The sequence below is a fragment of the Leucobacter fengyongliangi genome (genome assembly GCF_050971685.1).
Lineage (GTDB): Bacteria > Actinomycetota > Actinomycetes > Actinomycetales > Microbacteriaceae > Leucobacter.
In genome coordinates this window covers 1-41,378 of sequence record NZ_JBPCEU010000018.1, presented here as the reverse complement: position 1 = coordinate 41,378, position 41,378 = coordinate 1, and the positions used below count along the sequence as shown (strand labels likewise).

Here is a 41,378-nt window from a genome sequence, read left to right as displayed (position 1 = left end):
GTGAATCGTGTCGTGTTTGATGGAGGGTAGAGATTCCCGGAAGGAAACCTACCCCTCATGCCCAAGCAATACCCCGCCGAGCTCCGCGAGCGCGCAGTACGCCTCGTTCGCGAAGCGCAACAGAACTCTGACTCCCCTTATGGGGTGCCCACGAGGACCGCCAAGCAACTCGGGATCAACCCAGACACTCTGCGCGGCTGGCTGAGCCAGGCCGAGGTCGACGGCGGCACACGCCCTGCCATCACCACGAGCGAGGCTGCTCGGATCGCGGAGCTCGAACGTGAGGTTCGTGAGTTGAAGCGCGCGAACCAGATCCTCAAGAGCGCCTCGGCTTTCTTTGCGGCGGAGCCAGGCCGCCCGTCACGATGACCGAGAAAGTGGCCTACATCGACGCGCATCACGCCGAGTTCGGGGTCGAGCCAATCTGCCGCGCACTGGAAGACACTCCCGCGCAGATTGCCCCGTCCAGCTACTACGCTGCGAAGTCACGTCCGCTCTGCGCACGAGCGGTTCGTGATGAGGAATTGTGCGCCGCGATCGTCCGGATCCACGAGGCAAACTACGGCGTATACGGGGTGCGGAAAATTCATGCGGAGCTCCGACGTGAGGGACGGCGCGTTGCAGAGTCGACCGTGCGCCGGCTCATGCGGCAACTCGGTTTGCGGGGCATCGCGCGGGCGAAGGGCCCGAAGACAACGAAGCCTGCACCCGAGACCGACCGACCCACGGACTTGGTGCAGCGGCAGTTCGTGGCATCACACCCGAACGAGCTATGGGTCGCGGATTTGACCTATGTGCGCACGTTCTCCGGGTGGGTGTACGTCGCGTTCGTGCTCGATGTGTACTCGCGCATGATCGTCGGTTGGCAGGTCTCGACCAGGCTCTACACTGATCTCGCACTCGATGCGCTGAGTAGGGGGATCTGGCGGCGCGAGCACTCCGGCCAGGACCTCACTGGTCTTACCCATCACAGTGACAGAGGCGTGCAATATCGTGCGATTCGCTACGCTGAACGCCTTGACGAGTGCGACGCGGTCGCCTCGGTGGGTTCCAAGGGCGACTCGTATGACAATGCCATGGCCGAGGCGCTGAACTCACTCTACAAAGCCGAACTGATTCGCAACCGCGGCCCCTGGACATCAATCAACGACGTCGAGATCGCGACCGCCGAATGGGTGGACTGGTACAACGAACGCCGCCTCCACGGCGAACTCGGCCACGTCCCACCGGCAGAGCACGAAGCCGCTTACTGGGCGGCGAATCCCCAACCCGTTCTACTCGAAACCCGATAAAAGAACCCTCTACCAAACCCGACACTTGACAGAGTGCCGCGCGAGCAGATCATCGTGACCTCGAAGCTGCCCGGCCACCATCACGCGCCGCATCGCGCGAAGGTCGCGATCGAGGAGAGCGTGTACCGCACCGGGCTCGACCACATCGATCTGTATCTGATCCACTGGCCGAACCCCGTGCAGGGGCTGTACGTTGACGCGTGGCGCGCGCTCATCGCGGCCAAAGAGCAGGGGCTCGTTCGCGCGATCGGGGTCAGCAACTTCCTGCCCGAACACCTCGAACGCCTCCGCGAGGAGACCGGGGTGGTGCCCGAGGTGAACCAGATCGAGGTGCACCCGTACTTTCCGCAGCAGGAGGCCGTCGCCTACCATGCGCAGCACGGCATCATCACGGAGGCGTGGAGCCCGCTCGGGCGCGGCAACGAGATGCTCAACGACCCGGTGATCGGGCGGATCGCCGACGCGCACGGGGTGGGCCCCGGCCAGGTCGTGCTCGCCTGGGCGGTCGCCCGCGGCGTGATCCCGATTCCGAAGGCGGCGTCGCAAGCCCGGCAGGTCGAGAACCTTGCGGCCGCCAGCCTCGTGCTCGACCCGACCGAGATTGCGGCGATCACCGCGCTGGGCCGCCCCGATGGCCGCATGGCCAATCAGGATCCGGCGACCTACGAGGAGTTCTGATCTAGTCAGACCCGGCAGATTGCCCAGATGAACGCGAAGCCGGGAGTTCGCTGTTCCGTGTAGCTCCGTCGGCTTCAGGGCGAGCTGAATCTCCCCTCCCAGAAGCCCTGGTGCGGCGCCGGAGGAGCGGCTCAGTCGCCTCGAGTTCTGCCTCGGTGGCAACCCGAAAGGCGCCAGCTGCGGGGGTCTCCACATCGTGTCGACTCTGCCCGCGCGTTGCGCGGAGGCTTGCGGCGACCGACGCGGTGATGATGATGGCGACAACGGCAAGGCTGATCGGGGTGGGGATGTACAAGACATCGAGCAGGAGCATCTTGATCCCGAGCCAGATCAGAACGAACGCGAGTCCGACCTTGAGGTAGATGAACCGGTGCATGAGGTCGGCGAGGAGGAAATACATCGCACGCAGTCCGAGGATCGCAAAGGCGTTCGCCGTGAAGACCAAGAAGGGTTCGCTGGTGACGGCGAAGATGGCCGGGATTGAGTCGACCGCGAAGATGATGTCGGTGGTCTCGACGAGCACCAGCACCGCCAGGAGCGGCGTGGCCAGCACGACCCCGGCCTTGCGCACCAGGAACTTTTGACCGTGGTACGCGTCGGTCATGGGGACGAACCGACGAAACACCTTGAGGATCGGGGACTTCTCTGGGTGCGCGTGTTCGTTGCGGGAGCGGAACATCCTCCACCCGGTGTAAATCAGGAAGGCAGCGAACACGTAGAGGATCCAGGAGAAGTTCTCAATCAGTGCTGCCCCGGCGGCAATGAAGATGCCCCGAAACACGAGGGCGCCCAAGACACCGAGGAAGAGCACCCGGTGCTGATACTCCCGGGGAACGGCGAACGCGGCGAAGATAATCGCCCAGACGAACACATTGTCTACCGCGAGAGACTTCTCGATCAGGTACCCGGCGAAGTATTGCTGGCCGAACTCCGCCCCCCACACAGTCCAGACGAGCATGCCGAATGCGAGACCAAGAGTGACCCAGATGATGGACCAGACGGCGGCCTCGCGCACCCCGATCACATGCGCCTTGCGATGTGCGACCAGATCGACGGCGAGCATCACCAAAATCACACCCAGTACGGCAAACCAAGCCCAAAGTGGCACAGACATAACAACAACCTCCACGAGAATCGTGAAGGTCTCATCAGCCGTCGGGCCCTTCGCGCCGGATCCCACCACGGGACCGTATTGACGATGCGGAGCGAGGATTACTCCCCTTCTCGACACATCTAACAGGAGAAGTGTGCTTCATGTCAAGCGGCGCGGCCGAGTCGCGCACGCGCACGCTCAGCCAATGTCGAGAAGGGCGCGGATCAGGTCGTCTACGGTGTGCGCGGCATTGGCGGGATGCCGGAGCGGCCGATCTGGGTGAAGTACGTAATGGTTGCGGCGGCCGCGCTTCTCGCGTTCAAGGTATCCCGCGTGCTCAAGGTCGTTGAGGATCGTCACGGCTGAGCGGGTGGAGATCCCGACCTCCTCCGCGATATCGCGAACGCTGGCGTCGTTGTTCGCCGCAACCGACAACAGCACGTGCGCGTGATGTGTGAGAAATGTCCACTCTGCCATGCCCCTCATCCTCTCACTCACAGCGTCGCGGCGGTTGAACGAGTGAAGCTTCTTTCATGTATTGTTCTCGATGATGGAAGTCTGCTTCATGTTTTGATGGGGGATCATGCTCGACTCTGCGCTCACCAATCTGCTCTCTCCGCCCGTGCTGGCATTCGCCCTCGGTGTGCTTGCGGCCACCGTAAAGTCAGATCTTCGCGTTCCTGATGCCTTGATGCGCGCGCTGTCGCTCTATCTGTTGCTGGCGATCGGACTTAAGGGTGGCGTTGCGCTGCGCGGCGAGACCGCCGCCTCGGTCATTGGACCCGTCGCCGCGGCCCTCGCCCTGGGGATCGTGATCCCTGCTGCCGCCTATGGTGCCTTGCGGCTCATGACCCAGTTGAATCGAGTAGACAGGGGTGCGATCGCCGCCCATTATGGTTCCACTTCGCTCGTCACCTTCACCGCAGCGCTGGTGTTTCTGGAGAGTGCCACCATTGCTGTTCCCGGCTACGCGGCGACTCTGCTCGCCGTCCTTGAGATCCCCGGCATCCTGGTTGGCATCCTCCTTGCTCGGCGCCACCTCGCCAAGACCGTCGGATGGGGCGCGACCTTCCACGAGGTACTCACGGGCAAGTCCGTCCTGCTCCTGGTTGGCGGGCTCGCCATCGGCATGATCGCCGGGCCCACGGGATACGCACCGATCGCCCCGGTCTTTACCGACGGCTTTCGAGGGGTGCTCGTGCTCTTCCTCCTCGCCCTGGGGCTTGAAGTTGGGCACCGGCTCGGCACCATTCGCGACGGAGGGTGGGGCCTCGTCGTCTTCGCCGTGCTCTTCCCCCTCGCAGCGGGCGGGCTCGGTGTCGCGACCGGATCGCTCATCGGCATGGGTATCGGGGGAGCCGCCATCTTCGGAGTCCTCTGTGCCAGCGCGTCCTACATCGCCGCGCCCGCCGCGGTGCGCATCGCCCTCCCCGATGCCAACCTTGCGCTCTCGCTCACGGCCAGCATCGGTATCACCTTCCCCATCAACCTTGCGCTCGGTATCCCTCTGCTGACCTGGTTCGCCCAGCAACTCGCACCCAACTGATCTCCCTGGCGATGCAGCGGGCAGGGGTGGTCCGTCAGCCGCGCGGCATTAGCCAAGGGCGACACCGAAGGCGAGGCCGATCAGGTACGTCGCGAGCATCGTGGCCGAACCCATCACGACGTTGCGCAAAATGGCGGGGAGTACGGGAGCTTTGCCGAGTTTCGCGCTGATCAGGCCCGTCAGGAAGAGCCCGATGACCACCGAAGCTGCGGTGAGCACAACGGCATTGCCGAAGGGCAACAGGATCATGGCGAGCGGAATGAGCGCACCGACGGTGAACGCCACGAACGACGACAGCGCGGCGACCCACGGGCTCGTGAGTTCTTCGGGGTCGATCCCGAGCTCAACCTCGGCGTGAGCCGCGAGGGCATCACGCGCGGTGAGCTCGACCGCGACCTGCCGGGCGAGCCCCGCCGACAGGCCCCGCTTCCGGTACATGCCGGTGAGTTCGGCGAGTTCAGCGGCGGGCTGTTCCTTGAGTTCGCGTATCTCTTGGGTAATCATCGCCTTCTCGGTGTCGCGCTGAGTGCTCACCGACACGTACTCGCCACCGGCCATCGAGAACGCACCCGCGACCAGGGCTGCGATACCCGCGGTGGCGATCGCGACGATGTTGCCCGGGGTAGCAGCGGCCACACCCACCACCACACCCGCCACCGACACGATGCCGTCGTTGGCGCCGAGCACCCCGGCGCGCAGCCAATTCAGCCGTTGCCCCACTTTGTCGTCGGCATGCGATTCGTGCAGATGGTGGATCGCGGCCTCGATCTCAGATTGCTCATTGCTCATATGCTCATAATGCTCCGGTCGGGGCCCCGCCACAAGCAAGGTAAGGCTGGCATAACCGGGCGCCACGGGGTGCCTCCCGTATTCGCTTCGCCAGGATCCACTGGCGAAATACTTCGCTGTGTTACGGGTGGTTTTTGTGATGCGGGCAATGCCCGGCAGATTAGTTCTCATGCCCGAACACCGAGAGAACGTCGCGACCGCGCCCGCGGGCCGCGTGCACATCGCTGGGGTTGAGCGCACCTTCCCCACCAAGGAAGGCGCGCGCACCGTGCTGCGTGACCTGACCCTCGACGTAACCGCGGGTGAGATTATCGCGGTGGTCGGACCGTCGGGATGCGGCAAGTCGACCCTCCTGCGTCTCATCGGCGGGCTCGACTCGCCAACGGCCGGGGCGATCACGCTTGACGACGAGTTGGTGCGTGCGCACGACGACTCCACCGCGATCGCGTTTCAGGAACCGCGCCTGCTGCCGTGGCGCACGATCGCGCAGAACGTCGCTATCGGGCTTCCGCGCGGCACCCGGGGGCGCGACGCCAAACAGCGGGTCGCCGAGCTGCTCGAACTCGTGGGGCTCAGCCACGCCGCCGACCAACGTCCCAGCGAAGTTTCCGGCGGCATGGCGCAACGCGCCTCGCTGGCACGCGCGCTTGCGCGCAACCCACGCGTGTTGCTGCTCGACGAGCCGTTCGGTGCGCTTGACGCCCTCACGCGGCTAAAGATGCACGACCTGCTGCTCGACATCCACCGTGCGCAGCCCACCACCATCGTGCTCGTGACGCACGACGTGGAGGAAGCGCTCTACCTCGCCGATCACGTGCTCCTGCTGCGCAACCTGCTCGTCACGGATGCCCAGCCCGAGCGTCCCCGTGCGAAGGTCGTCGCGCTCGGCTCATCTTCGGGTATCGGCGCGCTCGGATCCGCACGAGCCTCGGAGCTACTACCCGAAGCAGAGGTCGACACCCCGGCCACGAATAGCTCGATCGCCCGCCTCGTGTCGGTTCCCGGCAGCCGCCCGCGCGATCGCGGCGCGCGCGCCTTCACCGACCTCCGCACCGGCCTGCTTGGCGGGCTGGGCGTGCACAAGACCACAACAAAGGAGAACCCATGAGTACCTTCACCCGCCGAATTATCCGCGCGACCGTCGTCGCAGGAGTCATGGCGCTGACCATGGCCGGCTGCGTGCAGGGCGAGGGCAGCACGACCACCGAACCCGTCGAGGGCTCCGAGTGGTCGTCGAACACGCTCTCGATCGACTGGGCAACGTACAACCCACTCAGCCTGGTCGTCAAGGACCAGGGTCTCATCGAGGAAGCCCTCGGTGAGTCGGTCGAGGTCGAGTGGATTCAGTCAGCCGGCAGTAATAAGGCCAACGAGCTGCTGCGCTCAGGCTCGATCGATGTGGGATCGACCGCGGGATCCGCCGCCCTCTTCGCCCGCGCTAACGGTTCGCCCATTCAGGTGATCGACATCTACTCGCAGCCCGAGTGGTCGGCCATCGTGGTCGGAGCCGACAGCGAGATCACCGATGTTGCGCAGCTCGCCGGCACCTCAGTCGCCGCGACCAAGGGCACCGATCCGTACTTCTTCTTGCTTCAGTCGCTCCAGGAAGCTGGACTCAGCGTCGACGACGTTGAGGTGCAGAACGTGCAGCATGCCGACGGCCGGTCGCTGCTCGACGGCGGTTCGGTGCAGGCGTGGGCGGGTCTCGACCCGATCATGGCCGCCGCCGAGGTGGAGTCGGGTGCCAAGCTCATCTACCGCAACGTTGACTTCAACACCTACGGGTTTCTGAACGCGACCGAGGAATTCATCACCGATCACGCCGACATCGCGCAGGTTGTTGTCGATGCCTACGAGGAAGCTCGGATCTGGGCACTCGAGAACCCAGAAGAGACGGCTCAGCTGCTCGCCGATGCCGCGTCAATCGATATCGAGGTCGCAAAGACCGTGATCACCGAGCGGTCGAACCTCGACGTATCGGGCGTGCCCGGTGACGCGCAGATCAAGGTGCTCAAGACCATCGCGCCGATCATCGCCGAGTCGGGCGATGTTCAGGGTGGCCAGGAAGCCCTTGACGAAGCCATCGACACCATCGTCTTCGACCAGTTCGCGCTCAAGGCAACCGAATGACCGAAGGTGTGACCACGACCACAGGGGCGGCGCTGTTGCGCACGCCCCTGTGGTCGCGTACGTGGGTGCGGATCGCAGGGGGTTTCGCGGTTCCCTTCATCATCATCGCGGCATGGCAGTATGTGACCTCCACGGGGATCGTGCCGCCCTACCGGCTCCCCGCGCCCTGGTCAGTCGTCGAGGCTGGTGCCGAACTCGTGCAGCGTGGGGAGCTGTGGCTCAACATCGCGATCTCGGTGCAGCGCGTCTTCATCGGTTTCGCGGTCGGTTCGGCCATCGCTCTCGCCTTCGCCGCGATCGTCGGGCTGTCGCGCGCGGGTGCCGTGCTGCTCGCCCCGACGCTCGTTGCGATCCGTGCCGTGCCCTCCCTCGCGTGGGTGCCGTTGCTCATTCTGTGGTTGCAGGTCGGCGAGGAATCGAAGGTGACCCTCATCGCGATCGGCGCGTTTTTCCCGGTGTACACCACCGTCGCCGACGCCCTGCGCCACGTGAACCCGCAACTCGTCGAGGCGGGTCGAACGTTTGGGCTGCGCGGGTGGTCGCTGTTCCGCACGGTGCAATTACCGGCCGTCGTGCCGTCGGTGGTCTCGGGCCTGCGTCTCGCGCTCGCCCAGGCGTGGCTGTTCCTCGTCGCCGCCGAGTTGCTCGGTGCCTCGATGGGACTGGGCTGGATGCTCAACGACTCGCAGCAGACCGGTCGCGTCGATCGGATCCTGCTCGCTATCGTGCTCCTGGCGCTCCTGGGCACGATCACCAACGCGATCCTGGTGCTCTTTGAAAAGGCGGTGCTGAAACGGTGGATGTGACAAGCGAAGTGCGCCTGGCGGAAACCCGCTCGTTTCCCCCGCCCGCCGAGTTCGCCGCCCAGGCAAACGTCGACGCGTCGATCTACGAGGCCGCGAACGCTGACCCTGTTGCGTTCTGGGAACGCGCCGCCGCCCGCCTCGACTGGGTCGAACCCTGGCACACCGCGCACACCTGGGCGCCGCCCGTGCAGGGCGAGGGCGAGCTTAGCGTTCCCGAGGCAACCTGGTTTGCCGGCGGCACGCTGAACGTTGCCGTCAACTGCGTCGACCGGCACGTCGACGCGGGGCGCGGCGACAAGGTGGCCCTCTTCTTCGAGGGAGAACCCGGCGACCGGTTCGCCGTGTCATACGCCGAGCTGCAGCGCCGCGTCGCGCGCGCCGCGAACGGGCTCACGGCACTCGGCATCGTGCCCGGCGACCGCGTCGTTGTGTATCTCCCGGTGCTCGTCGAGACCGTCGTGATCGCCCTGGCGTGCGCGCGAATCGGCGCGGTGCACTCGCTCGTCTTTGGCGGGTTCTCGGCCGAGGCGGTGCGCTTTCGGCTCGAAGACACCCGCGCCAAACTCCTCGTCACGACCGATGGGCAGAACCGCCGCGGGACACAGGTGGAGGTGAAGTCTGCGGCCGATGTCGCAGCAGACGGCCTCCCAGACCTCGAGCACGTGCTCGTCGTGCGCCGCACCGGTCAAGACGTGCCGTGGACCGAAGGACGGGACGTCTGGTGGCACGACGCGATCGACACCCAGCCCGACGCGCACGATCCACAAGCTTTTGATTCCGAGCATCCCCTCTTCATCATCTACACCTCAGGCACGACGGGGAAGCCCAAGGGCCTCGTGCACACGTCGGGCGGGTACCTCACTCACGCGAGCTGGGCACACTGGGCACACTTCGACGCGAAGCCCGACGATGTGCACTGGTGCACCGCCGATCTCGCGTGGGTCACGGCCCACACCTACGAGATTTATGGTCCCCTCTCGAACGGCTTGACGCAGGTGATCTTTGAGGGCACCCCGGATACTCCGGACCGCACGCGGCACCTCGACATCATCGAGCGTTACGGGGTGACCGTCTACTACACGGCCCCCACGCTGATCCGTTCCTTCATGACCTGGTTTGGCGACGACCTGCCCGCCGGCCACGATCTCTCGTCGATTCGCCTCCTCGGCACCGTCGGTGAGGCGATCAACCCCGAGGCGTGGGTGTGGTTTCGCCGCAACTTCGGGCGCGACGAGACCCCCGTGGTCGACACCTGGTGGCAGTCGGAGACCGGCGCGGCGATGATCGCTCCGCTCCCGGGCGTGACCACGCTGAAGCCCGGCTCCGCGACCGTCTCGCTTCCCGGGATTGATGTGGCGGTCGTCGACGAGCACGGCACTCCGGTCGCCCCCGGCAGGTCAGGCACGCTGGTCGCCCGCCGGCCCTGGCCGGGCATGGCCCGCACGGTCTGGGGCAACCCGGAACGCTACCGTGATTCGTACTGGGCTCCCTTCGCGGGGCACGGCGAACACGGCGCGTACTACATTGCGGGTGACGGCGCGACGGTCGACGCAGATGGATATATCTGGATCCTCGGCCGTCTCGACGATGTGGTGAACGTCTCGGGGCACCGCCTCTCCACGATCGAGATCGAGTCGTCGCTTGTCGCGCACCCGGCCGTCGGGGAGGCCGGCGTGACCGGCGTATTCGATGCGATCACCGGCCAGGCCGTCGCGGCCTTCGTCGTCGACGGGGCCGCGGAGCCGGTCGGCTTCGACGAACTGCGCGCCCAGGTCACGCGTGACATCGGGGCGATCGCCAAGCCCAAGATCATCGTGCGCGTGCCTGAGCTTCCCAAGACCAGATCGGGCAAGATCCTGCGCCGGCTGCTTGCGCAGCTGTGGCAAGGAGATACGCTCGGCGATACCACCAGCCTGCAAAACCCCTGGGCCGTCGAAGGCGTGCGCGAAGCCGTGCGCCAGGTCCGCGAGAAGGAGACCACATGAGCGAGCACGAGTTCGGGTTCCGTACCCGAGCCCTCCACGCGGGGGGAACACCCGACGCGACCACCGGCGCGCGCGCCGTGCCGATCTACCAGACGACCTCGTTCGTCTTTGACAGCGCGAAAGACGCCGCCAACCTCTTCGCGCTGCAAAAGTACGGCAACATCTATTCGCGGATCGGAAACCCCACCGTCGCCGCGCTCGAAGAACGCATCGCGTCACTCGAGGGGGGCATCGGGGCGGTGGCCACGGCGAGCGGCATGTCGGCCGAGTTCATCACCTTCGCCGCGCTCGTCGGCCACGGCGATCACGTTGTCGCCTCGGCGCAGCTGTACGGTGGCACGGTGACGCAGCTCGACGTGACGCTGCGCCGTTTCGGCGTCGACACCACCTTTGTGGCAAGTTCCGATCCCGAAGAGTTTCGGAAGGCGATTCGGGCCAACACCAAGGTGCTCTACGTCGAGGTGATTGGCAACCCGGGCGGCGAGATCGCCGACCTCGAGGGGCTGTCGAAGGTCGCGCACGAGGCGGGCATTCCGCTCGTCGTCGACTCGACGCTCGCCACCCCGTACCTGGTGCGTCCGATCGAGCACGGTGCCGATATCGTGATCCACTCGGTGACGAAGTTCATGGGCGGCCACGGCACGACGCTGGGCGGCGTGGTTGTGGAAGCCGGCACCTTCGACTGGGGCAACGGTAAATTCCCGGCGATGACCGAGCCCGTCGAGTCGTACGGCGGCATTAGCTGGTGGGCGAACTTCGGCGAGTACGGCTTTCTCACCAAGCTCCGCAGCGAGCAGTTGCGCGACATCGGGCCCTCGCTCAGCCCGCAGTCGGCGTTCAACCTGCTCATGGGGGTCGAGACGCTCCCGCAGCGGATCGATGCGCACGTCGCGAATGCGCGCATCGTGGCCGAGTGGCTGGCGAGTGACCCGCGCGTCTCGTTTGTCACCTGGGCAGGTCTCGACGGGCACCCGCACCAGGAGCGCGCGCAAAAATACTTCCCGCTTGGTCCTGGCTCGGTCTTCGCGTTCGGCGTACGCCCCTCGGGTGAATTTGCCTCAGAGGCTGAGCGCCTGCAGGCGGCCCGCGCCACCGGCGAGAAGCTCATCGAATCGCTGCAGTTGGCGAGCCATCTGGCCAACATCGGCGACGCGCGCACCCTCGTGATCCACCCGGGATCGACGACGCATCAGCAGCTCACCCCCGAGCAGCTCGACGCCGCGGGGGTTCCCGCCGACCTGATTAGGATCTCGGTGGGCATCGAAGATCCGGAAGACATCGTGTGGGATTTGGATCAGGCCCTCACCCTCGCGACAGGAGTACAGCGATGAGCGACGCATCCATCCCCACCTCGGCGGCCCAGGGCGATGCCTGCGCGCTGCCGACACCCGCGGCACCCGCGTCCCCCCAGGGGCAGGCGGAGCGCACCTGGCAGAGCCCGAGCGCGGCGGCCCGCCTCGGCATTCTCCGGCGCGCGAAGTCGATCGCGATTGTCGGGGCATCTGATAACCCGGCGCGCGCGAGCTACTTCGTCGCCACCTACCTGCTGTCCAGTGCGCCGTACGATGTCTACTTCGTGAACCCGCGTGCCACCGAGATCCTGGGCCATAAGGCCTACGCGTCGTTGGCGGATCTGCCCGTCGTGCCCGACATCGTCGATGTCTTTCGCCGAAACGAGGATCTGCCGGGTGTCGCCCGCGAGGCCGTCGAAGTTGGCGCGAAGACGCTGTGGCTGCAGCTGGGCTCGTGGAACGAGGAGGCCGCGGCCATCGCCGAGGCTGCCGGGCTTGAGGTGGTCATGGATCGCTGCGTGAAGGTCGAGCACGCACGATTCCACGGCGGACTGCACCTGGCCGGTTTCGACACCGGTGTGATTTCCTCAAAGCGTCAGGTCGTCGCGCGGTAGTGGCTGACGTGGTGGGCCCGGCCCGGGACGCCCGGGGCCGGGCCCACCACGCTACCGACCGAGGCGGGTGGCCTCGGTGTCGGCATCGAGCTGCGCGGCCGACTTGACCTCGTCACCGCGACCGGCCCGAGCGAGTTCGATGCCCGCGGCGCTCGCCGATATCAGGTGCTTGAGCGCCCGCGTGAGCGGGCGGAATCCCTCGGTGGCCACCGCGACGTCTGGTGCCGAGTGATCGATGCCGAGCGCCGAAATCGCGTCGCCGATCGCGCCCGCCGCGAGGAAATCTTCGACCGAGAAGCCGCCGTTGTCGCCCGCGAGCACCAGGTTGATTGAGGTGCGACCGCCGCGCGCCACCTGCTCGTCGACGATGGCCTTCGCGGTCGCGGTCGCGTTGCGCAGCGACCCAAGAAAGACCGCTGGCTCGTGCGGGAGCGCGGCGGCCTGCGCGGCGAGTTCGGCGGCGAGCCCGTCATCAGGGCCGAGCACATCGATGACCACGACGATGCCTGACTCGGCAAGGCGGGTGAGCGCATCCGCCCCCCATCCGAGTCGCACCTGATACGTCGATTGTGAGCGCGGATCCGTCATGGGTTCAGCCTATTCCAGCGCGTCGATCGGGTGCGCTCGGGCCGTCACGAGGCGTCATTCAGCGTGACAAACCCAGCCCATCGCAAGGCACAACGCCTAGAATCGGACGTATGGCATATGAAGTCGAAAAGACCGAAGAAGAGTGGCGCGCCGAGCTCGGCGACGAGCAGTACGCGATCCTGCGCGGCGCCGGAACGGAGCGTGCCTGGACGGGGGAGCTGCTCGACGAGGAACGCGCGGGCGTCTATGCGTGCGCCGGATGCGGCAACGAACTCTTCGTCAGCGGCACGAAGTTTGACTCGCACTGCGGCTGGCCGAGCTTCTACGAGTCGGTGCGGCCTGACGCGGTTGAACTACTGGAAGACAACTCGCTCGGCATGGTGCGCACCGAGGTTCGCTGCGCCCGCTGCGGCGGCCACCTGGGCCACGTCTTCCCCGATGGCTTCGGCACGCCCACCGGCGATCGCTACTGCATGAACTCGCTGTCGCTGAGCTTCACGCCCGAGGCATAGCGCGTTCCACTCTGCTCCTCCCGGTGGGGACTTGCAGTCGTTTTTATGTCCGTTATGGCGTGTTCTGTTCCATATGGACGCAAAAGTGGCCACATCGACTGGTGGCACCGACCTCTGGGAAGAACGGTTAGGTGAGCAGCTTCGGCGTGCGCGCGGATCTCTGATCGCGCGGATTTCATCTTCTAGCTACACGCTCATATCCGGGCGGATTTTAGTACGTATGAAGACCACCCTGAATCTCCCCGATGCGCTGTTGGAAGCAGTGAAGCGGCGTGCGGCCGATGAGGGTCGGACGCAAAGCAGCGTGATAGAGGTGGCCATTCGGCTGCTGCTGAGTGAGGGGCCGCCGCCAGCGCATCGACCCATGCCCACCTACGGAGAGGCGGGCCGAAACTCCCTGCTTGTCGACCTTGAAGATGAGGACGCACCAAATTCAGTCCTCGACGACGAGGCTGCGGCATGATCCTGCCCGATGTCAATGTGCTGATCTAGGGGCCGCGAGGGTCGATCCGCTCGCGTAGTCAGTAAGGCTCGGCGCGCTCCGCGAATTCGGCGAGTGCGTCAACCCCGCCGCTGCGGTAGGCGAGCCAGTCTCGGCTGGCCTCGCGCGCTTCCAGCGCCGCGAGCTGCTCGCGCCACTGTGCGCCCAGTCGTTCGGCGGCCTCGCGATCCGCCCCCTGAGATCTCAGTTCCCTGAGCGCCGCCCACCGGCCCTCGGCGTACTTCAGCGACGGTACCGAGATGCCCGCTTTGGTGAAACTGCACGCCGAGGCGCCACCGGATGCCTGATTCATGAGGCGGCCAGCATCCTCGAGCATCACGCCGAGCAAGGTCTCGGGGTTCGGGGTGCTGCTCTCCGCGGTCTCGTCGATCACGCTTCTAGGGTAGTCGCGTCGGAATCGCTCACCAGATCGTGAGTGCGCATCGCTTTGATGTCTAGGGTGTGGATCAGCGCACCGTGTCGAGGCTCCACGAATCGGGGCTGCGCGTGACTGCCTCGCGCCAGTCGTCGGTGGCCCACACGAAGCGGGCCACCGCGCAGGTCGGCATGTGCTCGATGCCACCTGCGGACAGGCGACTCGCAAGGTCGGTGATGCCCGGGTTGTGGGCGACGAGCATGATCGTGTGCGCACGGGCTTCGGTTCCCGCCGCGACGGCCGCCTCGAGCAGCGTGTTTGCCGAGGAATCGTAGAGGTGCGGCTCGAGCTCGACCTCGCACCCGAGCGCCGCGCCAAACGCCGCCGCGGTGGTGCGGGCACGCACCGCCGTGCTCGACACGATGCGATCCACTGTGATGCCGGTATCAGTCAGTCGCCGCGCCATCACCGGAGCGTTCGCCGCGCCCCGCGCGTTCAGGGGCCGCTCGTGGTCGGGCAGACCCGGGTCACCCCAGTCTGATTTGGCGTGTCGCACGAGTACTAACTCGACCATGCTGTCACTCCTTCGCTTCGCGGGTGGATGCAGACACTGTCTCACATCGCGAGAGACACCGGCCAGACGCGTTAGCCTGGTCGGGGGCCACAACGGCCCGACATATTTCACCGTCGAGGGAGAACCGCATGGCATATCGAGTGCAGGGCGTCGTGGCGCGGGCAAAGAACGCAGCACCGACCATCGAGACCGTGATCGTGCCCGATCCGGGCCCGGGCGAGGCCGTCGTCGACATCATCACGAGCGGTGTCTGCCACACCGATCTGCATTACGTGCAGGGTGGCATCAGCGACGACTTCCCCTTCCTGCTCGGCCACGAGGCCACCGGTCGGGTCGCCGCGGTGGGCGAGGGCGTGAGCGAGGTCGCGGTGGGGGATCGCGTGATCCTGAACTGGCGCGCCGTCTGCGGGCAGTGCCGCGCCTGCGCGAAGGGGCAGCCGCAGTACTGCTTCGCGACGCACAACGCGACCCAGAAGATGACGCTTGAAGACGGCACCGAGCTTTCGGCGGCGCTCGGCATCGGCGCATTCATCGAGAAGACACTGGTCGCTGCCGGGCAGTGCACCAAGATCGACGAGGAGTCCGACGCGGCCGCGGTTGGCCTGCTCGGGTGCGGCGTGATGGCCGGTATTGGTGCGGCGATCAACACAGGTGAGGTGCAGCGCGGCGAATCCGTCGCCGTGATCGGCTGCGGCGGAGTCGGCACCGCTGCGGTCGCCGGCGCGCAGCTCGCCGGAGCCACCACCATCATCGCCGTCGACATCGACGACGCGAAGCTCGAGCAGGCGAAGCGCTTCGGTGCCACGCACACGGTCAACTCGCGCGCGGAAGACGCAGTTGAGGCGATTCGCGCCCTCACCGGTGGCTTCGGTGCGGATGTCGTGATCGATGCCGTTGGTCGCCCTGAAACCTACACGCAGGCCTTCTACGCGCGCGACCTCGCCGGGCGCGTAGTGCTCGTCGGCGTGCCCACCCCCGAAATGCGCCTCGAGTTGCCCCTGCTCGACGTGTTTGGCCGCGGTGGATCGCTGAAGTCCTCCTGGTACGGCGACTGCCTGCCCAGCCGCGACTTTGCGATGCTCATCGACCAGTACAAGCTGGGTCGGCTCGATCTCGACGGCTTCGTGACCGAGCGCATCGGGCTCGGCGATGTGCAGGCCGCGTTCGACAAGATGGCCGCGGGCACCGTGCTGCGATCGGTGGTAGAGCTGTGAGCGCGCGCATCGAACGCCTGGTCACGAGCGGCACCTTTTCGCTCGACGGCGGCACCTGGGACGTCGACAACAACGTGTGGATCGTGGGCAACGACGACGAGGTCATCGTGATCGACCCCGCGCACGATCCCGACGACATCGCCACCGCGGTGGGCCGTCGCACCGTGCGCGCGATCCTCCTGACGCACGGACACGACGACCACATTCGGGCCGCGGTCGAAACCGGGCAGCTGCTGCGTGCACCGGTGCTGCTGAATTCCTCCGACCGGATGCTGTGGGACGCCGTGCACGACACCGCGCCCGATGGGGAAATCGCAGAGAGCGATACGTACACCGTCGCCGGCATCGAGCTGGTCGCGGTACACACCCCCGGTCACTCGCCCGGATCCACCAGCTTCGTGGCCAGCACCCTGGGTGCTGTCTTCACCGGCGACACCCTGTTTCAGGGTGGGCCGGGGGCAACGGGGCGCTCGTACAGCGACTTCCCGACGATCATCGACTCGATTCGCGATCGCCTGCTCACCCTGCCCGAAGACACCGTGGTGTACACCGGGCACGGCGACACCACGACCATCGGCGCAGAGAAGCCCCACCTGCAGGAGTGGATCGACCGCGGTCACTAACTCGCGAGAGCGCACCTTCGCCCGCCCCGGTTCACTGCGCGCTGGGGCGGGCGAACACGTTCACACCCCGAGGTCGGGCTCGGGCAAATGATAGTCGTGGCGCAGCGCCGAACGCGCCGCGTACCAGCCCGGCAGCCCGTGCACACCGGGGCCGGGGGAGGCCGACGACGACGCCAGGTAGATGCCGGGTGCCGGGGTGCGGTGCGGATCCACTGAGAGCTTGGGGCGGGCGAACAGCTGCCGCAGCGTGATTGCACCGGCGCTGAAATCCCCGCCGTGATAGTTCGCGTTGTAGCTTTCGAGGCCAACGGCAGTCGTCTGATGCACGCCGACCACGCGGTCGTGAAAGCCCGGAGCGAAGCGTTCGATCTGCGCGGTCACTCGTTCCCGCATGTCAACGTCTGAGCCGCTCGGCACGTGCGTGTAGGTCCAGACGGCGTTCAGCCCCGCGGGGTTTCGGCCCGGGTCGAAGTCGGTCGGCTGCACGAGCAGCACGTAGGGGTGCGCTGGGTGTTGCCCGCGGCTCACCAGGCGTTCTGCAGCCGCGCCCTCGGCGCGGGATCCACCGAGGTGCACCGTCGGAGCCCCCGCCACCCGCGGGTCGGCCCACGGCACGGGCCCGTCAAGCACGAAGTCGACCTTCGTTGCGCCGTCGCCATAGGCAAAGTGATGCAGGGCGCGGCGGTACTTCGCGGGCAGCGCGGGCCCGGCGATGCGGGCGAGGCCGCGCGCTGAGGTGTCGAACAGCTTCACCCCATATCCCGAGAGCTCGCGCACGTCGGTGATCTCGTGCTGGGTGTGGATCACGCCACCGTGGGCCAACAGGTCTGCGGCGAGGGCGTCGGTGATCGCGCGGCTTCCGCCCACCGGCACGGGCCAGCCGCCGGCGTGCCCGAGCGCGCCAAGCACCACACCCACCGCGGCACTCGCGAGGTTTGGCATGCGACCGACGCTGTGCGCGGCGACCCCGGAGATGAGGGCCGGTGCCGCCTCCTCGCGAAATCTTGCGTTCCAGAGTGCGGTGCCCTGCTCGAGCGTGCGCAGCCCCACCGTGGCCGCGGCGAGCACGTCGCGGGGGAGGGCCAGCATGGTGGGCCCGAGGGTGAAGTCGGTAATGCCCTCGAGCCGCCTGACGAGCGGCCGATAGAACCGGGCGTAGGCTTTGCCGTCGCGGCCGAGCTCTTCCGCGGTGCGGTCGAGGTCGCGGTAGGCGAGAGCCGCGCGGTGTCGACCGCCCGGGGTATCGAGCGGGTTCGCGTACGACACCTCGGGCACGACGAACTCCATGCGACGGGTGAGCTCGAACTGTCGAAAGAACTCGGTCGCGAGTGCCATCGGGTGGATCGCGGCACACACATCGTGCAGCACGTCCGGTCGCACCACCTCGGCCGTGCGGGTGCCGCCGCCGATGGTTTCGGCTGCCTCGAAGACCGTCACCGGCACTCCCGCACGTGCGAGGGTCACCGCAGCCGCAAGCCCGTTGGGCCCGGAGCCGATCACCGCGGCCGGTTTCAGGGAAGCCATGACACGACCCTAACGGAGCGGGCCGCTGCCCGCGCAAAACCGAGATCAGCTTTTGATGTCAAGCCCTCGCGCTCACGGGTGACGGCAGGCAACACTGGTATCACTGACCTAGAGAAGCGACAGGGCCCCGCGAAGCCACACGGCACCGCGAAGCCACACGGCACCGCACCGACGGGAGAAGAATATGGCCAGGAATCAACGAAGGTTTCACTGCAGCCCTGATGCGGTATTTGAGGTACTCAGCGACGGCTGGCTCTACCCGTCATGGGTCGTCGGGGCATCCCGAATGCGCGATGTAGATGAGCACTGGCCCGCGCCCGGGTCGAAGATTCAGCACTCGGTTGGCGTGTGGCCCGCGCTTCTGAACGACACGACCAGCTGCGAGGTGTGGGATCCGCCGCATCGCATGGTGCTGCTCGCGCGTGGACGGCCGATCGGCAAGGCGAGGGTAACGATCACGGTAACCCCGGTCGGGTCAGAGTGCGTGGTCACCATCACCGAGCATGCGGTGAGTGGCCCGGCAACCCTGGTGCCCAGCGTCATCGAGGATGCCGCGTTCATCTGGCGAAATGGGGAAACCCTGCACCGGCTGGCCTATCTCGCCGAGGGGCGCTCAGGGCGCTCAGGCACGACCGCAGAAAAGGAGCAGGCCGACGAAGGGTCGAGCGACGCGCCTGCAGACGCGCCTGCTGGTAATCAGGCCAGTGACGGCAGCGATGTGGCTGAAACCTAGTGCTCCGTGTCGGCGACGGCATTCTCGGGCTCTGACACGAACGCATCGCGGTTGCGCGCGTTCAGCGTCACGAACAGGGTGAACGTCGCGAGCAGAATCATGAGGAGTGCGGGCAGCAGATCCCGTCCCACCCATCCGAGGGTGGGGGCGATGATCTGCTGTGCCTGGTCGGAGGTGCTCGCCTCCATTCCGTTCGGCAGCGAAATCACTCCGTCGTCGATGGACACCGCGAGCGTCACTTCGAGCTCGGTGTCGTCGGCGCCCTGTGCGTTCAGCATCAGGGTGTACTCACCGGATTCGAGCTCGAGAGGGAGCGAAGCCTCTCCTCCGAGGTAGCCCTCCCAGTCGACCTCGGTCTCCAGGATCACCGTGGATCCCGGCTCCACCGTCACGGTCACGTCTGAGTTTCGCTGCAGGTCGTAGCCGTTGATCATGACGGTGAACTCATCGCCCTCGGTCAGATCAAACTCCCCGTTTTCCTTCAGCGGCGCGTTCGAGTATGCGCTGATCGACAGGAACGTGTTTACGCGGAGTTGCTCGGCGGCCGAGGCACCGTAACCGAGCGACATGAGGCCGACGGCGGCCGCGAAGATAATCGACAGCACGAGGTTCAGGTTCTTTGCCCCGACGCTCGCGCCCGCGGGCCGCGAAATGTGGAGGCGCCGGGCATCGAGCGCCTTCGCCGCGTAGACGGTGCCCGAGACGATGCCCGCGCCCACGCCCGCCTGTACAATGACCCAGATCCACACCGGCAAGGCATTCTGTGTCAGGTCGTAGACGATCAGCCCGAAAATGAGCGCCGCGGCCACCGCGATGATCGGCACGGTGAACGCGAGCGCCGTCGCGCGCTGAGCAGCGGGATCCGGGGCGGCCTCCACCGCAGTAGCGGGGTCTGCGGCACCGGCGTGACCGACCGAGTCAGCAGCGTGCACGGACGCAGGATCGGCAAGGCCCGCATCCCCAGGGCCAGCGGGCTGATCCACCAACAGAACCCGGGGGAGGTGCCGAGTAAAGACGAACCCGGCGAGCAGCACCGTCACCGCGAGCGCTGTGAAAAGCACGATCGGCAGATACGTGTCGAGGATACGGGTGACAACATCCACGCCCGAGGAACTGTCGAAGAAGCTCGACATAAAGACGCTGAGCGCCATGATGGCCGAGAGCACCAGGGTGATGATCACCACACTGCCGGCAAACGCCTCGACAGCGGGAGTGAGCCGAGATGTGGGGGAGGCCGAGGCGAGCTGCGCCCGCATACGGTTCTTGGCCCACACGGCGGTGAGTGCGACCAGCGCGATCGCCGCGAAGATCAGATATTTTGATGGCCGCACGATGTCAACCCGGTCAACGCCGTAGAGCTGCTCGGGCGTGAGCCCCGACTCCACCACGATGTCGGTGTAGATCGCCAGTACGAACAACCCCCACCCCACGACGGCGCTGAGCAGGATGGTGACCAGGGTGTGCTGGGCCGCAGTACGGGAGGCTGAGGGTTGCATAGATGCAGTCTATGAAGTGGATCGAAACCGGTCTACGCGCAATTGGATAACGGGAGTCGGAGTCGAGGAGAGACCCACCCACTTGGCCCCGGCAGCGTCGGATTTTCGCTGGGAAGTCAACCCCGCAGACGGATGGCGGTAACCCGCCTACGCTCGGAGGCACGCCTGGCGGGGGCCGCCCGCAGACCGCTTACCACCACTCGAGTACCAAGGAGATCGAAGATGCATACTGTGAGCAGCGATATCGATATCGATGCACCTGTACACACCGTTTACAACCAGTGGACACAGTTCACGGACTTTCCCGCTTTCATGAGCGCGGTTGAGCATGTGGATCAACTCACCGACACCACCACCCGGTGGAAGGTCAAGATTGGTGGGGTCGAGCGTGAGTTCGATGCCGAAATTACCGAGCAACTCCCCGACGAGCGCATTGCGTGGAAAAGCACGAGCGGCCCGCAGCACGCCGGGGTCGTCACCTTTCACCGTTTGAACGACGAGCAGACCCGCGTTCGCCTGCAGTTGGACTGGGATCCGGAGGGGTTCGTCGAGAACGCGGGTGCGATCCTCGGTGTCGATCGGGCCCAGACCGCTGCAGATCTGAAGCGCTTCAAGCAGCTGCTTCACTCGAACGGTTTTGCCACCGGCTCCTGGAGGGGCGAGATCACGCCGCCGGGGAGCGCCGGGGGTCGCTGACCGGAGAGTCGCTACTGGCTCTTCTGCTGCGATACCACTGACCCAATACGCTGGACTCATGGCTGTTTCGAAGAAGACACCCCAAGCCGGGCCAGGCTCGCGAGGGCCAATACAGAAACTCACGGCGCTCGCCCTCCAGTTCAGCCTCGTTCGCGCCTTCTTGCGATACTCCTCGCACAAAGGGTCGATGCTTGCCGACAGCATCACCTATCGCGCGCTCTTCAGCGTTTTTGCGGCCATCCTTCTGTTCTTCTCCGTGGCGACAATCTGGATCGGCGGAAACCCCGACGCTCTGCGCGCAGTCACCGACGCGCTTGATTCTTTCGTGCCCGGGCTGACTGATCTCGTCGACCCCGATGATGCCCGTGTGCCCGTGGGATTCACCATTGTCGGGGTGTTTTCGCTCGTCGGCCTGGTTGGTGCCGCGCTGAGCGCAATCGGGAGCATGCGCAATGCCTTCCGCATGCTGGGCGACGTGCTGACCGATGACACCTTCATTCTCTGGGCGCTGCTGCGCAACCTCCTTGTGGGGGTGGCGTTTGGTGGTCTCCTGCTCGCGGCCGCAGTCGCGAGTTTGCTCACCTCCAGCGGTATTTCGCTGGTCTCCGAATGGACAGGAGCCAACGAGGCATCGACCGCTTTCGTGGCGGCATCGCGCATCGTCGGTATCTTCCTTGCTCTTGTGATTAACACTCTTGCTCTTGCGATTGCTTTCCGTCTCCTGTCGGGCATCCGCGCGCCCTCGCGGGCTCTGTGGACGGGATCGCTGGCAGGCGGTATTGGACTGTTCGTGTTGCAGGAGTTCTCAGGGCTCTTTGTTCGCGGGGCCGCCTCGAACCCGCTGCTCGCCTCATTCGCCACGCTGATCGCGCTGCTCCTGTGGATCAATCTCTCGGCCCAGGTGATCCTCATTGCCGCGAGCCTCATTATCACCCTCACTGCCGAAGCGGAGGATCGCATTCGAGAAAAGTACGGCGCTGCGACCCTTGCACAGCACCGCCGCCTGCGCGCGGAGGAGGCGGTATCGGCGGCTGCACGCGAACTCGCCGCGGCGAGAGCGGCGGAGCAGAAAGAGCGAGCCGGGTAGCGGGAGCATCGTCAACCCATAGACTGAGAGTCAGATTTGGGGGAGCGTTGACTCGTGCAGCGAAGCGCGACGGAGTCAACTTCGAAGGGGGTAGCCGAGTCGATGTTGCCAGAATCACGCGCCCGGTCGGAGCAAGAAGCGGGCCGAGCCGTTGAGTCCGACGGATTCCCCGAAGAAACACCCGAGAGTCAAGAAGTTACGCGCCAACTGCAGGAAAGCGAACAGAGATACCGTTCGTTGTTCGAGAACAACGTTGACGTGGTCGTGACGTTCGGCCTTGAGGGTAAATTCCTCCAGATGAATCGGGCGACTGAGCAGTTGCTCGGTATCCCTGCGAAGGAGCTCGTTGGCACGCCATTTCTGCAGATGATCGTGCCCGAGAGGCGCGCGCACTCTGAGCGGGAATTTTTCCGGGTGCTTGAGGGCACCCCGGTGCAGTATCAAACTGCCGTCTATAACCGCCGTCGAGAAGTGATCGACCTGCATGTGACGGTGATTCCGATCCATTATGAGGGAGAAATCACCGGGATCCACTGCATCGGGAAAGACATCACGAAGCAGAAGCAGCTGGAGCGGAAGCTGAACCAGTTGGCCTACTTTGACCCACTCACCGGGCTGCCCAACCGAAACTCGCTTGATACCAATCTCTCTCGCCAGGTGGGAGAGCGTCGAAAATTTGCGGTGCTCGCGCTTGATCTCGACCGGCTGAAGGCCGTGAACGAAACCTGGGGGCGTGAAGCCGGAGACCGGCTCCTCAAGATCATTGCGCACCGGTTGCGCGACTTCCTACCCTCGCGCGCCGATTTCTTTCGGAATAGCGGGGATGACTTCATCGTCACCTACTACTGCGATACCGACGACGAATGCCTGAGCTTTGCTCGGTCTCTCGAGGCACGTCTGCGCGATCCAGTGGTGCTCGGTGAGATTGAGCTCTCGATCACCTCCCGTATTGGCATCAGCACATTCCCGGATGACGGCATCGACCCCGACACCCTGCTCAGGAAAGCTGACACTGCGATGTTCGCGGCTCGGCGCAACGGACGCAACCGGGTGGCGTTCTACCGAGACGTCAAGAGCAAGGACGATGCTCGACAGTTTCAGCTTGAAATTGCACTCAGGTCAGCGATCGCGAACGACGAACTCACGCTTGCGTTCCAGCCGCAGATTGACCTCGCGACGGGCGAGGTGCACGGGCTGGAGGCTTTACTGCGCTGGCTGCACCCTCAGCACGGGCAGGTGCCTCCGGACCAATTCATTCCGGTCGCGGAGGAGAGCGGGCTGATTCACGAGATCGGGATGTGGGTGATCGAGGCCGCCTGCAGGCAAGCGGTCGAATGGAACCACGCAGGGCTGGGGAATCTTCCCGTGTCAGTTAACATCTCGATTCATCAGTTCTACGACGATGAATTCGCTGGGCAGCTCCAGAACGTCATTCGTGTGTCGGGGATGGATCCGTCGCGACTTGTACTCGAAATCACCGAGTCGATCTCATCGAACTCAGATGTGGTCGTGGCGCAGTTGCACCGTTTCAAAGCCATCGGCGTGCGCATCGCGATTGACGACTTCGGCACGGGGTACAGTTCGCTGCGTTACCTGAAGGATTTTCCGGTTGATTATCTGAAGATCGATCGTTCCTTTGTGGATCACCTCGAGTCGAACGAGAAGGAACGCAGACTGGTAGCGACGATCACTGCGCTCGCGCACAATTTCGGGCTGCAGACGATCGCCGAGGGCACCGAGACCGCGGAGCAAGTGGCGATCATGCGGGAGCTCGGAGCGGATCACGCGCAGGGGTACCATTTCAGTCGTCCCCTCGCCCCGGACGCGTTGGTGAGCTGGCTCGCCGCCCGAGCGTAGGCGAGGTGTCGGCTACTCGGCCCGGCTCTCGGCCTCGGCGATCGCGACGATCCGCACGGCCATGCCGGAGAAGATGAGGCCGTGGAAGGGGAGCACCGCGAGCCAGTACAGGCGACCGGCGAGCCCGCGCGGAAAAAATACCGCGCGTTGCCGGTAGACCAGCCCGCCTTCGCCCTCTTCGCAGCCCAGCTCCAGCCACGCAGACCCCGGAAGCTTCATCTCGGCACGCAACCGTAGCAGCCTTCCGGGCTCGTGAGCTTCGACCCGCCAGAAGTCGACCGCGTCACCGACGGCGACGGTGGATCGGTTGCGGCGGCCGCGCCGGAGGCCCACCCCGCCGACGAAGCGATCCATCCACCCGCGAATTGCCCACAGGATCGGCGGCGAATACCACCCGTTCTCGCCTCCGATGCCCTCGATTACTGACCACAGGGCCTCGCGTGAGGCCGTGGTGGGGCGTGCCCGGTCGTCGGTATAGACGGTGCGCCCGGTCCACTCGGGATCACTGGGCAACGGGTCACTCGGTGCCCCCGAGATCTGCGCGTCGAGCCAACTCGTCTCGATTTGGTTGTTGGCTACGCGACCGAGCGCCAGCCTCACCGAACGCTGATAGCTGGTGAGCCCACCGGGTGGCGGAGGGATGATGGCATCAATGTCGTGATTGCGCATGACGCAGTCAACCTGCAGCGATTCGACGAGCGGCCGCGCGAGCGACTGCGGCACCGGGGTGACGAGCCCCACCCAGTGCGAGGCGAGACGCGGCGTGAGCACCGGCAGCGCGGCGATGTGGCGCTGCCTGAGGCCCGCGACCACCGCGTAGCCGTTCATCATCTGGCCGTAGCGAAGCAGGTCGGGCCCGCCGATATCGACGGCGCGGCTGACCTCTGCGGGCACCCGTGCCGCCGCGAGGAGGTAATAGAGCACATCGCGTACCGAGATGGGCTGAATAAAATTGCGCACCCACTTCGGTGCGGGCATGTAAGGCAAAACCTCGGTAAGGTGGCGGATCATCTCGAATGAGGCCGACCCCGAGCCAATGACGACCCCGGCCTGGAGCACGAGCGTGGGCACGCCGGAGGCGAGCAGGATATCCCCGACCTCGGCACGCGAGGCGAGGTGGGGGGAGAGCTTCGCGCCCTCGGGGTGGAGGCCGCCCAAATAGACGATACGAGTGACCCCCGCGCTCGCCGCAGCAGATGCAACGGTCTGCGCGATCATGCGATCAAGGTCACCAAATTTGTTACTTCCGGTCATCGAATGGACGAGAAAGTACACGATGTTGACGCCCTGCATGGCCTCGCGCACGGCAGTGGGATCTTGTGCATCGCCCGCGACCACCTCGATGCTGTCGCCCCAGCCGAACGCGGCGATGCGCTCGGGGGAGCGCACGAGCACCCGCACCCGGTAGCCACCGCGAATGAGACGGGGCATGATCCGCCCCCCAATGTATCCGGTGGCGCCGAGCACGAGCACGCGAGGGGCGATTCCCGTGCTGTCGGGCACGGCCCGAAGACGAGGTTCGGCACCGGTGGGGGAGCTCAGCGAGTCCACGCTGTTCTCTCCCGCCGACGCCGAAGCTGGAGCACCCTCAGGGTCTGTCACTCGATGATTTCAGTCTCGTGGGTGCGGGCGCGGCTTCGACGCGAAGCCATGAGCACGATCCCGATAAGGAAGATCACGACTCCGGCACCCATGAGGATGTATCCGATGAGATCGAGGTTGACGACATCGACCTCGACGTTGACCGCGAACACGAGGATCGCGCCAATGACGAACAGTGCAATTCCGGTACCAATACTCATGATGGTTCCTCCGTTTCAGGCCGCAAAGGTTCGCGACTTCGGTTTCATCGTCTCACGGCTGCAGATCCCCGTCTTGGTTTGCCTCACCCCGTTGACTATCGCCAGTGGAGGCGGTATGAGGTGGAGGTGTGATCCGCCCGCTGCGTTCGTCGCTGGCGTTGAGTCCGCCGCGATCGCTACAGATAGTGAGATCGTCTGTGCCGATTTCTGAAGCGGAACGTGGGCCGCCGTTGCGCTTCGCGGCCTCGCGCTGCACCTGTTCAGTGAGTGAGGAGATCACCGTGGCGGTCACGATGCCGACGATCACGATGCCGCCCAGCATGAGGATCACGGCGATCACCCGGCCGGGTACTGTCACTGGTGTGTAATCGCCATAGCCGACGGTAGCGATAGTCGCGAACCCCCACCAGATCGCGTCGCCAAACGATGTGATGTTCGCTCCCGCAGCCTGGTGCTCGACCAACCACACCAGCGTCGAGGCAACATACACAAAGACGAGCCCAAGTGAGGCGGCGACGAGCATGAACCTAAGTCTCTGATGCGTGCGCGATCGTTTGAGCGCGGGAAGTCGCCAGATGTAGAGTACGAGGAGAAATGCGCGGAGAAACGGGATCACCAACGTGACCACTTCGAAGGAATTGAGTCGCACATATCGCCAACGATCTCGCGTGAGAAACAGTCTCACCGCAAAATCGAGCAGGAACAGCGCCCAAATCGCAAAGAGTCCGACCGTGGCCCAGTTTTGCGTGCTCGCGTCGATGCCATTGTCGGCGAGTACCACCGTCGAGAGCGCCAGGAAACCGATCGCCAACAGCAGGAGGGGCCAGGCCGTCCACTCTTCCCAGCGTTCAGCGCGGCTCGTCTCGGCCTGCACCACAGAGTCTGTTTCTGTCATCGAGCTCTCCTCAGTGCTGCATCACCCGCACGCGCGGGGCGTACCCACACTCTAGAACTCGGCACGAGGGGTCGTAATCGCCTCGGCGTGTAGCTGCGCGACCTCGCGAAGATCTGCTTCGTGGCTGAGCGCGAGTGTCGCCCGATCGAGCCCGTCGACTGCCTGCGCGCGCAACGCCTGGGCCCACGGGCCGTCGGCCTCGGAAATCAGTGCCCCGATCTCGCGTTGCACTCGCATCGCCACTTCTACGATGCCCGCACCGTCTCGTGCGGTCGGCCGAAGCGCATCGATCACCATGTCGTCGGGGTCGATCAGAGGCACGTGCACCAGGGCGCAGGTCACGGGCGGGCGATTCGCTGCGCGCATGGCGGTGCTCAGCACACGCTGCGCGGCACTGAGCACCTCGATCGCCGTGCCTGGATCGTTGATACCCGGCGAGAGGGCCCGGCTGGAGATCTCCGACAGCGCGATGAGGCCCAACCGCGGATCCTGTTCAAAGGTGCGGTGCGGCGCGACGACGAAGGCCTGCTGCACCGCCGAGCGAAGTTCTTCCGTGACGTCTCCGGTGAGATAAGCAAGCGGCACGTGAGCGGTCGCACGTGCCCCCGCGCGGCGTGCGACCCAGACCTCGCAGCCACCGTGTTCGGCCACCCGTTGCAGGGCGGGCACGTCAACGCGCACGACGAACCCCGCGTGGTCGGACTCCACGGGAGTGGCGTGGGAGGGCGGGTCGATCCACTCGCGACCCCCGAGTCGCGGGTCGGAGGCGTAGCGTTCCATTGCTTGCTGCGCCGCGTGTTCAACCCGGTCGATGATGTCTGCCATGCGGCCGAAGCGGGTCAGGAACGAGATCCAGTGCAGCAGCGTGAACATCACTGCGGCGATCACCACGAGGGTCCCGAGGAACAGCAGGGTGCGACCGGTATCGCTGTATGCCTGCATTGACAGCGCGACGATGCCCACGATCGAGAATGCGAAGGCTCCCACGAAGGTAGATAGGGCGTTCTGCGAGGTGCGGTCGCTGATGAGCAGCTGGGTGGATCGCGGCGTGCCCGACTGTGTGGCAGAGGAGTACGCCGACACCATCGCCGTGAGCGAGAAGGTCGTCACCGCAAGCATGGAACTCGCGAGAATCTGCAGGATTGGCGAGACCGCGTCTTGGCCCAGATCGATCGTGATGGCATCGGGCACCGCAGAACTCAGCAGGTGCGCGGCCACCGCGAGCACCACCCCGGCGAGCGCAAACAGCGTCGCCCGAAACCAGATGCCCTTGAGGAAATTCTGCAGGTAGGTGCGCCAGCGGGTCATCGGTGGGCCTCTCCTCGTGCTCGTGCTATTGGTGTTGGTGTTGGTCTCGGAAATTCAGGCGAAATTGGCTGCTCGGTCGCCCGTGGATCAGTCGCGGGGCTTGAGCCTTGCGATCGGCAGGGCAGGTGCGGGGAGCGGGGGCTCCGGTTCGTCGTCAGGCAGCCCAAAGGTGGGCTCACTTGCGTGTCGCGGCGCAGGCTTCGTCGGCACGTCGGTGGTAGCGTCAATCTCCGCGTGCCACGCTCTGCGCGCGGTCACGATCTCTTCGTGCGTGCGGGCGACGAAGTTCCACCACATCACCAGCTGCTCACCGAATGGCGCACCGCCGATGAGGATCACGCGCGCACCCTCGTCGCCCGCGACGAGGCGAATGATGCTGGCACCGGCAGAAATGAATGCGAGGGTGTCGCGGGGCACGAAGACCTCGCTGGTGTCAGGTGCGCTCACCAACGAGAGGGTGCCGTGATCCACCAGCACACCGTGCTCGAAACCGGGTCCGACCGCGAGCTCGAGCACCGCTCCCGGCAAGAGGTTGAGCTCGGCGCCCAAGAGTGGTGTATGTGTCGCGACCGGCGAGGTCTCGCCGAGGAGCGAGCCGAGGAACACCTGCGCCGCCCAGCCCGGGCCGGTGCGCACGGGGGGCACGAAGTGCTCGAAGCCCCGGGAAACGTTGCGGGCGTGGTCGGGTAGGGCGATCCACAATTGCACGCCGTGCAGCAGCCTGGTGTCTGCGGTCGACCGTTCGGAGTGGCTGATGCCGCTGCCCGCGGTCATCAGGTTCAGTTCGCCCGGCCGCACGAGGGCGTGCGCCCCCGAGCTATCGCGGTGCTCGATCGTGCCCGAGAACAGCCAGCTCGCGGTCTGCAGGCCGGTGTGCGGGTGCGCGGGCACGTTCATGCCGCCCGACACCGCCACGTCGTCGGGGCCGTAGTGGTCGAGGAAGCACCACGCGCCGATGAGGGTGCGGCCCCGCTGGGGCAGCGTGCGACGCACGTTCATCGCGCGGAGGCCGCCGAGCGGCACGTCGCGTGGATCGAGCAGCGTGATCTGCCCTCCCGGGCCTCCCGCCTGCTCGTCGCAGATCGTCTCCTCGGGTTTCGTTTCGAGGTTGCTCATGCGGATCGCCACCCCGGCGCGAGCTTCCTGATGCGGCGCGCGCGCCACGCCCACGTGGCCCAGAGCACGGGCCAGACGAGCGGGGCAAGGAAGCCGCCGAATTCCAGGCGATCGCGCCAGATGGCTCGGCCCGGGTTGCCCGGGGCCTGCGTGATCGTCATGCGGTGGTGCCAGCCGTTCACGAGCGCGAGCGGGCCGCTGACCGGGTGTCCCGTGTCGTGCATCGTGCGCACGAGCGACTCGCCCGTGCCGTGTGTCTCATCAGTGACGCGGATCACCTGGCGACCGACGGGCACGAGCCCGGCGAAGCGCAGTTCGACCTCTACCTCGTCCCCCGGCGAAAAGTGCTCGGGCATGTGCGTGAGCGGTTCCAACTGCATGATCGAGCCGTAGAGTTCGGCCGCTACGGCGGTGGTGTGCACCGCCGTCCACGCCGCGTCGGGTGGGCAGGCAATCTCGAACCGCAGGTCGATCCTCATGCCCCCATCTTCGCAGAGCGGGGAAGACAGTGTCTGGATTGGAGGCCACGTTGCTCTGATGCGCTCGAAGATTGAGTCTTGCGGTCGAACTCCCCGACACGCCGTTCAGGGTCGGGCGCTAGTGGTTGTTTCTTTGAACTGGAACCAGCCACATGCGCCCGACTCCGAGTGTGGTCCCCAACGGCTGCTGCTTGACGTTCGCCCTAGAGTTGATCCGTGACGACACTGGTTTGGTTTCGAGATGACCTGCGCACCGACGATCATCCGGCGCTCGCTGCAGCCGCGAGCGACCCGGGCGGGGTGGTCGCGCTGTATGTGCTCGACGAGGTTTCTGCGGGGGTGCGGCCGCTGGGGGGCGCCACGAAGTGGTGGCTGCACCACTCGCTCGAGTCGCTTGCGGCCGGGCTTGAGGCGCTCGGGGTGCCGCTCGTGCTGCGGCGCGGCGCGGCCGGCGAGGTGGTGCCGGCGGTGGCCCGCGAGCTGGGTGCCGACCGGGTGCTCTGGAACCGGCGCTACGGCGCGGCCGAGCGTCGCGTCGATGCCGCGCTGAAACAGGGCCTGCGCGAGTCCGGCCTCGATGCCCATTCCTTTGCCGGTTCGCTGCTCTTCGAACCCTGGACGATCACCACGAAGACGGGCGGCCCATACCGGGTGTACTCGCCCTTCTGGCGGGCGTGCCTCGCGTCGCCTCCGCCCCGGACGCCGATTGCGGTGCCGGTGTTTGCGGATCCACCCGCCGCCGTGGCGGCAACGATGGCCGCGGTTCCGAGTGACGCGCTCTCCGACTGGCAGTTGCTGCCAACGCACCCCGACTGGGCGGCCGAGTTTGGCGCACACTGGCAGCCGGGAGAGCCGGCCGCGCGCGCTCGGCTCAGCGAATTTCTCGCCGCACGCGCCCACCGCTATGCGAGCGAGCGCGATCTGCCCGCGAGCGACGCGACCTCGGGGCTCGCGCCGCACCTGCGCTTCGGTGAGATCAGCCCGCAGCGCGTGTGGCACGAGTCGCTCGCCTCGGGTGCCGACGTGGGCATGTTCCTCTCCGAGCTCGGCTGGCGCGAGTTTGCCTGGCACACGTACTTCCACCGGCCCGATCTCGCGACCCAGAACCTCGATCGCCGCTTCGACGCGTTCCCGTGGCGGGAAGACGCGGGTGAGTCGCTGGCAAGCTGGCAGCAGGGTCGCACGGGCATCCCGCTCGTCGACGCGGGCATGCGCGAACTCTGGCGCAGCGGCACCATGCACAACCGCGTACGCATGGTGGTCGCCTCGTTCCTCGTGAAGAATCTTCTGGTCGACTGGCGCGAGGGAGAGGCCTGGTTCTGGGACACCCTCGTCGATGCCGACGCGGCCTCGAACCCATTTAACTGGCAGTGGGTTGCCGGGTGTGGTGCCGACGCGGCACCCTACTTCCGCATCTTCAACCCCGTGACGCAGCAGCAGAAGTTTGATTCAGGCGGTACCTATGTGGATCGCTGGGCACCCGACTCGGTGCTGACTCCGCCCATGGTTGACCTCAGGGCGACCCGCGTGCGGGCGCTCGCCGCGTTCGACCGGGTCAAGTCTCAGGCTCTCGGAGGGGATCCGCACTTTTCAACCTAGTAGGGCGCTAGTGGCTGCCTTACGACTCTGAAGCAGCCACTAGCTCCCTACCGCGAGAGAGCACTTGCCCCCGACGTGATCCACAATTCGCGTACGCTCGAAGCTATGACTGACCCAAGCGGGCGCGAGGCCCTGCTCCGTGCCACGATCGTCGTTGTCGCAAACGGGGGCCTGCGTGCGCTGACGTACCGGGCAGTTGCAGCTGAAGCGGGCGTGTCACACGGGCTGGTACGACACCACTTTGGCACCCGAGATCGGCTCGTCGCCGAGGCGATGGATTTCGCGATCTCCGAGAGCCTGCGTCGCTCAAATATGCTCGACCCGCTCGAGACGGTGGCCGACTTTGCGCGCGGAATCGAGACCCTGTCGGAACGTGAGAGTGAAATCCAGGCGTTCCAGTACGAGCTCCTGCTCGAATCGCGGCGCCGTCCTGAACTGAAGCCCGCGGTCGAGCGTCACTACGAGGCGTATCGTTCAGCGATCACGAGGCAACTGCGGCAACTGGGGGTGAATGATCCCGCGTTGGTAGAGGTGCTCTGGTTTGCGCTTGATGCGATCGTGTTCAAGCAGCTGGTGCATCCGAGCGACGTGGGCGCGGCAGTGGATCGCCTTCGGCTCCTCATCGTGACCGCCACGCACGCGGACTGAGATTCTTTCCTTGACTATCCAAATGGATAGTCATACCCTGATTCTGAAGAGATCGCCCGAACGCGATGCCCGTTGTCGCGCGACGAGATCCACTGCACACGGATGAAGGGCCACAGCGACGTGACATCAACGAAGATCGAATTTTTGTACCTCAGCGAACCCGACATGATTCGGGCCGGTGTGACCAACATGGCGGAGTGCGTCGACACCATGTCCGAGATGCTCGGGCTCTTTGCCGCCGGCGACTACCGCATGGCCGGTGTCGACAATAATTCGCACGGGGCGATGATGACCTTCCCGACCGAGGCCACATTCCCTGGGATGCCGGTCGATGGACCAGACCGTCGCTTTATGGCGATGCCCGCGTATCTCGGCGGTGACTTTCAGACGGCCGGCTGCAAGTGGTACGGGTCGAACGTCGAGAACAAGAAGCATGGCCTGCCGCGGTCGATCCTCATGTTTACCCTGAACGATAAAGACACCGGGGCACCCCTCGCGTACATGTCGGCAAACCTACTCAGCGCGTATCGCACCGGCGCGATCCCGGGTGTGGGTGCCCGCTATCTCGCGCGAGGCGATGCGAAGGTGGTTGGCATCGTTGGGCCAGGGGTGATGAATCGCACCTCGCTCGAATCGTTCCTCGCGGTGCGCCCCGGGATCGATACCGTCAAGATTTTCGGCCGCGGCGAGAAGAGCAAGACCTCATTCGCGGCGTGGGTGCGGGAAAAATTCCCGCAGATCACCACCCTCGAAATGGTAGATCGCATGGAGGATGCGGTGCGCGAAAGCGACATCGTGAGTATCGCGGTGCCGAGCGATATGGGGTCTGAGAACTACCCCACGGTGCGTGAGGGGTGGCTGAAGCCCGGTGCGTTCCTGTGCTGCTCGGCCCACCTGGCCGTCGACGAGGCGGTCGTGCAGCAGGCTCGCCACGTCGCCGATGCCCGAAGTATCTACCAGGCATGGGCTGGCGAGCTTCCCGCGCCCGCGCACGAAACGGTCGGGCTGTGGGGGATGCACCTCGTCGACCGGGTGCGCGACGGGCGCATGCGCCCTGAGCAATTTGAAGATCTGGGCGAGATCATCCAGGGCAAGACCCCGGGGCGCCAAAGCGAGGACGAGATCTTCATCTATTCCGTTGGCGGAATGCCCGTAGAGGATGTCGCCTGGGCCACGAAGGTCTACCGGAACGCGGTGCGCGACGGGATCGGCACCACGCTCAAACTCTGGGATGAGCCGACGCTCGCCTAGTACGCATCCCGATCCACCGTGGAGAAACCCGCCGGGGCCATCACGCTGTCGCGATACCCGCGCTCGAAAATATCTGAAGGACACTGACATGGAACACCAGAAGACCAATGTGCTCGTTATCGGCGCCGGCACCGTCGGCGCGATGGCGCTGTGGCAACTCAGCAAGGTCGAGGGCGTGGATGTCGTCGGCATCGAACAGTATGGCCGTGTGCACTCGCACGGCTCATACGCGGGGGAGTCGAGGGTGTTCCGCACCGCGGTCCATGAGGGAGGCACCTATGTGCCGATGATCCAGCGTTCGCGGGAGCTGTGGCGCGAACTCGAGCGTGAATCGGGTCGCAGCATCTACGCCGAAGTCGGTGCCCTCAGTATCGCAACTGAGGGGTTTCCCGATCTCGTCACCGCTATGGGCACGGTTCGCGACTTCGACCTGCCGCACCGCATGCTCAGCACCGAGGAGTTGCGCACCGAATTTCCGCAGCACCTCGTGCACGATGGCGATGTCGGCCTGTTTGACGAGCACGGCGGCGGGCTGCGCCCCGAAGTCGCGGTCATGAGCGCGCTCGATCTCGCCGAAGCTGCCGGTGCGCGGTTGTTCTTCAATACCCCCGTGCTTGGCATCGAGGAGGGGCCCGCAGGTGTGGTCGTGCGAACCACTCAGGGATCGTGGCTCGCAGACACGGTGATCGTTGCCTCCGGCTCGTGGTCAACCAGGCTGTCGCCCGAGTTGAACGACCTGCTGCGGCTGCAGGTGCTCGGTCTCACCTGGTTCATGCCGAAACGGCCCGAGCTGTTCGCACCCGCGCACTTTCCAGTCTTTCTGCGCGATGCGGGTCCCGTGCACTTCTTCGGTGCGCCGAGCTTCGACGGCTACGCGTTTAAGGCCTGCACGAATCCTGAGTGGCCTGTGTTCCGAGATGTCTCCGAGGTGCCGCTCTCGCACACCCGCGAGGAACTCATCAAGATCGGGCAGCGCGCGGCCGAGCTGTTCGTCGACGTCAACCCCGAGCCGGTGCGGCAGAGTGTGCATCACTGCGCCTACACCCCCGACCGGTTGCCAGTGGTGGATCGCAGCGCCTCCGGCCGCGTGGTAACCGTCGCGGGCCTGTCAGGGCACGGCTTCAAGTTCGCGCCCAAGCTCGGCGAGTGGGCGGCTCAGCTGGCCACCGGGGTCGACGACGCCGGGGTGGATCCGCGCTTCGCGCTCCCCGCGCACCTCGACCGTCTCGCGGTGACGGGGCCGTACCGAGGCGGCGGGCACTGATCCACCCGGGCAAACGAGAACGGGGCGGGCGGATCTCTGATCCACCCGCCCCCTTCTCGTACGTTGGCGAGAGCCCGTCGACTATTACTCGACGATCTCGATGATCTCGGTGCCGTATGCGCCCGGCTCGGTGCCATGGCCAATGCCCGCATAGAGCTGCGGATCTCGTGACTTCAGCACGAGCCCCCAGACCACGCCGACGACCAGCCCTACAAACAGCAGACCGGGCAAGATGAACGTGGTGGCATCCGGTGTTTCCTGTCCGAGCAGCAACTGAAAGTTGCTGAGCGCAAGGAAGAGCACCCACGCAAGGAACACGAGTGCGAGGACGGGCGCGACCACGCGCGTCCACACGCCCAGACCGTGCTGATTCTTGCGAAAGTACCCGATGACCGCGAGCGTCGCGAGGAACATGAGGATCACGAGTCCCAGCGCCCCGGTGTTCGTGAGCCAGGTGAACATGGTGAACACCGGGAAGAGGAAGCCCATGTCTCCGAGCGCTGCGGCCCCGCCGAAGACATCGCCCGCGAGGGCGAAGCCGGCAACGAGCATCACCGCAATGATCGTCTGGGTGATTGAGCCAGCGATCGGCGCGCCGGCTTTGCTGGTGCGGGCAAACGATCGAGGGAGGACCCCTTCGCGACCCAGCGAGAAGAAGTACCGGGCAACCGCGTTGTGAAACGACTGCAGCGCGGCGAACAGGCTGGTGAGGAAGAGGAGAGCCATGATGTCGGCGACGATGAGTCCGAGCTTGTCGCCCATGAAGATGAACATGAGGTCCGGGCCCGACTCCTGCGAGGCACCCACGATCTGCGACGGGCCGATGCCCACTGAGAAGGCCCACGCGCTAAACGCGTAGAAGACGCCAATGATGGTGACTGCGGCGTAGGTCGCACGCGGCACCGTGCGCTTCGGATCCTTCGCCTCTTCGCCATAGATCGCCGCGCCCTCGAAGCCCATGAAGGCCGCGAAATTGAACAGCAGTACGATACCGAACACAGGTGTCAGTGCGGCCATCGGGTTGAGCGCCACCGCGCTCACTCCCTCGGGTGCGGCCGAGAGCGCCACGATGTCGAAGATGATGACGACGATGAATTCGAGCGCGACCAGCACGCCAAGAACCTTCGCTGAGAGGTCAACACGGTTGATGCCCAGTAGGCCGACCACGATGATGCAAAGGAAGATCCACACCCACCACGGAGAGGCCATACCGGTCTTCGCTTCGATGAAGAGCGACAGCTGAAAGCCGAAGAGGCCATAGATGCCGACCTGCATCGTGTTGTAGGCGACGAGCGCCACGAGGGAGGTGCCGACTCCGAGCGGGCGGCCGAGGCCCTGCGACACGTACGCGTAGAAGGCGCCCGAGTTGGTGATGAAGCGCCCCATCGCGGTGAATCCGACCGAGAAGATGATGAGCATGACCGCCAGCACGAGAAAGCCGACGGGCACCCCCATCGACCCGGTGACGGCGAAGGAGGTGGGTACGCCACCCGCCACGACGGTGAGCGGCGCCGAGGCCGCGATGATCATAAACGTAATTGCTGGCACACCGAGGGTGCGTTTGCTGAGTGAGTGTGGTGCCTGAATCGCTTCGGTACTCATGACCTGTCCTCTCTGAGTGGCATCGTTGCCGGTCAGTTGGTTTGAGTCTAAGTTCGAAGGCTTGGCTGGGGGCGAAATAAGCTGTGCACAGCGTGCAGACATGGCGTGGCGTGCAGAAAAAAGAGGGGGTGGATCGGCCATCCGATCCACCCCCGCTTCAAAGAACGACTTACAGCGTGTTGCCGAGCTTGAAGCCCTTGTCGCCCTCTGCGTCGCGAGTGTAGGAAAACCCGTCGGCGCCAATAGTCACTGCCATCTCGCTGGCATCGGTGCGCGCCACGACGGGCTGCGGGTTACCGTCGAGGTCGAGCACGAGCGACGCATTGGTGTACCAGGAGGGCACGACCGGGTTGCCCCACCAGTCGCGGCGCTGGTTGTCGTGCACGTCCCAGGTCACGACCGGGTTGTCGGGATCGCCGGTGTAGTAATCCTGGGTGTAGATCTCGACGCGGTGGCCGTCGGGATCCAGCAGGTAGAGGTAGAACGCGTTCGAGACGCCGTGACGGCCGGGGCCGCGCTCGATGCGGTCGCTCATGCGCAGCGCGCCGAGCTTGTCGCAGATCGCGAGGATGTTGTGCTTCTCGTGGGTCGAGAACGCGACGTGGTGCATGCGGGGTCCGTCGCCACCCGTCATCGCGGTGTCATGCACGGTGGGCTTGCGGCGCATCCACGCAGCGTAGACGGTACCGTCTTCGTCCTGGATGTCCTCGGTGACGCGGAAGCCGAGATCCTGCATGAACTTCGTCGCGCGCGGCACGTCGGGGGTGACCTGGTTGAAGTGGTCGAGACGCACAAGCGCGCCCGGGGTGTACAGGTCGTAACGCCATGCCAGACGCTCGACGTGCTCAACGTCGTAGAAGAATTCGTAGGGGAAGCCCAGCGGATCCTCGACGCGCACGGAGTCGCCGATACCCTTGGTGAAGCCGTCCGCGCGACGCTCGACACGGCAACCCAACTCGGTGTAGAACGCGACGGCCTTGTCGAGGTCCTCGGGGGTGCGCACGCGGTACGAGAAGGCGGCGACCGCAGCGACGGGGCCCTTGCGCAGCACCAGGTTGTGGTGGATGAATTCTTCGAGCGAGCGCAAGTAGATCGCGTTCTCGTCTTCTTCGGTGACGGTGAGACCGAGCACGTCGACGTAGAAGTTGCGCGATACCTCGAGGTCGGTGACCACGAGCTCCATGTATGCGCAGCGGAGAATATCGGGCGCCTCGGCCTTCGGCGTGGGCACCGGGTTGTCGGTGTGGATCGGGGCTTCTTCGGTGACGTAGAAGCCACTTGAGGTCTTGGTACGACCCTTGAGTTCAGACATTTCTGTGTCCTTACGTGTGTTGGTGAGTGGGGTGGATCGGTGGCGGGCCGTGCGGCCCGCCACCTCACGTGTGAGAGCGGAGGGTTACTTCCCGGCACCGAAACGAGGCGAGTGAGCCTCGTTCAGTGTGATCTGGATCGACTGCTGAGTGGTGTAGAAATCGATCGAGCGGTAGCCGCCCTCGCGCCCGAGGCCCGATGCCTTGACACCGCCGAACGGGGTGCGCAAGTCGCGCACGTTGTTCGAGTTCAGCCACACCATGCCCGATTCGATGCCGTGCGCGAAGTTGTGCGCGCGCTTCAGGTTTGAGGTCCAGACGTAGGCGGCCAGGCCGTACTTGGTGTCGTTTGCGAGCTCAAGCGCCTCCTCATCGGTGTCGAAGGGGGTGATGGCGACGACGGGCCCGAAGATCTCCTCCTGGAAGATGCGGGCATCGGGCTTCACATCGGCGAAGACGGTCGGGGCGACGTAGTTGCCCTCGGGGAAGCCCTCGGGGCGGCCGCCGCCGGCGACGAGACGGCCCTCGGTCTTCCCGATCTCGACGTAGCTCATGACCTTGTCGAAGTGACTCGGGTGCACGAGTGCACCGACCTCGGTGGCCGGGTCGGATGGCAGGCCCACGACAATGTTCTTCGCGCGCTCCGCGTATCGGGCAACGAAGTCGTCGTAGATGTCGCGCTGCACGAGCACGCGCGATCCCGCTGTGCAGCGCTCGCCGTTCAGGCTGAACACGCTGAAGACGGTGGCATCGAGCGCCTCTTCGAGGTCGGCGTCGGCAAAGACCACCGACGGGCTCTTGCCGCCGAGTTCAAGCGACAGACCCTTCAGGAATGGCGCGGCGTTGGTCGAGAGCATGGCACCGGTTGAGCTGTCGCCGGTAAACGAGATGAGCGGCACATCGGGGTGCTTGACGATGGCATCGCCAGCCACTCCGCCGGATCCGAGGATGAGGTTGAATACGCCGTCGGGCATGCCCGCCTCGCGGAAGATCTCGGGCCACAGGGCTGCCGAGAGGGGTGTGTAGCTCGCGGGCTTCAGCACGACCGTGTTGCCGGTGGCGAGGGCCGGGGCAAGCTTCCACGACTCCTGCATGAAGGGCACGTTCCACGGGGTGATGAGGCCAGCGACGCCGATCGGCTTGCGGTTGACATAGTTCATCTGGCGACCAGGCACCCGGAACGCGTTGTCTTGCTGCGCGACGATGAGGTCCGCGAAGAAGCGGAAGTTCTCGGCGGCGCGGCGGGCCTGGCCCTTGGCCTGGGTGATGGGCAAGCCGGAGTCCCAGCTCTCGATCAGGGCGAGCTGTTCGTCGCGCGACTCGACGATGTCGGCGACCTTGTGCAGAATGCGCGACCGCTCACGGGCCAGCATCTTGGGCCAGGGGCCCTCGTCAAACGCGCGCTTCGCGGCGGCGACGGCGAGGTCGACGTCTTCCTTCTGTGCCGACGCGGACATGATGTAGGTCTCGTTCGAGACGGGTTCGATGACCTCGAACTCTGCGCCACCGATTGAGTCGACGAACTTGCCGTCGATGAAGTGCTGGATCTTCTCGGGGAGCCCCTCGGGCTTCTGATAGGTCATGCGTTGCCTTCTTTCGTTGCGAGCAATTTCAGGGTCTGGTGCTTAGGCCGCTGAGGCCTGGGGGTGCGCTTCGGCTTGGGTGTCGGCCAGCCGCTTGGCGTGCTGAGCGTTCTGCGCGAGCACTGCATTCAGCGTGCCGAGTCGGTGGTCGCGGGCAGCGATTTCGATCTCGATCGTGGGCGCGTGACCCACAATCAACTGCAGGATGCGGTCGTGCTCGTTCACCGATTCCTGGGCGCGGCCGGGCACGAAACTGAACGACGAGTTGCGCAGCACCCGCATGCGGTTCCAGCCGCGGTGCACGAGGTCGAGAATATGCGGATTGGGGCATGTCTCGAACAAGACGCTGTGAAACTCGAGATTCAATTCGGTAAAGCGTTGTGGATCGAAGCGCGACAGGCTTTCTCGCATGCGCTCGTTGATGGCCCGGGCGCGCGCAATTTGGTCAGAGGTGATGGCTGGTGATGCGAGGGCCGTCGCCGACCCTTCCACGAGCGCGAGCGTCTCCATCGTGTGCTGGTACTCGGTCTCCTTGATGAGTGCCACCTGCGCGCCCACGTTGGTCTCAAAGGTCACGAGCCCCTCTGCTTCCAGGCGGCGGATCGCCTCACGTACCGGGACCACCGACATGCCGAGCTCGGTAGCGATCGGCGCGAGCACGAGGCGGTACCCGGGTACGTAGCGCCCACTTTCGATGCGCTCACGCATCAGGCGATACGCCTGTTCAGATTTTGATATCGGTGCCATCAGGAATACCTAGCCCTGCGTCTTTTGCTCGGCGCGGGCGGCGTCATAGCGAGTGCGCCATTCGGCATTCATCGGAAAGAGTCCGTCGACCGCGGCACCGCCGGCGACCTGCTCGGCGACCCACGCGTCCTCGACCTCCTGCGCGGCGGCCTCGCGCGCAACCTCCTCGAGGAGGAACGGCGGGATCACAATGACACCGTCCCGGTCGCCGTAGATGATGTCGCCGGGCTGCACGGCGGCTCCGCCACACGCGATGGTGACATCGGTCTCCCACGGCACGTGACGGCGACCGAGCACGCTCGGGTGCGCGCCCTGCGAGAACACGGGAATGTTGAATTCCTGCACGGCGGCGAAGTCACGCACCCCGCCGTCGGTCACGATGCCTGCCGCACCGCGCACCTGCGCGCGCAGTGCGAGCACATCGCCCACGGTGCCGGTGCTCGGGATGCCCCGGGCTTCGACGACGAGCACCTCGCCTGGGTTGACGGTGTCAAACGCGCGCTTCTGCGCGTTGAAGCCGCCCGCGTGCGCCTTGAAAAGGTCGGGGCGGAACGGGATGAACCGCAGGGTTTTTGCGGTGCCGAGAATCCGGTCGCCCTCGTGGTTCGGGTAGACCCCGTCGATGAAGATATCGACGTAGCCGCGCTTGCGGAGCGCCGCGGAGACCGTGGCGACCGCGACACCGTCGAGCAGGCCGCGGATCTCGTCGGTCAGCGGGCCGGCGGTTGTGGCCTCGTTCGGGTTCTGTTCCAAGCGACTCGCGCGGCCGGCTGCGACGGCGGCCGCGTGCGCCGCCTCGCTGCCCCACGCCTCAATGCGCTGGAGATCGTCGACCTTGGGCTTGTTCCCGAAATCGCCGAATGCTGTGGTTCCCTGAGTGACGGTGGTGATGAGGCGGCCTGATGTCGGCGCGCCGGGCGCGTTTGGAGCGTCGACCTCCACCTCGACCACGTCGCCGGGCAGCACGACCGAGCTGCCGGCGGGGGTGCCGGTCAGGATCACGTCGCCGGTCTCGAGGGTCATGTGCTGCGAGAGATCCGCCACCAACTGACCAAAGGAGAACTTGAGGGTATCGCTCGTGTCGTCTTGCACGAGCTGGCCGTTCACCCAGGTGCGCACGCGGAAGTCGCCCTGGCCGAGGCCCTCGGTCGAGATCGCGGCGGGGCCGATCGGGGTGAAGCCGTCGCCGCCCTTGTTGCGCAGGTTTGAACCCTTGTCTGCCGCACGCAGGTCGTACAGGCCGAAGTCGTTTGCCGCAGTGACCTGAGCGACGTGCGACCAGCCGTCTTCGGGGGTGACCCAGCGGGCGGGCGTGCCAATCACGAGGGCAATCTCGCCCTCGAAGGCGAGCAGTTCGGTGCCCGCGGGACGCTCGATGGTGCCGCCGGTCGCCGCGAGTGACGAGCTCGGCTTCAGAAAGTAGGAGGGGAGCGCCGCCTCGCGACCGCGTTGCTGCATGCGTGAGGGGTAGCTCAGGTGCACGGCGATGATCTTGCCGGGGGTGTCGATTCCGTAGGTCATGTGACTGCCTCGTCTCTTTGTATCTCAAATGATATACGATTCGCGATGGTTTGTGAAGATCGCGGCGTACCTTACGTATATTGATCGCGTAGCCCGAGTCGTGCCTCACATACTTTGATCGCATACTCTTACGCTGAACCGGTATGAACAAGGGTGTATTGATCGCGTAGCCCGAGTCGTGCCTCACATACTTTGATCGCATACTCTTACGCTGAACCGGTATGAACAAGGGTGTGGTGTCAGTGCCGACACGAATCGAAGTCACCA

General features: G+C 65.3%; 40 protein-coding genes and 1 other annotated feature. Of the genes, 21 read left to right on the top strand and 19 right to left on the bottom strand.

Annotated elements, in window-relative coordinates:
• Positions 1-57: 57 nt before the first annotated feature.
• Positions 58-1,292 (top strand): IS3 family transposase gene (locus tag ACR0R4_RS12365; protein ID WP_433646411.1). Its coding sequence is split into 2 segments (ribosomal slippage): positions 58-340 and positions 340-1,292, totalling 1,236 coding nucleotides; the frame shifts between segments, so codons are not numbered across the junction.
• Positions 330-464: a sequence feature (AL1L pseudoknot), on the top strand. Its footprint overlaps the gene before it by 135 nt.
• Positions 1,293-1,325: 33 nt before the next feature.
• Positions 1,326-1,970: an aldo/keto reductase gene (locus ACR0R4_RS12360; protein ID WP_433647741.1), complete on the top strand. Its 645-nt coding sequence runs from the start codon at positions 1,326-1,328 to the stop codon at positions 1,968-1,970.
• 1 nt (position 1,971) lies between these two features.
• Here ACR0R4_RS12360 and ACR0R4_RS12355 read toward each other — a convergent pair whose 3' ends face one another.
• The gene (locus ACR0R4_RS12355) at positions 1,972-3,084 is read right to left on the bottom strand and encodes a TerC family protein (RefSeq protein WP_433647740.1); all 1,113 of its coding nucleotides are present in this window, start codon (positions 3,082-3,084) and stop codon (positions 1,972-1,974) included.
• Between the two features lie 177 nt (positions 3,085-3,261).
• The gene (locus ACR0R4_RS12350; RefSeq protein ID WP_433647739.1) at positions 3,262-3,540 is read right to left on the bottom strand and encodes a helix-turn-helix transcriptional regulator; all 279 of its coding nucleotides are present in this window, start codon (positions 3,538-3,540) and stop codon (positions 3,262-3,264) included.
• Between the two features lie 106 nt (positions 3,541-3,646).
• On the opposite strand from ACR0R4_RS12350, the gene ACR0R4_RS12345 reads away from it, so the two are divergent.
• Positions 3,647-4,609, top strand: coding sequence for a sodium-dependent bicarbonate transport family permease (locus tag ACR0R4_RS12345; RefSeq protein ID WP_433647738.1), 963 nt, complete (start codon positions 3,647-3,649; stop codon positions 4,607-4,609).
• Between the two features lie 48 nt (positions 4,610-4,657).
• Here the strand turns inward: ACR0R4_RS12345 and ACR0R4_RS12340 are convergent, their stop codons facing one another.
• Positions 4,658-5,398: a VIT1/CCC1 transporter family protein gene (locus tag ACR0R4_RS12340; protein ID WP_433647737.1), complete on the bottom strand. Its 741-nt coding sequence runs from the start codon at positions 5,396-5,398 to the stop codon at positions 4,658-4,660.
• Positions 5,399-5,567: 169 nt separating this feature from the next.
• Here ACR0R4_RS12340 and ACR0R4_RS12335 point away from each other — a divergent pair, with 169 nt between their 5' ends.
• Genes ACR0R4_RS12335 through ACR0R4_RS12310 form a run of 6 tightly spaced genes read left to right on the top strand, consistent with a single transcriptional unit; the run spans position 5,568 to position 12,225 of the window.
• The gene (locus ACR0R4_RS12335) at positions 5,568-6,506 is read left to right on the top strand and encodes an ABC transporter ATP-binding protein (protein WP_433647736.1); all 939 of its coding nucleotides are present in this window, start codon (positions 5,568-5,570) and stop codon (positions 6,504-6,506) included.
• Positions 6,503-7,528, top strand: coding sequence for an aliphatic sulfonate ABC transporter substrate-binding protein (locus ACR0R4_RS12330; protein ID WP_433647734.1), 1,026 nt, complete (start codon positions 6,503-6,505; stop codon positions 7,526-7,528). The genes ACR0R4_RS12335 and ACR0R4_RS12330 overlap by 4 nt, the downstream gene beginning before the upstream one ends.
• Complete coding sequence (locus ACR0R4_RS12325) at positions 7,525-8,334, top strand: ABC transporter permease (protein ID WP_433647733.1); 810 nt, start codon at positions 7,525-7,527, stop codon at positions 8,332-8,334. Before ACR0R4_RS12330 ends, ACR0R4_RS12325 begins: the two co-directional genes overlap by 4 nt.
• Positions 8,325-10,319, top strand: coding sequence for an acetate--CoA ligase (gene acs / locus ACR0R4_RS12320; RefSeq protein ID WP_433647731.1), 1,995 nt, complete (start codon positions 8,325-8,327; stop codon positions 10,317-10,319). Before ACR0R4_RS12325 ends, acs begins: the two co-directional genes overlap by 10 nt.
• Positions 10,316-11,650 carry an O-acetylhomoserine aminocarboxypropyltransferase/cysteine synthase family protein gene (locus ACR0R4_RS12315; RefSeq protein ID WP_433647730.1) on the top strand — a complete coding sequence of 445 codons (1,335 nt, stop codon included), beginning with the start codon at positions 10,316-10,318 and terminating at the stop codon, positions 11,648-11,650. The genes acs and ACR0R4_RS12315 overlap by 4 nt, the downstream gene beginning before the upstream one ends.
• Positions 11,647-12,225: a CoA-binding protein gene (locus tag ACR0R4_RS12310; RefSeq protein ID WP_433647729.1), complete on the top strand. Its 579-nt coding sequence runs from the start codon at positions 11,647-11,649 to the stop codon at positions 12,223-12,225. The genes ACR0R4_RS12315 and ACR0R4_RS12310 overlap by 4 nt, the downstream gene beginning before the upstream one ends.
• Before the next feature lie 51 nt (positions 12,226-12,276).
• On the opposite strand, the gene ACR0R4_RS12305 is transcribed toward ACR0R4_RS12310, so the two are convergent.
• A complete protein-coding gene (locus tag ACR0R4_RS12305) occupies positions 12,277-12,813 on the bottom strand; it encodes a 2-phosphosulfolactate phosphatase (RefSeq protein ID WP_433647728.1) in 537 nt (178 codons plus the stop codon).
• Between the two features lie 110 nt (positions 12,814-12,923).
• On the opposite strand from ACR0R4_RS12305, the gene msrB reads away from it, so the two are divergent.
• Together msrB and ACR0R4_RS12295 are read left to right on the top strand one after the other, a co-directional pair.
• Entirely contained in the window at positions 12,924-13,325 is a 402-nt protein-coding gene (gene msrB, locus ACR0R4_RS12300; protein ID WP_433647727.1) for a peptide-methionine (R)-S-oxide reductase MsrB, read from the top strand.
• Between the two features lie 220 nt (positions 13,326-13,545).
• Positions 13,546-13,788, top strand: coding sequence for a ribbon-helix-helix domain-containing protein (locus tag ACR0R4_RS12295; protein WP_433647726.1), 243 nt, complete (start codon positions 13,546-13,548; stop codon positions 13,786-13,788).
• A 58-nt stretch (positions 13,789-13,846) separates the two neighbouring features.
• On the opposite strand, the gene ACR0R4_RS12290 is transcribed toward ACR0R4_RS12295, so the two are convergent.
• A complete protein-coding gene (locus tag ACR0R4_RS12290; protein WP_433647725.1) occupies positions 13,847-14,200 on the bottom strand; it encodes a hypothetical protein in 354 nt (117 codons plus the stop codon).
• A gap of 73 nt (positions 14,201-14,273) precedes the next feature.
• Positions 14,274-14,756 (bottom strand): SixA phosphatase family protein, encoded by a 483-nt coding sequence (locus tag ACR0R4_RS12285; RefSeq protein ID WP_433647724.1) that lies wholly within the window; start codon positions 14,754-14,756, stop codon positions 14,274-14,276.
• A 128-nt stretch (positions 14,757-14,884) separates the two neighbouring features.
• Between ACR0R4_RS12285 and ACR0R4_RS12280 the strand changes: the two genes are divergently transcribed.
• On the top strand, positions 14,885-15,970 hold the full coding sequence (locus ACR0R4_RS12280; RefSeq protein WP_433647723.1) for an S-(hydroxymethyl)mycothiol dehydrogenase: 1,086 nt from the start codon (positions 14,885-14,887) through the stop codon (positions 15,968-15,970).
• The gene (locus tag ACR0R4_RS12275; protein ID WP_433647722.1) at positions 15,967-16,593 is read left to right on the top strand and encodes an MBL fold metallo-hydrolase; all 627 of its coding nucleotides are present in this window, start codon (positions 15,967-15,969) and stop codon (positions 16,591-16,593) included. The genes ACR0R4_RS12280 and ACR0R4_RS12275 overlap by 4 nt, the downstream gene beginning before the upstream one ends.
• 60 nt (positions 16,594-16,653) lie before the next feature.
• On the opposite strand, the gene ACR0R4_RS12270 is transcribed toward ACR0R4_RS12275, so the two are convergent.
• Positions 16,654-18,117 (bottom strand): phytoene desaturase family protein, encoded by a 1,464-nt coding sequence (locus ACR0R4_RS12270; RefSeq protein ID WP_433647721.1) that lies wholly within the window; start codon positions 18,115-18,117, stop codon positions 16,654-16,656.
• A 184-nt stretch (positions 18,118-18,301) separates the two neighbouring features.
• Between ACR0R4_RS12270 and ACR0R4_RS12265 the strand changes: the two genes are divergently transcribed.
• Positions 18,302-18,850 carry an SRPBCC family protein gene (locus tag ACR0R4_RS12265; protein WP_433647720.1) on the top strand — a complete coding sequence of 183 codons (549 nt, stop codon included), beginning with the start codon at positions 18,302-18,304 and terminating at the stop codon, positions 18,848-18,850.
• Here ACR0R4_RS12265 and ACR0R4_RS12260 read toward each other — a convergent pair.
• Positions 18,847-20,346 carry a hypothetical protein gene (locus tag ACR0R4_RS12260; protein ID WP_433647719.1) on the bottom strand — a complete coding sequence of 500 codons (1,500 nt, stop codon included), beginning with the start codon at positions 20,344-20,346 and terminating at the stop codon, positions 18,847-18,849. The genes ACR0R4_RS12265 and ACR0R4_RS12260 overlap by 4 nt on opposite strands.
• 222 nt (positions 20,347-20,568) lie before the next feature.
• Here ACR0R4_RS12260 and ACR0R4_RS12255 point away from each other — a divergent pair, with 222 nt between their 5' ends.
• From ACR0R4_RS12255 to ACR0R4_RS12245, 3 genes are all read left to right on the top strand, one after another.
• On the top strand, positions 20,569-21,042 hold the full coding sequence (locus ACR0R4_RS12255) for an SRPBCC family protein (protein ID WP_433647718.1): 474 nt from the start codon (positions 20,569-20,571) through the stop codon (positions 21,040-21,042).
• A 58-nt stretch (positions 21,043-21,100) separates the two neighbouring features.
• The gene (locus ACR0R4_RS12250) at positions 21,101-22,129 is read left to right on the top strand and encodes a YihY/virulence factor BrkB family protein (protein ID WP_433647717.1); all 1,029 of its coding nucleotides are present in this window, start codon (positions 21,101-21,103) and stop codon (positions 22,127-22,129) included.
• A 102-nt stretch (positions 22,130-22,231) separates the two neighbouring features.
• Positions 22,232-23,986, top strand: coding sequence for a putative bifunctional diguanylate cyclase/phosphodiesterase (locus ACR0R4_RS12245; RefSeq protein ID WP_433647716.1), 1,755 nt, complete (start codon positions 22,232-22,234; stop codon positions 23,984-23,986).
• Between the two features lie 12 nt (positions 23,987-23,998).
• On the opposite strand, the gene ACR0R4_RS12240 is transcribed toward ACR0R4_RS12245, so the two are convergent.
• The 6 genes from ACR0R4_RS12240 to ACR0R4_RS12215 all read right to left on the bottom strand — a co-directional run bounded on the left by ACR0R4_RS12240 (position 23,999) and on the right by ACR0R4_RS12215 (position 29,586).
• A complete protein-coding gene (locus ACR0R4_RS12240) occupies positions 23,999-25,537 on the bottom strand; it encodes an SDR family oxidoreductase (RefSeq protein ID WP_433647715.1) in 1,539 nt (512 codons plus the stop codon).
• Positions 25,538-25,584: 47 nt separating this feature from the next.
• Entirely contained in the window at positions 25,585-25,788 is a 204-nt protein-coding gene (locus tag ACR0R4_RS12235; RefSeq protein ID WP_433647714.1) for a DUF6458 family protein, read from the bottom strand.
• Between the two features lie 52 nt (positions 25,789-25,840).
• Complete coding sequence (locus ACR0R4_RS12230) at positions 25,841-26,683, bottom strand: potassium channel family protein (RefSeq protein ID WP_433647713.1); 843 nt, start codon at positions 26,681-26,683, stop codon at positions 25,841-25,843.
• A 51-nt stretch (positions 26,684-26,734) separates the two neighbouring features.
• Positions 26,735-27,991, bottom strand: a complete 1,257-nt coding sequence (locus tag ACR0R4_RS12225) for a DUF2254 domain-containing protein (protein WP_433647712.1) — start codon at positions 27,989-27,991, stop codon at positions 26,735-26,737.
• An 87-nt stretch (positions 27,992-28,078) separates the two neighbouring features.
• Positions 28,079-29,107 carry a pirin family protein gene (locus tag ACR0R4_RS12220; protein ID WP_433647711.1) on the bottom strand — a complete coding sequence of 343 codons (1,029 nt, stop codon included), beginning with the start codon at positions 29,105-29,107 and terminating at the stop codon, positions 28,079-28,081.
• Positions 29,104-29,586, bottom strand: a complete 483-nt coding sequence (locus ACR0R4_RS12215) for a hypothetical protein (protein WP_433647710.1) — start codon at positions 29,584-29,586, stop codon at positions 29,104-29,106. The genes ACR0R4_RS12220 and ACR0R4_RS12215 overlap by 4 nt, the downstream gene beginning before the upstream one ends.
• A 216-nt stretch (positions 29,587-29,802) precedes the next feature.
• On the opposite strand from ACR0R4_RS12215, the gene ACR0R4_RS12210 reads away from it, so the two are divergent.
• From ACR0R4_RS12210 to solA, 4 genes are all read left to right on the top strand, one after another.
• Positions 29,803-31,185, top strand: a complete 1,383-nt coding sequence (locus ACR0R4_RS12210; protein ID WP_433647709.1) for a cryptochrome/photolyase family protein — start codon at positions 29,803-29,805, stop codon at positions 31,183-31,185.
• Positions 31,186-31,290: 105 nt separating this feature from the next.
• Complete coding sequence (locus ACR0R4_RS12205) at positions 31,291-31,833, top strand: TetR/AcrR family transcriptional regulator (protein ID WP_433647708.1); 543 nt, start codon at positions 31,291-31,293, stop codon at positions 31,831-31,833.
• 102 nt (positions 31,834-31,935) lie between these two features.
• Positions 31,936-33,084 (top strand): tyramine oxidase subunit B, encoded by a 1,149-nt coding sequence (locus tag ACR0R4_RS12200; RefSeq protein WP_433647707.1) that lies wholly within the window; start codon positions 31,936-31,938, stop codon positions 33,082-33,084.
• An 88-nt stretch (positions 33,085-33,172) separates the two neighbouring features.
• The gene (gene solA, locus ACR0R4_RS12195; RefSeq protein ID WP_433647706.1) at positions 33,173-34,348 is read left to right on the top strand and encodes an N-methyl-L-tryptophan oxidase; all 1,176 of its coding nucleotides are present in this window, start codon (positions 33,173-33,175) and stop codon (positions 34,346-34,348) included.
• 84 nt (positions 34,349-34,432) lie between these two features.
• On the opposite strand, the gene ACR0R4_RS12190 is transcribed toward solA, so the two are convergent.
• From ACR0R4_RS12190 to ACR0R4_RS12170, 5 genes are all read right to left on the bottom strand, one after another.
• Positions 34,433-35,950 carry an APC family permease gene (locus ACR0R4_RS12190; RefSeq protein ID WP_433647705.1) on the bottom strand — a complete coding sequence of 506 codons (1,518 nt, stop codon included), beginning with the start codon at positions 35,948-35,950 and terminating at the stop codon, positions 34,433-34,435.
• A gap of 169 nt (positions 35,951-36,119) precedes the next feature.
• The gene (hpaD, locus tag ACR0R4_RS12185) at positions 36,120-37,262 is read right to left on the bottom strand and encodes a 3,4-dihydroxyphenylacetate 2,3-dioxygenase (protein ID WP_433647704.1); all 1,143 of its coding nucleotides are present in this window, start codon (positions 37,260-37,262) and stop codon (positions 36,120-36,122) included.
• Positions 37,263-37,346: 84 nt separating this feature from the next.
• A complete protein-coding gene (hpaE, locus tag ACR0R4_RS12180) occupies positions 37,347-38,843 on the bottom strand; it encodes a 5-carboxymethyl-2-hydroxymuconate semialdehyde dehydrogenase (protein WP_433647703.1) in 1,497 nt (498 codons plus the stop codon).
• A 42-nt stretch (positions 38,844-38,885) separates the two neighbouring features.
• Positions 38,886-39,590: a GntR family transcriptional regulator gene (locus tag ACR0R4_RS12175; RefSeq protein ID WP_433647702.1), complete on the bottom strand. Its 705-nt coding sequence runs from the start codon at positions 39,588-39,590 to the stop codon at positions 38,886-38,888.
• 9 nt (positions 39,591-39,599) lie between these two features.
• A complete protein-coding gene (locus ACR0R4_RS12170; RefSeq protein WP_433647701.1) occupies positions 39,600-41,111 on the bottom strand; it encodes a fumarylacetoacetate hydrolase family protein in 1,512 nt (503 codons plus the stop codon).
• Between the last annotated feature and the right edge of the window lie 267 nt (positions 41,112-41,378).

Excerpts from the sequence above, each read along its gene's own strand:
- ACR0R4_RS12305 (WP_433647728.1), bottom strand. The coding sequence starts at position 12,813 with ATGACGGATCCGCGCTCACAATCGACGTATCAGGTGCGACTCGGATGG.
- ACR0R4_RS12350 (WP_433647739.1), bottom strand. The coding sequence starts at position 3,540 with ATGGCAGAGTGGACATTTCTCACACATCACGCGCACGTGCTGTTGTCG.
- ACR0R4_RS12235 (WP_433647714.1), bottom strand. The coding sequence starts at position 25,788 with ATGAGTATTGGTACCGGAATTGCACTGTTCGTCATTGGCGCGATCCTC.
- ACR0R4_RS12325 (WP_433647733.1), top strand. The coding sequence starts at position 7,525 with ATGACCGAAGGTGTGACCACGACCACAGGGGCGGCGCTGTTGCGCACG.
- ACR0R4_RS12255 (WP_433647718.1), top strand. The coding sequence starts at position 20,569 with ATGCATACTGTGAGCAGCGATATCGATATCGATGCACCTGTACACACC.
- hpaD (WP_433647704.1), bottom strand. The coding sequence starts at position 37,262 with ATGTCTGAACTCAAGGGTCGTACCAAGACCTCAAGTGGCTTCTACGTC.
- ACR0R4_RS12250 (WP_433647717.1), top strand. The coding sequence starts at position 21,101 with ATGGCTGTTTCGAAGAAGACACCCCAAGCCGGGCCAGGCTCGCGAGGG.
- ACR0R4_RS12245 (WP_433647716.1), top strand. The coding sequence starts at position 22,232 with ATGTTGCCAGAATCACGCGCCCGGTCGGAGCAAGAAGCGGGCCGAGCC.
- ACR0R4_RS12285 (WP_433647724.1), bottom strand. The coding sequence starts at position 14,756 with ATGGTCGAGTTAGTACTCGTGCGACACGCCAAATCAGACTGGGGTGAC.
- ACR0R4_RS12280 (WP_433647723.1), top strand. The coding sequence starts at position 14,885 with ATGGCATATCGAGTGCAGGGCGTCGTGGCGCGGGCAAAGAACGCAGCA.
- ACR0R4_RS12225 (WP_433647712.1), bottom strand. The coding sequence starts at position 27,991 with ATGACCCGCTGGCGCACCTACCTGCAGAATTTCCTCAAGGGCATCTGG.
- ACR0R4_RS12270 (WP_433647721.1), bottom strand. The coding sequence starts at position 18,117 with ATGGCTTCCCTGAAACCGGCCGCGGTGATCGGCTCCGGGCCCAACGGG.
- ACR0R4_RS12260 (WP_433647719.1), bottom strand. The coding sequence starts at position 20,346 with ATGCAACCCTCAGCCTCCCGTACTGCGGCCCAGCACACCCTGGTCACC.
- ACR0R4_RS12170 (WP_433647701.1), bottom strand. The coding sequence starts at position 41,111 with ATGACCTACGGAATCGACACCCCCGGCAAGATCATCGCCGTGCACCTG.
- ACR0R4_RS12190 (WP_433647705.1), bottom strand. The coding sequence starts at position 35,950 with ATGAGTACCGAAGCGATTCAGGCACCACACTCACTCAGCAAACGCACC.
- ACR0R4_RS12340 (WP_433647737.1), bottom strand. The coding sequence starts at position 5,398 with ATGAGCAATGAGCAATCTGAGATCGAGGCCGCGATCCACCATCTGCAC.
- solA (WP_433647706.1), top strand. The coding sequence starts at position 33,173 with ATGGAACACCAGAAGACCAATGTGCTCGTTATCGGCGCCGGCACCGTC.
- ACR0R4_RS12310 (WP_433647729.1), top strand. The coding sequence starts at position 11,647 with ATGAGCGACGCATCCATCCCCACCTCGGCGGCCCAGGGCGATGCCTGC.
- ACR0R4_RS12355 (WP_433647740.1), bottom strand. The coding sequence starts at position 3,084 with ATGTCTGTGCCACTTTGGGCTTGGTTTGCCGTACTGGGTGTGATTTTG.
- ACR0R4_RS12200 (WP_433647707.1), top strand. The coding sequence starts at position 31,936 with ATGAAGGGCCACAGCGACGTGACATCAACGAAGATCGAATTTTTGTAC.
- ACR0R4_RS12295 (WP_433647726.1), top strand. The coding sequence starts at position 13,546 with ATGAAGACCACCCTGAATCTCCCCGATGCGCTGTTGGAAGCAGTGAAG.
- ACR0R4_RS12330 (WP_433647734.1), top strand. The coding sequence starts at position 6,503 with ATGAGTACCTTCACCCGCCGAATTATCCGCGCGACCGTCGTCGCAGGA.
- ACR0R4_RS12215 (WP_433647710.1), bottom strand. The coding sequence starts at position 29,586 with ATGAGGATCGACCTGCGGTTCGAGATTGCCTGCCCACCCGACGCGGCG.
- ACR0R4_RS12265 (WP_433647720.1), top strand. The coding sequence starts at position 18,302 with ATGGCCAGGAATCAACGAAGGTTTCACTGCAGCCCTGATGCGGTATTT.
- msrB (WP_433647727.1), top strand. The coding sequence starts at position 12,924 with ATGGCATATGAAGTCGAAAAGACCGAAGAAGAGTGGCGCGCCGAGCTC.
- ACR0R4_RS12220 (WP_433647711.1), bottom strand. The coding sequence starts at position 29,107 with ATGAGCAACCTCGAAACGAAACCCGAGGAGACGATCTGCGACGAGCAG.
- ACR0R4_RS12230 (WP_433647713.1), bottom strand. The coding sequence starts at position 26,683 with ATGACAGAAACAGACTCTGTGGTGCAGGCCGAGACGAGCCGCGCTGAA.
- ACR0R4_RS12335 (WP_433647736.1), top strand. The coding sequence starts at position 5,568 with ATGCCCGAACACCGAGAGAACGTCGCGACCGCGCCCGCGGGCCGCGTG.
- hpaE (WP_433647703.1), bottom strand. The coding sequence starts at position 38,843 with ATGACCTATCAGAAGCCCGAGGGGCTCCCCGAGAAGATCCAGCACTTC.
- ACR0R4_RS12345 (WP_433647738.1), top strand. The coding sequence starts at position 3,647 with ATGCTCGACTCTGCGCTCACCAATCTGCTCTCTCCGCCCGTGCTGGCA.
- ACR0R4_RS12205 (WP_433647708.1), top strand. The coding sequence starts at position 31,291 with ATGACTGACCCAAGCGGGCGCGAGGCCCTGCTCCGTGCCACGATCGTC.
- ACR0R4_RS12315 (WP_433647730.1), top strand. The coding sequence starts at position 10,316 with ATGAGCGAGCACGAGTTCGGGTTCCGTACCCGAGCCCTCCACGCGGGG.
- ACR0R4_RS12175 (WP_433647702.1), bottom strand. The coding sequence starts at position 39,590 with ATGGCACCGATATCAAAATCTGAACAGGCGTATCGCCTGATGCGTGAG.